General features: G+C 71.7%; 58 protein-coding genes, 1 tRNA gene and 2 pseudogenes (1 of these 61 cut by a window edge). 25 read left to right on the top strand and 36 right to left on the bottom strand.

From position 1 onward, the window contains the following. Positions 1-1,523: the 5' portion of a dynamin family protein gene (locus tag Q5762_RS18455; RefSeq protein ID WP_315893239.1), read on the bottom strand. The gene continues 76 nt to the left of window position 1, outside the view; 1,523 of the gene's 1,599 nt are visible here — the first part of the coding sequence; the start codon lies at positions 1,521-1,523; the stop codon falls past the left edge of the window. 302 nt (positions 1,524-1,825) lie between these two features. On the opposite strand from Q5762_RS18455, the gene Q5762_RS18450 reads away from it, so the two are divergent. Both Q5762_RS18450 and Q5762_RS18445 read left to right on the top strand, forming a co-directional pair. Then, positions 1,826-1,898: transfer RNA gene (locus tag Q5762_RS18450), tRNA-Arg, on the top strand. Between the two features lie 352 nt (positions 1,899-2,250). Beyond that, positions 2,251-3,015, top strand: coding sequence for a class I SAM-dependent methyltransferase (locus Q5762_RS18445; protein ID WP_315893238.1), 765 nt, complete (start codon positions 2,251-2,253; stop codon positions 3,013-3,015). A 7-nt stretch (positions 3,016-3,022) separates the two neighbouring features. Here the strand turns inward: Q5762_RS18445 and Q5762_RS18440 are convergent, their stop codons facing one another. Next, positions 3,023-3,727: a response regulator gene (locus tag Q5762_RS18440; RefSeq protein ID WP_399495197.1), complete on the bottom strand. Its 705-nt coding sequence runs from the start codon at positions 3,725-3,727 to the stop codon at positions 3,023-3,025. 145 nt (positions 3,728-3,872) lie between these two features. Here Q5762_RS18440 and Q5762_RS18435 point away from each other — a divergent pair. Further along, positions 3,873-4,733: pseudogene (locus Q5762_RS18435) on the top strand (ABC transporter ATP-binding protein); the annotation flags it as partial. Positions 4,734-5,253: 520 nt separating this feature from the next. After that, positions 5,254-6,870, top strand: coding sequence for a histidine kinase (locus tag Q5762_RS18430; protein WP_315893237.1), 1,617 nt, complete (start codon positions 5,254-5,256; stop codon positions 6,868-6,870). 15 nt (positions 6,871-6,885) lie between these two features. On the opposite strand, the gene Q5762_RS18425 is transcribed toward Q5762_RS18430, so the two are convergent. Both Q5762_RS18425 and Q5762_RS18420 read right to left on the bottom strand, forming a co-directional pair. Next, the gene (locus Q5762_RS18425; protein ID WP_315893236.1) at positions 6,886-7,854 is read right to left on the bottom strand and encodes an NAD(P)-dependent oxidoreductase; all 969 of its coding nucleotides are present in this window, start codon (positions 7,852-7,854) and stop codon (positions 6,886-6,888) included. Next, positions 7,851-8,516, bottom strand: a complete 666-nt coding sequence (locus Q5762_RS18420; RefSeq protein ID WP_315893235.1) for a ScbR family autoregulator-binding transcription factor — start codon at positions 8,514-8,516, stop codon at positions 7,851-7,853. The genes Q5762_RS18425 and Q5762_RS18420 overlap by 4 nt, the downstream gene beginning before the upstream one ends. Before the next feature lie 122 nt (positions 8,517-8,638). On the opposite strand from Q5762_RS18420, the gene Q5762_RS18415 reads away from it, so the two are divergent. Next, positions 8,639-9,580: a ScbA/BarX family gamma-butyrolactone biosynthesis protein gene (locus tag Q5762_RS18415; RefSeq protein WP_315893234.1), complete on the top strand. Its 942-nt coding sequence runs from the start codon at positions 8,639-8,641 to the stop codon at positions 9,578-9,580. Between the two features lie 91 nt (positions 9,581-9,671). Here the strand turns inward: Q5762_RS18415 and Q5762_RS18410 are convergent, their stop codons facing one another. The 7 genes from Q5762_RS18410 to Q5762_RS18380 form a co-directional block, all read right to left on the bottom strand. Next, complete coding sequence (locus tag Q5762_RS18410) at positions 9,672-10,502, bottom strand: maleate cis-trans isomerase (protein ID WP_315893233.1); 831 nt, start codon at positions 10,500-10,502, stop codon at positions 9,672-9,674. Between the two features lie 14 nt (positions 10,503-10,516). Beyond that, positions 10,517-11,194 carry a transglutaminase-like domain-containing protein gene (locus Q5762_RS18405; RefSeq protein WP_315893317.1) on the bottom strand — a complete coding sequence of 226 codons (678 nt, stop codon included), beginning with the start codon at positions 11,192-11,194 and terminating at the stop codon, positions 10,517-10,519. Positions 11,195-11,229: 35 nt separating this feature from the next. Then, positions 11,230-12,348, bottom strand: a complete 1,119-nt coding sequence (locus tag Q5762_RS18400; protein ID WP_315893232.1) for an acyl-CoA dehydrogenase family protein — start codon at positions 12,346-12,348, stop codon at positions 11,230-11,232. 258 nt (positions 12,349-12,606) lie between these two features. Next, positions 12,607-12,981, bottom strand: a complete 375-nt coding sequence (locus Q5762_RS18395) for an ectoine synthase (RefSeq protein ID WP_315893231.1) — start codon at positions 12,979-12,981, stop codon at positions 12,607-12,609. A 63-nt stretch (positions 12,982-13,044) separates the two neighbouring features. Beyond that, entirely contained in the window at positions 13,045-13,365 is a 321-nt protein-coding gene (locus Q5762_RS18390; protein WP_315893230.1) for a phosphopantetheine-binding protein, read from the bottom strand. After that, a complete protein-coding gene (locus tag Q5762_RS18385; RefSeq protein ID WP_315893229.1) occupies positions 13,362-14,831 on the bottom strand; it encodes an AMP-binding protein in 1,470 nt (489 codons plus the stop codon). The genes Q5762_RS18390 and Q5762_RS18385 overlap by 4 nt, the downstream gene beginning before the upstream one ends. Before the next feature lie 237 nt (positions 14,832-15,068). Continuing rightward, the gene (locus Q5762_RS18380; protein ID WP_315893228.1) at positions 15,069-15,509 is read right to left on the bottom strand and encodes a MarR family transcriptional regulator; all 441 of its coding nucleotides are present in this window, start codon (positions 15,507-15,509) and stop codon (positions 15,069-15,071) included. A gap of 141 nt (positions 15,510-15,650) precedes the next feature. Between Q5762_RS18380 and Q5762_RS18375 the strand changes: the two genes are divergently transcribed. From Q5762_RS18375 to Q5762_RS18360, 4 genes are all read left to right on the top strand, one after another. Beyond that, positions 15,651-16,091: a multidrug efflux SMR transporter gene (locus tag Q5762_RS18375; RefSeq protein WP_315893227.1), complete on the top strand. Its 441-nt coding sequence runs from the start codon at positions 15,651-15,653 to the stop codon at positions 16,089-16,091. A 75-nt stretch (positions 16,092-16,166) separates the two neighbouring features. Further along, entirely contained in the window at positions 16,167-16,484 is a 318-nt protein-coding gene (locus Q5762_RS18370; RefSeq protein WP_315893226.1) for a multidrug efflux SMR transporter, read from the top strand. A gap of 14 nt (positions 16,485-16,498) precedes the next feature. Then, positions 16,499-16,978: a nucleoside deaminase gene (locus Q5762_RS18365; protein ID WP_315893225.1), complete on the top strand. Its 480-nt coding sequence runs from the start codon at positions 16,499-16,501 to the stop codon at positions 16,976-16,978. Next, positions 16,975-17,631 carry a DsbA family oxidoreductase gene (locus Q5762_RS18360; protein WP_315893224.1) on the top strand — a complete coding sequence of 219 codons (657 nt, stop codon included), beginning with the start codon at positions 16,975-16,977 and terminating at the stop codon, positions 17,629-17,631. The genes Q5762_RS18365 and Q5762_RS18360 overlap by 4 nt, the downstream gene beginning before the upstream one ends. Positions 17,632-17,699: 68 nt before the next feature. Here Q5762_RS18360 and Q5762_RS18355 read toward each other — a convergent pair whose 3' ends face one another. From Q5762_RS18355 to Q5762_RS18345, 3 genes are read right to left on the bottom strand one after another with little or no spacing between them, the layout of a single operon-like run. Then, on the bottom strand, positions 17,700-18,656 hold the full coding sequence (locus Q5762_RS18355) for an amidohydrolase family protein (RefSeq protein ID WP_315893223.1): 957 nt from the start codon (positions 18,654-18,656) through the stop codon (positions 17,700-17,702). Continuing rightward, positions 18,656-19,459, bottom strand: a complete 804-nt coding sequence (locus Q5762_RS18350; RefSeq protein WP_315893222.1) for an arylamine N-acetyltransferase — start codon at positions 19,457-19,459, stop codon at positions 18,656-18,658. The genes Q5762_RS18355 and Q5762_RS18350 overlap by 1 nt, the downstream gene beginning before the upstream one ends. Continuing rightward, positions 19,459-19,941: a cupin domain-containing protein gene (locus tag Q5762_RS18345; protein ID WP_315893221.1), complete on the bottom strand. Its 483-nt coding sequence runs from the start codon at positions 19,939-19,941 to the stop codon at positions 19,459-19,461. The genes Q5762_RS18350 and Q5762_RS18345 overlap by 1 nt, the downstream gene beginning before the upstream one ends. A 205-nt stretch (positions 19,942-20,146) precedes the next feature. Between Q5762_RS18345 and Q5762_RS18340 the strand changes: the two genes are divergently transcribed. Further along, on the top strand, positions 20,147-20,908 hold the full coding sequence (locus Q5762_RS18340) for a glucose 1-dehydrogenase (RefSeq protein ID WP_315893220.1): 762 nt from the start codon (positions 20,147-20,149) through the stop codon (positions 20,906-20,908). Positions 20,909-21,012: 104 nt separating this feature from the next. Here the strand turns inward: Q5762_RS18340 and Q5762_RS18335 are convergent, their stop codons facing one another. Next, on the bottom strand, positions 21,013-22,251 hold the full coding sequence (locus Q5762_RS18335) for a Cmx/CmrA family chloramphenicol efflux MFS transporter (protein ID WP_315893219.1): 1,239 nt from the start codon (positions 22,249-22,251) through the stop codon (positions 21,013-21,015). Between the two features lie 142 nt (positions 22,252-22,393). Further along, a complete protein-coding gene (locus Q5762_RS18330) occupies positions 22,394-23,623 on the bottom strand; it encodes a helix-turn-helix domain-containing protein (RefSeq protein WP_315893218.1) in 1,230 nt (409 codons plus the stop codon). A 145-nt stretch (positions 23,624-23,768) separates the two neighbouring features. On the opposite strand from Q5762_RS18330, the gene Q5762_RS18325 reads away from it, so the two are divergent. The 11 genes from Q5762_RS18325 (at position 23,769) to Q5762_RS18275 (ending at position 34,050) form a co-directional block, all read left to right on the top strand. Further along, positions 23,769-24,755 (top strand): alpha/beta hydrolase, encoded by a 987-nt coding sequence (locus Q5762_RS18325; protein ID WP_315893217.1) that lies wholly within the window; start codon positions 23,769-23,771, stop codon positions 24,753-24,755. Further along, on the top strand, positions 24,752-25,177 hold the full coding sequence (locus Q5762_RS18320; protein ID WP_315893216.1) for a RidA family protein: 426 nt from the start codon (positions 24,752-24,754) through the stop codon (positions 25,175-25,177). The genes Q5762_RS18325 and Q5762_RS18320 overlap by 4 nt, the downstream gene beginning before the upstream one ends. A 71-nt stretch (positions 25,178-25,248) precedes the next feature. After that, positions 25,249-25,827: a TetR/AcrR family transcriptional regulator gene (locus Q5762_RS18315; protein WP_315893215.1), complete on the top strand. Its 579-nt coding sequence runs from the start codon at positions 25,249-25,251 to the stop codon at positions 25,825-25,827. A gap of 99 nt (positions 25,828-25,926) precedes the next feature. Continuing rightward, positions 25,927-26,229, top strand: a complete 303-nt coding sequence (locus Q5762_RS18310; protein WP_315893214.1) for a helix-turn-helix transcriptional regulator — start codon at positions 25,927-25,929, stop codon at positions 26,227-26,229. 263 nt (positions 26,230-26,492) lie between these two features. Next, the gene (locus Q5762_RS18305; RefSeq protein WP_315893213.1) at positions 26,493-27,665 is read left to right on the top strand and encodes a 3-deoxy-7-phosphoheptulonate synthase; all 1,173 of its coding nucleotides are present in this window, start codon (positions 26,493-26,495) and stop codon (positions 27,663-27,665) included. A gap of 17 nt (positions 27,666-27,682) precedes the next feature. Next, positions 27,683-28,453 (top strand): 2,3-dihydro-2,3-dihydroxybenzoate dehydrogenase, encoded by a 771-nt coding sequence (locus Q5762_RS18300; RefSeq protein ID WP_315893212.1) that lies wholly within the window; start codon positions 27,683-27,685, stop codon positions 28,451-28,453. Between the two features lie 22 nt (positions 28,454-28,475). Then, entirely contained in the window at positions 28,476-29,132 is a 657-nt protein-coding gene (locus tag Q5762_RS18295; RefSeq protein ID WP_315893316.1) for an isochorismatase family protein, read from the top strand. A gap of 28 nt (positions 29,133-29,160) precedes the next feature. Then, entirely contained in the window at positions 29,161-31,056 is a 1,896-nt protein-coding gene (locus Q5762_RS18290) for an anthranilate synthase family protein (protein WP_315893211.1), read from the top strand. Next, positions 31,044-31,394, top strand: coding sequence for a hypothetical protein (locus Q5762_RS18285; RefSeq protein WP_315893210.1), 351 nt, complete (start codon positions 31,044-31,046; stop codon positions 31,392-31,394). Before Q5762_RS18290 ends, Q5762_RS18285 begins: the two co-directional genes overlap by 13 nt. Positions 31,395-31,402: 8 nt before the next feature. Then, entirely contained in the window at positions 31,403-32,623 is a 1,221-nt protein-coding gene (locus Q5762_RS18280) for a 3-hydroxybenzoate 6-monooxygenase (RefSeq protein WP_315893209.1), read from the top strand. A 281-nt stretch (positions 32,624-32,904) separates the two neighbouring features. Then, positions 32,905-34,050 carry a transposase gene (locus Q5762_RS18275; protein ID WP_315893208.1) on the top strand — a complete coding sequence of 382 codons (1,146 nt, stop codon included), beginning with the start codon at positions 32,905-32,907 and terminating at the stop codon, positions 34,048-34,050. Here Q5762_RS18275 and Q5762_RS18270 read toward each other — a convergent pair. The 9 genes and pseudogenes from Q5762_RS18270 to Q5762_RS39995 all read right to left on the bottom strand — a co-directional run bounded on the left by Q5762_RS18270 (position 34,011) and on the right by Q5762_RS39995 (position 41,787). Then, positions 34,011-36,029: a GAF domain-containing protein gene (locus tag Q5762_RS18270; protein WP_315893207.1), complete on the bottom strand. Its 2,019-nt coding sequence runs from the start codon at positions 36,027-36,029 to the stop codon at positions 34,011-34,013. The two genes, Q5762_RS18275 and Q5762_RS18270, sit on opposite strands and share 40 nt — an antisense overlap. Positions 36,030-36,105: 76 nt before the next feature. Further along, entirely contained in the window at positions 36,106-36,912 is an 807-nt protein-coding gene (locus Q5762_RS18265; protein WP_315893206.1) for a BTAD domain-containing putative transcriptional regulator, read from the bottom strand. A 149-nt stretch (positions 36,913-37,061) separates the two neighbouring features. Beyond that, positions 37,062-38,231, bottom strand: a complete 1,170-nt coding sequence (locus Q5762_RS18260; RefSeq protein WP_315893205.1) for a lactate 2-monooxygenase — start codon at positions 38,229-38,231, stop codon at positions 37,062-37,064. A gap of 71 nt (positions 38,232-38,302) precedes the next feature. Further along, on the bottom strand, positions 38,303-38,656 hold the full coding sequence (crcB, locus tag Q5762_RS18255) for a fluoride efflux transporter CrcB (protein ID WP_315893204.1): 354 nt from the start codon (positions 38,654-38,656) through the stop codon (positions 38,303-38,305). Next, entirely contained in the window at positions 38,653-39,009 is a 357-nt protein-coding gene (locus Q5762_RS18250; protein WP_315893203.1) for a DUF190 domain-containing protein, read from the bottom strand. Before Q5762_RS18250 ends, crcB begins: the two co-directional genes overlap by 4 nt. Continuing rightward, positions 39,006-39,416, bottom strand: coding sequence for a CrcB family protein (locus tag Q5762_RS18245; RefSeq protein ID WP_315893202.1), 411 nt, complete (start codon positions 39,414-39,416; stop codon positions 39,006-39,008). Before Q5762_RS18245 ends, Q5762_RS18250 begins: the two co-directional genes overlap by 4 nt. Before the next feature lie 194 nt (positions 39,417-39,610). After that, complete coding sequence (locus Q5762_RS18240; protein WP_315893201.1) at positions 39,611-40,078, bottom strand: DUF1772 domain-containing protein; 468 nt, start codon at positions 40,076-40,078, stop codon at positions 39,611-39,613. Positions 40,079-40,599: 521 nt separating this feature from the next. Continuing rightward, positions 40,600-41,508: pseudogene (locus Q5762_RS40000) on the bottom strand (VWA domain-containing protein); the annotation flags it as partial. An 18-nt stretch (positions 41,509-41,526) separates the two neighbouring features. Continuing rightward, positions 41,527-41,787, bottom strand: a complete 261-nt coding sequence (locus Q5762_RS39995; protein WP_399495194.1) for a hypothetical protein — start codon at positions 41,785-41,787, stop codon at positions 41,527-41,529. 216 nt (positions 41,788-42,003) lie between these two features. Between Q5762_RS39995 and Q5762_RS18230 the strand changes: the two genes are divergently transcribed. Beyond that, entirely contained in the window at positions 42,004-42,714 is a 711-nt protein-coding gene (locus Q5762_RS18230) for a DNA-binding response regulator (protein ID WP_315893200.1), read from the top strand. Positions 42,715-42,732: 18 nt separating this feature from the next. On the opposite strand, the gene Q5762_RS18225 is transcribed toward Q5762_RS18230, so the two are convergent. Both Q5762_RS18225 and Q5762_RS18220 read right to left on the bottom strand, forming a co-directional pair. Next, positions 42,733-43,614 (bottom strand): ABC transporter permease, encoded by an 882-nt coding sequence (locus Q5762_RS18225; RefSeq protein WP_315893199.1) that lies wholly within the window; start codon positions 43,612-43,614, stop codon positions 42,733-42,735. Next, on the bottom strand, positions 43,611-46,265 hold the full coding sequence (locus Q5762_RS18220; RefSeq protein ID WP_315893198.1) for an alpha/beta fold hydrolase: 2,655 nt from the start codon (positions 46,263-46,265) through the stop codon (positions 43,611-43,613). The genes Q5762_RS18225 and Q5762_RS18220 overlap by 4 nt, the downstream gene beginning before the upstream one ends. A gap of 133 nt (positions 46,266-46,398) precedes the next feature. On the opposite strand from Q5762_RS18220, the gene Q5762_RS18215 reads away from it, so the two are divergent. After that, positions 46,399-46,824, top strand: a complete 426-nt coding sequence (locus Q5762_RS18215) for a GNAT family N-acetyltransferase (RefSeq protein WP_315893197.1) — start codon at positions 46,399-46,401, stop codon at positions 46,822-46,824. Between the two features lie 110 nt (positions 46,825-46,934). Next, positions 46,935-48,116, top strand: a complete 1,182-nt coding sequence (locus Q5762_RS18210) for a S8 family peptidase (RefSeq protein ID WP_315893196.1) — start codon at positions 46,935-46,937, stop codon at positions 48,114-48,116. Here the strand turns inward: Q5762_RS18210 and Q5762_RS18205 are convergent. The 3 genes from Q5762_RS18205 to Q5762_RS18195 form a co-directional block, all read right to left on the bottom strand. Further along, complete coding sequence (locus Q5762_RS18205) at positions 48,113-48,700, bottom strand: DUF4291 domain-containing protein (protein ID WP_315893195.1); 588 nt, start codon at positions 48,698-48,700, stop codon at positions 48,113-48,115. The genes Q5762_RS18210 and Q5762_RS18205 overlap by 4 nt on opposite strands. A gap of 64 nt (positions 48,701-48,764) precedes the next feature. Beyond that, on the bottom strand, positions 48,765-48,941 hold the full coding sequence (locus tag Q5762_RS18200; protein ID WP_315893194.1) for a DUF397 domain-containing protein: 177 nt from the start codon (positions 48,939-48,941) through the stop codon (positions 48,765-48,767). A gap of 32 nt (positions 48,942-48,973) precedes the next feature. Beyond that, a complete protein-coding gene (locus Q5762_RS18195; RefSeq protein WP_315893193.1) occupies positions 48,974-49,816 on the bottom strand; it encodes a helix-turn-helix transcriptional regulator in 843 nt (280 codons plus the stop codon). A 591-nt stretch (positions 49,817-50,407) separates the two neighbouring features. On the opposite strand from Q5762_RS18195, the gene Q5762_RS18190 reads away from it, so the two are divergent. After that, a complete protein-coding gene (locus Q5762_RS18190) occupies positions 50,408-50,872 on the top strand; it encodes an ATP-binding protein (RefSeq protein WP_315893192.1) in 465 nt (154 codons plus the stop codon). A 76-nt stretch (positions 50,873-50,948) separates the two neighbouring features. Here Q5762_RS18190 and Q5762_RS18185 read toward each other — a convergent pair whose 3' ends face one another. The 6 genes from Q5762_RS18185 to Q5762_RS18160 all read right to left on the bottom strand — a co-directional run. Continuing rightward, positions 50,949-51,329: a hypothetical protein gene (locus Q5762_RS18185; RefSeq protein ID WP_315893191.1), complete on the bottom strand. Its 381-nt coding sequence runs from the start codon at positions 51,327-51,329 to the stop codon at positions 50,949-50,951. 111 nt (positions 51,330-51,440) lie between these two features. Further along, the gene (locus tag Q5762_RS18180) at positions 51,441-51,884 is read right to left on the bottom strand and encodes a hypothetical protein (RefSeq protein ID WP_315893190.1); all 444 of its coding nucleotides are present in this window, start codon (positions 51,882-51,884) and stop codon (positions 51,441-51,443) included. Positions 51,885-52,323: 439 nt separating this feature from the next. Continuing rightward, positions 52,324-53,154: a helix-turn-helix transcriptional regulator gene (locus Q5762_RS18175; protein WP_315893189.1), complete on the bottom strand. Its 831-nt coding sequence runs from the start codon at positions 53,152-53,154 to the stop codon at positions 52,324-52,326. Continuing rightward, positions 53,151-53,672, bottom strand: coding sequence for a DUF6879 family protein (locus Q5762_RS18170; protein WP_315893188.1), 522 nt, complete (start codon positions 53,670-53,672; stop codon positions 53,151-53,153). Before Q5762_RS18170 ends, Q5762_RS18175 begins: the two co-directional genes overlap by 4 nt. Continuing rightward, the gene (locus Q5762_RS18165; protein WP_315893187.1) at positions 53,659-53,850 is read right to left on the bottom strand and encodes a hypothetical protein; all 192 of its coding nucleotides are present in this window, start codon (positions 53,848-53,850) and stop codon (positions 53,659-53,661) included. Before Q5762_RS18165 ends, Q5762_RS18170 begins: the two co-directional genes overlap by 14 nt. 147 nt (positions 53,851-53,997) lie before the next feature. Beyond that, positions 53,998-54,526 (bottom strand): DUF6879 family protein (locus tag Q5762_RS18160; protein WP_315893186.1); only part of this gene is annotated, 529 nt, incomplete at its 5' end.

The following is a 54,526-nucleotide window of genomic DNA, read 5'->3' as shown; positions in this document are numbered from 1 at the left end:
AGGGGGGCGAGCCGCCGGTCGCGTTCGGCGTGCAGGGCGCGGTCGAGGTACGTCATGAGCAACGCGCCGCCCTTGTCGCGCAGGCGCAGGGCGGCCTGGGCGCCGAGGAGTTCGGCGAGCCGCTCGCCGGCGCTGCGGGTGCGGCGGCCGCCGAGCAGGGCGGCGGCGAGCAGCGCGGCGACGGTGTCGGCGTCGGGGACGGCGGTACGGGCGGTTCCGAGCCGGTCGGTGGCGCTGAGCTCCTCCTCGGCCAGCTCTTCGAGCTCGCGCCGCCAGCGCCGTACCGTCAGCGCGATCCGCTCCCCCGCCTCCCGGTCGGGGGCGTGGGCGCCGAGGGCGGCCGAGGCGGGTTCGCGGCGCCAGGCGTCCCGTACCCGTTCGTCGGCGGCGGCGACCGCGCACTGGAGCAGCGCGGCGAGCGATTCGACGAGGGCGTCGAGGAGTTCGGCGGCGGTGCTGTCGCGGGGGTAGCCGCGCCAGCGGGTACGGGCGTCGCCGGCGAGCACGGCGCCGCGGCGCAGCTGCTGCCGGACGCGCTCGCCCTGTTCCTCGTACGCGGCCTCGACGGCGCCGCCGAGCCGGACGGCGGCGGCGTACTGGGCGGCGACCGCCGAGGCGAGTTCGGGCATCCGGGTGTCGAGGGAGTCGATGACGCCGGACGCGGTCCGGCCGACGGCCTGCTGGCGGGCGGCGGGGTCCTGGGCGCGGTGGGCGAGCCAGGCGCGCAGCGGGGCGACGGCGTTGTCGGGGAGCAGCCCGCTGCCGCCGCCGGCGGACTCGGGGAGCTCGGGGATGGTGAACCGGGGTACGTCCCCGAGCCCCGCCTTGTCGAGCAGGGCCTCGTACTGCCGGGAGACCTCGCCGATGATCTGGTGCGGGACGCGGTCGAGGACGGTGACGAGGGTGACGTCGTACTCCTTGGCGGTACGGAGCAGGTGCCAGGGGACGGCGTCGGCGTACCGGGAGGCGGTCGTGACCATGACCCAGATGTCGGCGGCACAGATCAACTCGGCGGCGAGCAGCCGGTTCTCGACGACGAGGGAGTCGATGTCGGGGGCGTCGAGCAGGGCGAGGCCGGGGACGAGGGCGGAGGAGGTCTCGACGCGCAGCGCGTTCTCCTCGGGGGGCTCGTCGGAGGTGTCCTCGTCCTGCTGGGACAGCCAGACGCGGGTGAGCTGGGGCAGGACGCGCATGCCGGCGAACCAGTGGTGGTCGTCGGGGTGGCAGACGAGCACGGGCGTACGGGTGGTGGGGCGGAGCACCCCTGCCTCGCTGACGCGGCGCCCCACAAGGGAGTTGACGAGGGTGGACTTGCCGGCCCCGGTGGATCCACCGACGACGGCGAGCAGGGGGGCGTGCGGGTCCTTCAGCCGGGGCACCAGATAGTCGTCGAGCTGGGCGAGCAGCTCGGCCCGGGTCTGGCGGGCGCGCGGGGCGCCTGGGAGGGGGAGTGGGAGACGCACGGCGGCGACACAGTCGCGCAGGGCGGAGAGTGCGTCGATCAGCTGAGGCCGTTCGTCCAAGGTCACCACATGCGAAGAATGCCCAATTTTGGAGCCTTTTTGAAGCGTATAAGGGCCCTGCGCGCCGACGGAACGACGGATGATGGGAGTCGACGGCATAACGAGTGCACAACACCCGGGCCGAGTGGCGTGAAAAAGACTGCGGGAATCGCACCTGCCTGCGATTATCGTTCCGCTTCACCGAACCTCCACATCGTGGCACGCAGGTGAAGCACCCGGGCCAAGGGGATCGGAGCCCTATCCTTGACCCGACAGGCCACGCCCCACCCACCAGGGGCACCCGGCCGCCGGTCCACCACCCGGCCCCCGTAGCTCAGTGGATAGAGCAGGTGCCTTCTAAGCACTTGGCCGCAGGTTCGAGTCCTGCCGGGGGCGCACAGCGCAGGACCCTCCTCAGGGAGGGTCTTTTTGCTGGTCCTGGCGGATTCTGGTTGTCGGGTTCAGGGGCCGGACGCGCCCCTGGACGGGGTGGGGCGCGTCCGGCGTGTCCGGCTGGAACCGGGTTTCTGCGGGTGGCTGCGGAGAATTCGCGGAGAAATTCTCAGGACCCCGGGCAGCCGGGTCCGGCAGCTCCCCCGCCCCCTCGATCCGCCGCGAGACCGGCAAGCGTGCGCGCGTTCATTGCATGGGGGGCAGTTGTCGACCGCAGCGCTGGTGGCAAGATCCTTGTTGTACGAGTGGGTCAACACTGCGGCTTCCGGCTGTAGTTGGACGAGAAGGAGCGCTCATGACTGCCGCCGCCGAACACTACGAACACCTCCTCGCCGCGAACTACACCTGGATGCTCGGCGGGGACATCGAGAGCGTGAGCTCGGCTCAGACCGGGCTCCTTCGGGAGCTGGGGGTGGCCCCGCGGCCGGGCGGGGCGGCGGCCGCCGTCGATCTCGGGTGCGGGCCCGGGCCGCAGACGTTGGCGCTGGTCGGGCTGGGTTTCGACAGGGTGACCGCGGTCGACACCAGTGCCGCGCTGCTTGGCGAGCTGGCGGAGCACGCCGCGCGTGGCGGCCTCACGGAGGCCGTCCGCACCGTCGAGTCGGACATCCGTGGCTGTCTGCCCCGCCTCACCGAGCCGGGCTCCGTGTCGGCCGTCGTCTGCATGGGGGACACGCTCCCGCACCTGTCCTCCCGCGAGGACGTGCGGACGCTGATCGCGGACGCCGCCGGGGCGCTTGGTGAGGGCGGGAGCCTCGTGGTCACCTTCCGCGACCTGACGCGCGAGCTCAGCGGCGCGGGGCGGTTCATCCCGGTGCGCGGCACCGACGACCGGATCCTCACCTGCTTCCTGGAGTACGTCGACGAAGACACGGTCCTCGTCCACGACCTGCTCCACACCCGCCGCGACGGGGAGTGGCACCTGACGGCCGGCAGCTATCCCAAGCTGCGGCTCGCCTCCAGCTGGGTCGCCGACCAGTGCCGCGCGGCCGGCCTCGTCATCCGTCACGACCAGACCGGGCCCCGGGGCATGCACGTCCTGCACGCCGTCAAGCCCTGACCACCGGTCAGCGGGAGCGGGGCGGTACCAGGCCTGCCTCGTACGCGGAGATGGCCGCCTCCACCCGGTTACGGGCGCCCAGCTTTCCCAGTACGGCGCTGACGTGGGCCTTCACCGTGCCCTCGACCAGGTGGAGGCGGTTCGCGATCTCCGCGTTCGACAGGCCGGCCCCCAGGCCGGCCAGTACGTCCCGTTCGCGTTCCGTGAGCCTCTCGAGCGGCCGGTGGGGGTGGGCCGCGCGGTGCGCGCGCAGGCCCGCGATGACCCGGCCGGCGACGCGGGGCGACAGGTACGCGCCGCCGGCTCCCACCGCCCGTACCCCGTTGAGCAGTTCGCGCGGGTCGTCCGCCTTCAGCAGGAAGCCGTCGGCGCCCTCCTCCAGGGCGCGGGTGACGTACTCGTCCTGACCGAAGGTCGTGAGCATGATCACGCCGACCGCCGTCGGCTCCCGGTGGAGCCGCTTCACCGCCGTCAGCCCGTCCATGCCCGGCATCTGGATGTCCAGCAGCACCACGTCCGGCCGGTGCCGGCGGGTCAGTGCGATGGCCTCGTGCCCGTCGCCCGCCTCGGCGACCACGTCGATGTGCGGGTCGCGGGCCAGGATGGCCCGCACCCCGGCCCGGACCATCGCCTCGTCGTCGGCCACCAGGACCCGGACCGGCCGGCTGTCGGGTGTCGGCTCTTCCACACGCTCGTCCACACGCTCTTCCACGCCCTCGACCCTACGGCCGTCACACCCCTGACCAAGGGCAGGAGGTTGCTGCCTTTCGACCGGTGGGCAGGGGCGTGCTCCGTTTCTAGCGTCGGATCCGTACACGTCACTTCCGTACGGGAAACGCCGACAGCTGAGGAACTCCGTGATCACCCTCCGAGGACTGACCAAACGTTACGGCGACACCCCCGCCGTCGACGACCTCACACTCGACATCCGGGCCGGCCTCGTGACCGGATTCCTCGGTCCCAACGGGGCCGGGAAGTCCACCACGATGCGCATGATCCTGGGCCTGGACCACCCCACCCGGGGGCGGGCCCTGATCGCCGGCCGTCCCTACGCCGCCCTGCGCCGGCCCCTGTGCGCGGTCGGGGCCATGCTGGACGCCCGGGCCGTCCACCCCGCCCGGTCCGGCCGCGCGCACCTCGTCGCCCAGGCCCGCGCCAACGGCATCCCGGTACGCCGCGTGGACGAGGTCCTTGAGCTGGTGGGCCTGGCCAAGGCGGCCCGGCGCCCGGCCGGCACGTACTCGCTCGGCATGAGCGGGCGGCTGGGGGTGGCGGGCGCCCTGCTCGGCGATCCGCCCGTACTGGTCCTCGACGAGCCGGTCAACGGCCTCGATCCGGACGGCGTGCGCTGGATCCGCCGGCTCGTCCGCGACCGGGCGGCGGAGGGACGTACCGTCTTCCTCTCCAGCCACCTGATGAGCGAGATGCAGCTGACGGCCGATCATCTCGTCGTCATCGGACGCGGACGCCTGCTGAGCGACACCTCCATGACGGACTTCCTCGCCGCCGCCTCGCCCCCGTCGGCACACGCCGCGGTGCCCGACCCCGAGGAGCGGGCGACCCTGGCCCGCCGTCTGATGGCGGCCGACGGGGTGAGCGTCGAGACGTCCGCGTCCGGCGAACTCACCGTCGAGGGCCGGACCGCCGCCGAGATCGGCGACCTCGCCCATCACTGCGGCGTCCGGCTGCACGGGACCGGGAGTGTGCGGGCCTCGCTGCTGTGGGTGCCCCGGCGCCATCACGTCCAGGCGGCGAAGGCGCTGGTGGTGGGCGCGGTCGCGTTCGTCGCCGGATCCCTGTTCGCGGTCGTGGGTACGGCGGTGGCCTGGGGGCCGTTCGACGGACGGGCCTCCTTCGAGGCCGGCACGACCCTCGGGCAGGTCCTGGCCATCGGTCTCTACCAGGCACTCGTCGCCGTCCTGACCGTCGGGGTGGCCTTCGCCACGCGCCACCCCGCAGGCGCGCTGACGATCCTCGCCACCCTGCTGTGGGCGATGCCGAGCATGCTCCTGGGGCTCGGGGGCGAGAATCTCGCGGCCGTCAACGACCGTCTGCCGCACGGCGCGGGAGCCATCTTCATGCGGGCCGGAGGGGAAGCCGCCGGGGCGCCGTACTCGGCCTGGGTGGCGGTCCTGATCGTGGCGGCGTGGGCCGGGGCCGCGCACCTGGCCGGCTGGTACGTGCTGCGCCGCCGGGACGCCTGACCGGGAAACGGGCCGATCGCAGAGAATCGACCCCATGCCGCAGTCACCACGCACCCTCCTGCCGACCAGGTCCGTCCTCGGCGACGTGGCCCTGTGGGGCGGGCTCGCCGCCGCCACCGGTTACGGGTTCCGGGACGCGGGCGCGGCGTCGCCGGTCCTGGACCTGCTGCTCCCGTTGGCCGTTCTGGCGGTGGCCGTGCCGCTGTCCCGCCGCCGGCCCGGGTCCGCGGTGTTCCTGGTCAACGGGCTGTGCGCGCTGGGCCTCGCCGACGCCGCGACGCCGGCCAACGCGCAGGTCCTCTCGCTCGCCGCCCTGAGCTGCCTGCTGGGCGCCCGGGTCGCCGCGGCGCGGGGCCCGCTCCTGGTGCTCGCCGGGTGTCTCCTGGTCGACGTCGCGATGTGCGCCGTGCTGCGGGCCCAGCCCGTGTGGTGGTTCTACGCACTGACCGTGCTGCCAGCCGCCCTCCTGCCGCCCTGGCTGGCCGGACGGCACTGGCGCGGCCGCCGGGAACTCGTACGGGAGGGATGGCGGTTGGCCCGGAGCCTGGAGGAGCGGCAGCACCTGGTCGCGGAGCGGGCGCGGCTGACCGAACGCGCGGACATCGCCGCCGACATGCACGACTCACTCGGCCATGTCCTGAGCCTGGTCGCGCTGCGGGCCGGGGCCTTGGAACTCTCCCCCGACCTCACCGACCGCGACAGCGCCGACCTCGCCGAACTGCGCGGGACGATCGCGGACGCCGTCGAGCAGCTACGGGAGACGGTCGCCGTGCTACGTGACCCGCCGGGGCCCGGAGCGAGGGCAGGAGCGGGGCCCGGAGCGGGGGCAGGCGCGCACGGCGACACCGTCGACGACCTCATCGGGCGCGCGGTCGCCTCGGGGGTGCCGGTGCGGTGGAAACGGCGCGGGCCGGTGCCCGCGCTGTCGCCGCTGGTCGAACGCGGGATGTACCGGGTGGTGCAGGAGGCCCTCACCAACGCCGTGAAGCACGCGCCGGGAAGTCCGGTGCGGGTGGAGATCGCGCACGAGGCGGACCGTACGAGCGTGTGCGTCCTGAACGGCGCCGCCGCCCCGTCGGACGGACCGAAAGCCGGCGGCGGTGCCGGCGGCGGCGGGCAGGGGCTCGCGGGGCTGCGGGAGCGGGTCACGGTGCTCGGCGGTTCGCTGCGGACCGGGCCGTACGAGGGCGGGTTCCGCGTCGCCGCCGTCCTGCCCCACCAGGCCCCGGCGGTCTCCGTCCCGTCGGAGCGCACGCGTACGGGCGCGGAGTCCGCCGAGCGGCTCGCCGTCGCCCGGCGCGCCGCCCGCCACCGCTCGGTCGCCGCCTTCGCGGCCCCCGTGGCCGCGGCCGCCTTCTTCGTACCGGCCGCCGTCTACCTGGCCTGGCAGCTGACGACGAGCGTCCTGCCGCCGTCCCGGTTCGACGAGCTGCCGCCGGGCCGGCCCCGTACCGAACTCGCCCCTCTGCTGCCGGCCCACGCCTACCCCTACCCGCCCGACCACGCCCGTTCCGCGCCCCGGCCACCTGGCAGCGACTGCGAGTTCTACCGCTCCGGACGCGACCTGCTGGACCAGGTCGACCTCTACCGGCTCTGCTGGGCCGACGGCGTGCTGGTGGCCAAGGACACCGTGCCCGCGAGCCGGCCCTGACGTGCACCGCGTCGGTTACGTGTTCCTGTTCGCCAGGTACGCGCGGTACCACGGGGCCGCCGGCGTCAGGCGGGACAGCGGGCCCGGGCCCGGGGGGCGGGAGGTGGTGTGCCAGATGTCCTCGCTCGCGTACCAGTGGTCCTGGGCCAGGAGCGAGAACTGACGCTCACTCACGCGACCGGGATTCGACTGGAGTTGGGATACGCAGGCGTCCCACGGCCAGTCCTCCTGTGGTGCCGGGAGGATGTCCAGTGCCGCCAGTTCCTTCAGCAGGGCGCCGTTGCTCACCGGGTCGGGGTGGCTGGCGTGGTGGATGCCGGGGGGCGGGGCGTCCGGGGACGTCGCCAGGGTGGCGATCAGGCCCGCCAGGTCGTCCACGTCCACCATGGAGAGCAGGCCTCGGCCGCCGTCCCAGCGGGCCGGGACGCGGTCGAGGAGTTCGGCCAGGGCGGGGACCACCCAGCGGTCGCCCGCGCCGAGGATGAGGCCGGGGCGCAGGACCGTTCCGCCCGCCGCCAGGACCGGGGTCTCGCCGGTCAGCCGGGTGCGGCTGGCGGGTGAGACCGGGGCGGGGGCGATCTCGTTCACCGCGAGGCCGCGGTGCGGGCCCGGTCCGTAGACCGCGGCCGTGGAGAGGTGGACGATACGGTCCACGCCCCAGTGGACGGCCTCGTCGACCAGGGCCGTCGTGCCCTCGACGTTGACCGCGGCGCACTGGGCCTCGTCGCCGGAGATCCGCGAGGCGAGGTGGATCAGGACGTCCGCCCCGCTCGCCGCCTTGCGCAGCGACGCCCGGTCCGTCAGGTCCACCGGCGTCCAGGTCACGCCCGCAGAGGCCGAGGCCGGCGCGGCGGCGGAACGGCCGAGCGCCCGGATCGCGATCTCGCGGCCGGTGTCCTGGGCGGTCGAGGTCAGTGCGTGCAGCACGCGCGAGCCGACGAAGCCGGTCGCCCCGGTCAGGACGACTCTCAGGGCGGCGGTCACGTGGCGCACACCGCGTCGGGCGCCGCGTCGGGTGCGGCGTCCTCGGCGGCGTCGTCGGCAACCGGAAGGCGCAGGCCGGCGATGACGGAGGCCGGGGCGAGCGCGGGCAGCAGGCAGCGCCACATGTTGGTGATCCGCAGGGGCAGGTCGGCTCGGCCGGTGGCGAGCTGCGACATCACCTGCGTACCCGTGTAGGAGGCGACGAGGAGCTGGGCGAAGGCGGCCTCGTCCACGCCGTCGACCAGCTGGCCCAGCTGCCGGGCCACGGCGAGCTCCTGCTGGAAGCGGTCGGCCCACCACTCGTAAATGGCGTATTCCTGCCGTCCGACGACCCCCTGCTCGACGGCCAGCCGGACACCGGCCCGCAGCAGGGTGTTGTGCTGCATCTCCACCGCGAGGTACCCGGTCATGTCGAGCAGCTGCTGGAGGCCGCCGTCCCCCTCGGGGAACTTCAGGTCGGCGGCCTGCTCCAGGATGACCGCGCGGGCCAGCCCCTCCTTCGACCTGAAGTGGAAGTAGACGGCACCGGCCGTGACGCCCGCCCGATCGAGGATCTTCGTGATGCTCGCGCCGAGGTATCCCGCTTCGTCGAAGACTTCCGCCGCGGCCCTGAGCACCAACTCCCGTGTGCGGATCGCCCGTTCCTGCCTGTGTTCCGCCACTGGCCTGTTACCTCGTATACATCGACAAAGAAAAAGAGTGACCACTATCTTATGTGAGCGGTCAGCCGGCACACCAGTGTTCGGACCCGCGGATATCGTGAAACAGGCAGGGGAGAAGTGTTGTGCCTCCGATAGAACTCGCACAGGACCGGGCGACCACCGGTCTTGTGCCGGTGCCCATGTCGTACACCCACAAGACGAATCCGGCCGAAGTACTCCTCGCGAGCTGGTGCCGGACCGGGGACGACACCTTCACCGTCACCGCCCGATGGCCGCACGAGCACGCCTTCTATCTGGCCCGGCACGGCCGGCACGACCCCCTGTTCCTCGCGGAGACGGTACGCCAGACCCTGCCCCTGTTGTCCCACGCCGCCTACGACGTCCCGTTCGGGCACCAGTTGCTCTGGAAGGACTTCGGCTGGGACATCGACCCGGACGCGCTGCGCGCCGACGGCACCGACGCCGAGGTCGAACTGCACATCGCCGCCTCCGACGTGAAGTACCGCAAGGAACGGGCGACCGCCGTCACGCTCTCCTTCGAGGCCGTGCGGGCGGGCCGCCGCCTCGCCACCGCCCGGACGCGGTTCACCATCCAGGACCGGGCGGTCTACGAGCGGCTGCGCGGCCGGTACGCCGACATCGAGAGCGCCAACGCGCGCGCCCTGCCGCTGCCGCCGCCGTCGCCCACGCAGCAGACGGGCCGGACCCGCTTCGAGGACGTCGTGCTCTCCTGCACCGACGTCCCGCACCGCTGGCAGCTGCGGACGGACACCTCGCACCCCGTCCTCTTCGACCACCCCGTCGACCACGCCCCGGGCATGCTGCTCCTCGAAGCCGCGCGGCAGGCCGCGCAGGCCGCCGCCCACCCCCGGCAGACGCTGGTCGTCGGGATGGAGTGCGACTTCAGCCGGTACGCCGAGCTGGACGCCCCGTGCTGGATCACCGCGGGCGCCCTGCCGGACGACGCCGACGGGCGGCCGCGGATGCTGGTCACCGCGGAGCAGAACAACGCGGAGATCTTCACCTCGGTCGTCGCGCTGTGCGACGCGCCGGCCGAAGGCTGACCGCCGGTACTTCTCACGAGCATACGAACACCTGAGCCCGGACGGCCGGTTGCCGTCCGGGCTCACGCGCGCGTGGCTCGGGCCGGGTAGGTCAGGCCGCGTCCGGCGCCGCCGGGCGGGTGGCGAAGAGCCGGCCGTACTCCGTGACGCCGTCGCTGATGGCCGTCGCGCCCGCCAGGTGCAGGGCGTGCCAGAAGATCGCCTGGTTCGCGGTCACCACGTGGAAGCCCAGCTCCTCCTCCAGCGCCTTGATGGTGCCGACGGCGCGGATGCCGTTGCCCGCCACAAGCACGGCGTCCGGCCTGTGCGCCGCGACGGTGGTACGGAGCCACTCCGAGAGGTTCTGGGGCGTGATCGCCCTCTGGTTCGAGGGCAGCCCGCACGGTCCGTGGTGGACCACGTCGAAGCCGAACTCCCGGAAGTAGTCCGCCCCCTGGCCCGAGAGCCGGTCGTCGAACCACGGCGGGTTCACCAGCGCGATCCGCCGCGCGCCGAGCGCGGTGAAGGCGGCACGGGCGGCCTTCGTCGTGCCGGTGATCGGCAGCTCCCGGGTGACCGGACGCAGCCGCTCGTACAGCTCCCGCTCCCCCGCCGCCTTCAGTACGTAACTGGAGGACGTGAAGCCGAGGGTGAGCGCGTGCAGCGGCGAGGCGGCGAGCTGCTCGACGGCCTGGTCCAGGAGGGGCGGTTCGACGAACGCGCGGACCGGGTCGTGCGGGATCTTCTCGTCCATCTCGCCGCCGGCCCGCATCGCGCCGAAGTGGACGCGGGAGCCGTGGATGGAGACGGACGCGGGGGCCATGGCCTGGAGTTCGGCCTCCGGGCCGACGTCGGCGTGCGGGACGACGACGCCGATACGGATGGCGGCGTCCCAGCCGTCGGTGGGCGTGGCGGCCTCGGGGGCCTGGGCGACCTGGGTCATCTTCGTACGGCTCCTTACTTCGCTTCGTCGGCCAGCCGGCCGCCGGCCACGGTGCTCGTGCCGGCGTCGGACTCGGAGAGGAACTTGGGGTGCCGGGCACGCATCGAGCTGAGGACGAAGTCGTACGGGACGTCCTCGAAGGCACCGTGGTCGGTGAGGAACTCCATGGAGCCGCCGCCGCCCTCGTACGGGTGGTAGAGGCTGTCGGTGCGGCCGTCGAACTCCAGGGCCTCCATGCCGTAGAGCTTGCACAGCATCTTGTTGAAGACCGGCGTGGCCTTGACCCACGTGCCGTCCAGATAGACCTGGGTGAGGCCGTGGAAGAAGACCTCGCCGCCGATGTGCTCGATCAGGCGGGGCGAGGCGAGGTGGTTGCGGACGTCGCCGTAGACGAGCTTGGAGGGGATGCCCAGGGCCCGGACGGCGGCGGCGTAGAGGGCCGACTTGTGCAGGCAGAAGCCGGACTTGGTGGTGGCGGTGTGGGAGGCCTTGAGCCCCTGGGGCGACAGGTCCGCGCCGTAGACCTCGTAGAAGACGTCGTCGCGGACGGCGTAGTAGAGCTCGATGGCCATGGTGCGCTTGTCGGTCGCACGGTCCTTGACCACGTCGTCGATGAAGGTCTGGACGGCGTCGGTCTCGTAGTCGAGGAACTCGGTGGGCTGCGTCAGCCGGTCGAAGAGGTCGAGAGTCATCACGGTCGGTTCCCTTGGGGTCGGAGGTCGGCGCGTCACAGGCCGAGGAGGGCGGCGATGCGGTTGCGCTGGATCTCGCTCGTACCGGAGTAGATGGTTCCGGCGACGGAGTCGCGCAGTTCGCGCTCGACTCCGTGCTCGGTGAGCACGCCGCGTCCGCCGTGGATCTGGACGGCGTCGAGCGCGTTCGCGAGGTTCGCCTCGGAGACGACGGTCTTCGTGGCGGCGAGGTCGACGGCGGCGTCCTGGCCGGCCTCCACCGTGAAGCCGGTGTCGCGCAGCCACTTGCGCGCCGTCTCAAGCCGGATCTTCATGTCGGCGATCTTGTGGGAGACCGCCTGGTACGAGCCGATCGTCTGCCCGAACTGCGTACGGGACCTGGCGAACCGGATCGTGTCCTCCAGCCGGCGCGTCATCTCGCCGAGGGTGATCGAGAACGCGAAGAGCACCTCGCGCTTCATGACGTAGTCGAGGACCCGGAAGCCGGCGCCCTCGCGGCCGACCCGCTGGGAGACCGGGACGCGCAGGCCGTCGAAGGCGAGCGTGCCGATCGGGCTGGTGCGCAGGCCGATCTTGTCCATGGCCGGGCCGACGGTCAGTCCGGGGGCATCGGCCTCGACGAGCAGCGTGGTCAGGCCGAACGGTCCCGGCGCGCCGGTCCGCACGTACAGCAGGAACAGGCCGGCGACGGGGGCGTTGGTGATGAACATCTTGCTGCCGTCGACCACGTAGTGGTCGCCGTCGCGGACGGCGGTGGTGGCGGTGTTCATGGCGTCCGAGCCGCCGGACTCCTCGGTGATGGCGTGGGCGGTGATCACGTCACCGGCCATGATCCGGGGGAGGTGGCGCTGCTTGAGCTCGTCGCTGCCGAACTGCTGGAGCGGGACGCCGACGGAGACGATCTGGGTGGACGTGGAGAAGGACAGGCCGGCGTCGCGGGAGGTGTGACCGAGGCCTTCCAGTACGCGCATGGTCTCGGTCAGGGACCGGCCGTGGCCTCCGTGCTCGGGGTGGAAGGGGGTCCGCAGGATCCCGGAGTCCTGGATCGCGGGCCACTTGTCGGACGGGAACGCGCCGGTCCGGTCGAGTTCGCCGAGGTCGGCGTTGAGTTTGTCGGCCCACGGGGTGGCGAGGTGGAAGAGGTCGTCGGTCACAGCCTGGTCCTTGTCACATCGGGTGGGAGAGGGCGCGGGTGCGGGGCGGCGCAGGTGCAGGTGCGGGTGCGGGTGCGCGGGTGCGGGTTCGCGGGTGCGGGTTCGCGGGTGCGGGTTCGCGGGTGCGGGTTCGCGGGTGCGGGTTCGCGGGTGCGGGTGCGCGGGTGCGGGTGCGCGGGTGCGGGTACCGGCGCCCCGCGGACGGGTGCGCTGCCGTCCGCGGGGCGGAACGGGGCTCGTACGAACTCGGTACGCGGCTCAGTACTGGGAGAAGCCGTCCGCCGACAGCGTGTGCTTCTCGTCGCCGACGATCGGCGGGTTGAACACCGAGATCAGGTGCAGGTCCTCGTAGTCCGACGCGATCAGGTAGTGCGGGTCGTGCTCGTCCAGCGCGTATATGACGCCCGGCGCGATCTTGTGGCGGGTGCCGTCCTTCTCGACGACCTCACCCGAGCCCGCGACGCAGTAGCAGGCCTCCAGGTGGTCGCGGTACTGGAGGGCGCTGGTGGTGCCCTGGCGCACGAGGGTCACGGCCACCGCGAAGCCCATGCCGTCGGCCTTGGTGAGAAGTCTGTGGCTGGTTCCGTTGCCCCACTGGACGGGAACGACGTCGTCGACGCTGCGAGTGAACATGCGGGTTCTCCCTTGAGTGTGGTGAGCGGGTGTGATGTGGCGCGGTGGTGCGGCGCGGTGGTGTCAGGCCGCCGTGGCCGGCGCGTTCTCCCGGATGAGGCGGGTGATCGCGGCGAGGGTGCGGAAGTCGTCCGGGCCGAAGTCGATGTCGTCCATGGGCAGGCCGTAACGGCTCGCGATGTGGGAGATCAGCCGGACGAGGCCGAGGCTGTCGATGACCCCGGAGTCGATCAGGTCGTAGTCGTCGGTGAGGTCCGAGGAGTCCTCGCCCGCCAGGAACTGGGTGACGATGTGGTCGCGTATCTCGGCCGTCACGTCGCTCACGTCGCTCACGTCACTCGCGTCGCTCGCGTCGGTCACCTGGGTCACGCCGGTCTCGCTCATGCGGTCTCGTTCTCCTTCATTCGGTTGTTCCTGATGAGGTTCCGGTCGGGCTTTCCCGTCGACGTACGGGGAATCGGGGCCTCGGTGACGTGCACCGAGGACGGGATGGCGTGGCGCGGGAGGTGCCTGCCGACGTGGGTGCGCAGCCGCAGTCCGGTCAGCGCGGTGGCCGGGTGCCGGGTCACGTGCGCGTGCAGCCGGACGCCGGTCCGCTCGTCGGGGAGGGCCACGACGACGGCCTCGGCGACGTCCGGGTGGGAGGCGACGACGGTCTCGACCTCCTGGAGGTTGGTGCGTACGCCGCGCACCTTGACCTGCCAGTCGGCGCGGCCTTGGAGGGTGAAGAGGCCTTCGTCGGTACGGGAGACGATGTCGCCGGTGCGGTAGTACAGCCGGCCGTCCCGGACCGTGAACGCCTGCTCGTTCAGGGCGGACCTGAGGTAGCCGGCGGCCTGAAACGGGGTGGAGACGAGGAGTTCGCCGGTTCCGGCGCCGGTGACGAGCTGTCCGTCGGCGTCGAGGACGAGGGCGGTGACGCCGGCGAGGGGGCGGCCGATCGGCGGGGCGGCGGCGGCCTCGGGGTCGATGGGGTGGAGGAACGAGTCGTTGGTCTCGGTGCAGCCGAAGACGTTGTGGAAGCGGGCGTTCGGGAAGGCGGTGGCCATCGGCCGCAGCAGCTCCGGGGCGAGGGCGTCGCCCGTGGTGACGAGGTGCCGGACGGTGGGGAACACCGGTCCGTCCTCGACCAGGAGGCGGTGGAGCATGGGCACGCCCTGGACGAAGGTCGCTCCGTGGCCGGCCACCAGGTCGTGCAGGTACGCGGCCTCCGTGGCCCGGTCCTTGTCGACGAGGACGACATGGGCGCCCAGGCCCAGGAAGGTCCAGACGTCGAGCAGCGCGAGGTCGAAGTTGAGCGGGGCGTACGAGAGCGCCACGTCGTCCCGGGTCAGCGCGAACTCGGCGGTGGCCCAGTCGGCGAAGGCGTCGAAGCCGGCGGCGGGGATCGGCACGATCTTCGGGGTGCCGGTGGAGCCGGAGGTGGTGAGCAGCAGGCGGGTGCGGGTGGCGTCGGCGCGGTCGAACCCTTCGGCCTCCGCCTCGCTGCCCTCGACCGCCTCGGCCGTCAGGGCGCCGTCGGCGGAGACGGTGAGCGTGTGCGACGCGCGGGCCTGCTGGGCCAGCCGGGTACGGGCGGCGATGCCGAGGTCGGGCGACGGGGCGAGGGCGATCAGGCCCTCCTGGAAGACGGCAAGCAGGAGGGCGATCGTCTCCGGCGTCTTGTGCGCCGGGACGCAGACGGTGCCGCCGGCCGGCAGCTCCAGTCGGCCCAGCCGGGCGCGGAGCCCTCGGCTCCGGGCGCCCAACTCCTCGTAGGTGACAGTGCGTCGGTGGGACGAGAGGGCGACCCGGCCGGGGTGCTCCCGGCTCAGGACGGCGATGGAATCAGCAAGGTGTGTCGATGGCACGGCGGACTCTCCCCCGAGACGTTCGAGACGTTGATGAATCAAGCAATTGCATCGTCATGCAACAAAAACGCGGCCAGGTTGACGATGCGAGAAGCGGGGACCGCGTTCTCGTTACGCTTGATCATGCAACGAAAGCACCCCTGGCGCGCTATGCCGAAAGTTCGCGATTGACAGCGCGTCAGGGGTTGGGAGAGAGTGCCGAACCGACTCCGCCCCGCGGCGGGCGGGCCGTGCGTCTCAGGCGCCGGCGGCGCGCAGCGACTGGACCGTGGAGGCGCACTCGGGGTCGGCGGTCAGGGCGTTGAGCGCCGAGGAGAGGATGTCGCCGTACGTCGTACGGGCCGCCGCGTACCGCTCGCGACCCTCCTCCGTGATCACCGCGTAGACGCCGCGCTTGTCGGACGGGCAGAGGTCCTTGAAGGCGAATCCGGCCACTTCCAGCCGTGCGACCAGGCGCGTCACCGACGACTGGCCGAGACCGACCCGCTCGGCCAGGTCCTGCATGCGCAGCTCGGAATCCTCGGCGTGGGACAGCGATTCGAGCGCCCGGTACTCCGACAGGCCGATCCCATGACGTCGCTGGAGCGCCTGCGCCAGCTCCCGCTCCACGCGGGAGTGCAGCACGAGGAGGCGGCTCCAGACCACCTGGTCGGACGACGCGGTGTGGGTAGCGGCCATAAGTTGACGCACCTTTCATCGAGACGTTGACAACAGGGTACATGCTCATGCAACCTCATGGCCGTCGCCTCGGTCAGTCACCGGACGACTACGCCTTCAAAGAACTTGCACGGACAAACAACTTCCTGGAGAGTGAGTTCCATGACGTCCCCCTCCCCGCAGGCACAGCCGCAGGCACCGGCACAGCCGCAGAACGCCAACGTCGGCTGGGCATGGCTCCTGTTCTCGTCCCTCTTCGAGATCACCTTCGCGCTCTCGACCGAGGCCACCGACGGGTTCACCAAGCTCGGCCCGTCCCTGCTCACCGTCGCCGCCGCCTCGTGCGGCATCTTCACGCTCTCCATGGCCCTGAAGACCGTTGACGTCGGCGTCGGCTACACCGTCTGGGCCGGTATCGGCGCTGTCGGCACCGTCGTCTTCGGCACCCTGATCTACGACGAGCGGATGACCGTCTGGAAGGTGCTCGCCTTCATCCTGATCATCGGCGGCGCGCTCGGCCTGCGTATCTCCGACACCGTGGCCGCGAAGAAGCAGGCCGCCGCCGAGGCCGCGAGCGCCCCCGCCGCGCAGCCGGTCGGCTGACCGCGCCCTCCGCGACGCCCGCACCCTCTCCCCGACGCCCGCTCCGTCCCCACCATCCCGAAACGAGTCACCACCATGACCTGGGTCTACCTCGGCATCGCCATCGTCTTCGAAGTCCTCTTCGCGCTCGGCACCAACGCCACCAAGGGATTCACCCGCCTGTGGCCCTCCGTACTCACACTGCTCGCCGCCGCCGGCGGCATCTACACGCTCTCCCTGGCCCTGCGTGAGCTCGACGTCTCGGTCGGCTACACGATCTGGACCGGCATCGGCGGCGTCGGCACCGTCATCTGCGGCGCGATCATCTTCAAGGAGAAGATCACGCCCGCCCGGCTGCTCTCCTTCGCGTCCATCATCGGCGGCGCCGTCCTGCTCCGCCTGACGTCCGTCTGACCGGCGCGTACGCCATGAGTGACATCGACACCCTGCTCCCCCACGTCGAGGAAGCCGTACGGATCAGCCGGGAGCACGTGGCCAAGGGCGGCATCCCCTTCTCGGGGATCGTCGTCCAGGACGGCCGGGTCCTCGGCACCGGCTTCAACCGGGTCCGCGAGGACCACGACGCCAGCGCGCACGCGGAGGTCGTCGCGCTGCGCGAGGCGGCGAAGCGCGCGGGCGTGTTCGCCGTCGCCGGCTCCACCCTGATCGCCTCCGGCGAGCCCTGCGCCATGTGCTACATGGTGGCGCGCTACTTCGGCGTAGGACACATCGTCTTCGCCGCCGACCGGAAGACCGCCGGCGCGTACGGCTTCGACTACGGCAGCTCGTACGCCATCTTCGCGACCGACCCCACCCGGTGGCCGATCCGCGTCACGCACGCACCCGTCGAAGGCCACGAGGTGCCGTTCCAGGAGTTCCTGACCACGCAGAGGGGCGGAGTCCGATGACCGAGCCGGTGAAGATCCAGATCTGGTCCGACTACGTATGTCCCTTCTGCATGCTCGCGGAGGGACCGCTGGAGGCGGCCACCGAGGACCTGGACGTCGAGATCGAGTGGAAGCCGTTCGAGCTGCGGGCCCACCCGCAGCCGACGCTCCGCCCGGAGGACCCGTACCTGCCCGACATCTGGAAGCGGGCCGTCTATCCGATGGCCCGGCGGATGGGCGTGGACATCACGCTGCCGACCGTCTCCCCGCAGCCGTACACCCGGCTCGCGTTCGAGGGGTTCCAGTACGCGCAGGACCAGGGCAAGGGCGACGCGTACACCCGGCGGATGTTCCGCGCCTTCTTCCAGGAGGACCTGGACCTCGGCCGGATCGAGGTCCTCACCGACCTCGCCGCCGAACTGGGCCTGGACCGGGAGGAGTTCCGTACGGCCCTGGAGAAGGGGACGTACACCGCCCGGCACGAGGACGCGCTCAGGGACGCCGCCGCGCACCGGGTGCAGGTCGCCCCGACCTTCCTCATCGGCGACATCCGCGTGGAGGGCGTGCCCTCGACGCCCCAGCTGCGCAAGGCGATCCTGGACGCCCAGGCACGGCAGCAGGAGCGGTCGGACGGGTCGTTCGGCGCCGCGTGCGGTGTCGACGGGGCCTGCTGACGCGCCTGTACGGACGCAGGAGCCGGACGCCTCCCCCGAGGCCTCCGGCTCCTGCGTGTATCCGATCGCTACTGTCCGGCCAGGCGCGGGAACAACTGCAGCGCGTTCGTGCGGCCGATGGCCGTGCGCTGCTCGGCGCTCCAGCCGGCGTACGACCGGAATCCCTCGGCGTTCTCCGTCGTGTGCGTGGCCGGCATGAACGGGTAGTCGCTGCCGAACAGGATCCGGTCCGGCGCGGCGAGTTCGGTGAGCGCGGGCAGCGCGAAGCGGTTGGCGGACATGGCGATGTCGTAGTACAGCCCGCGCAGCGCGCCGACGACGTCCTTGGGCGCCCGCTCGGTCAGGTACGTCCCGATCGTCGGGCCGTACGTGAGCCGCTGGGCCAGGAACGGCAGCGTGCCGCCGGCGTGCGAGACGATCAGCTTCAGGTGCGGCAGCCGCCCGAGCGTGCCGCTGAAGAGCAGGTCGACCACCGTGCGCGTGGTCTCGAAGGTGAAGTCGTAGAGCGACGGCGGCAGGTCGAAGGTGGCCACGTCCTTGGCCGGCGGGGTGCCGGGGTGGACGTGGACCGGCAGGCCTCGGTCGGCGATCTCGGCGAGCAGCGGCTCGAACTCGGGGTCGCCGAGGTAGCGGTTGCCGTAGCTGGTGAGCAGGCCGATGCCGTCGAGGCCGAGTTGGTCGATCGCGTACGTCAGCTCGTCCTTGGCGGCGGCCACGTCGGGCAGCGGCAGGATCGCGAACGCGCCGAAGCGGGCCGGGTGTCGGGCGATCAGGTCGGCGTAGAACTCGTTGACTCCGCGGGCCAGACGGCGGGCCTCCGCGTCCTGGACGAAGGTGACGCCCGGCGCGGTGACGGAGAGGACCGAGGCGGCGATGGAGTGCCGGTCCATCACCTCCAGGCTCGCCTCCGGGCTCCAGGTGGGGTAGTCGACACCGGGGATGGCGACCCTGTCGCCGAGCGCCGCGCGGTAGGCCGGCGGGATCGCGTGGTGGTGGACGTCGATGAGGCCGGTCACGTCGTGCATCAGTCTTCTCCGTCGGTCTGGCGGTCGGGCGGCGGCAGTACGTCGAGTTCGATGCCGAACCAGGTGCGGTAGGCGGCGCGGACCGCCGCGTCGTCGGCCAGCTCCTCCTGGGTCCTGACGCCGTTCTCGGTACGGGTCAGGGTGCGGCCGGCGAGGGTGACGCGGCCGTCGGGCGTGGGCATGGAGCAGACCTGGCGGGCCAGGAACGGCGAGTCGTCGGCGCTGCGGAACCACCACAGGGTGGGGGCGAAGTCGGCCAGTTCGCGGGCGCGCGGCTCGACGCGGTACTGGAGTTCGCCGTCGCGGTACAGGTCGAGGTCGCCCTTCGGAGCCTCGACGAGTTCGAAGCTGCCCTGCGGGTCCTGCTGCGGGGTGCCCGCGCGCAGCCGCAGCGGGAAGCGGAAGGCGCGCCCGTAGCCGACGTCGGCCAGCCAGGGGTCCGCGCTGTCCTCGGTCCGTACGCGCAGGCACAGGTGGCCGAGGAGCGGGCCGAACGCGCCGTCCTCCAGGACCCGGCCGCCCATCGGCTCGACGTCGAAGCCGAGCGCGCTCAGCAGGGTGAAGAAGGCACCGTTGAGTTCGTAGCAGCAGCCGCCGCGGCCCCGCCCGATGATCTTCTCCAGGGCGGGTTCACCGAGGCCGATCGGGAGGCTGGGGCGGCCGAAGGCGAAGTCGACGTTCTCGAACGGGACGCTGAGCACATGCCGTTCGTGCAGGTGCGACAGGGCCTGGCCGTCGGGGCGTTCGGGCCGCTTGGCGCCGATCCGCCGGAGGTAGGCGTCCACGGTCGTCGCGTCGAGCATCAGACGTACTCCGCCGCGTAACGGGCCACGATGCGCTGGGCCTTCTCGACATCGGCGGCGTACTGCTCCGCCTCGGGCGCGGGCACGCCCTGCTCCGCGGGCACGCCGAGCTCGGTGAAGAAGCGCTCGAAGCCGGCCGGGGTGAAGATGATGAGCATCTTGCAGGGCTGGTCGCCGATGTTCTTGAAGGCGTGGACCTTGCCCTTGGGCACGAAGATGAACGAGCCCGCGCCGACGACCCGGCTGATCTTCTCGTTGGATATCTCCAGCTCGCCCTCGATGAGGTAGAAGGCCTCGTCGCTGTCGTGGTGGATGTGCGGCGGCGGTCCGCCGCCCGGTGGGACGAGGGCTTCGATCAGGCCGAGCGAGCCGTGGGTGTTCTCTCTGTCCGCCTTGATCGTGTAGTGGTCGCCGAACACCCAGCGGGCCGGTCCGGCCTTCGGCGGGATGTGGACGATGCCCTCGAATTCCTCGAAGCTCAAGGTGTTCCCTTCTCCGCGGACGTGCGCGTGCTCCCTCCACTCCATCCGCCGAACGGCCGCTCCCGCATCCCGTGTTCACGGGGTTTTCGCCGGTCACTCCCGTGAATACGTGATGGCGCGGGCGGCGCTCGCGGCCATCGTGGTGCGTGCGCGGGCGCGCACGTACGCGCGGCTGCGCTCAGGCACCGACGATGGGATGAGAGACATGACTGGTCGCTTCACCGGCAAGGTGGTGCTCGTCACCGGGGGCGGGTCCGGCATCGGCCGCGCCACCGCCGTGGCCTTCGGCCGTGAGGGCGCCACCGTGGTGGTCGCCGGGCGCACCCCCGACCGCCTGGTCGAGACGGTCCGGCTGATCGAGAAGGACGGCGGCACGGCCGGTCACGTCCTGGCCGACATCGCCGTCGAGGCGGAGGTGGAGGCGCTCGTACGGACGGTCGTGGAGCGGCACGGCCGGCTGGACGTGGCCGTCAACAACGCGGGGTACCTGCCCGAGCCGGCCGGCCTCGCCGAGCTCGCCGAGGCGGAGTTCACGCGCACTCTGGAGATCAATCTGCTGGGCACCTGGCGGTCGATGAAGTACGAGATCCGGCGGATGCGGGAGCAGGGCGGCGGCGTCATCGTCAACGTCGGCTCGGTGGTCGGCGCGCACCTGACGATCCCGGGGGCCGGGGCCTACGGCGCGAGCAAGGCGGCGATAGCGGCGCTGGGGCGCAGCGCGGCGCGGGAGTACGCCGCCGACGGGATCCGGGTGAACACGCTCAGCCCGTCCTCCATGGACACCCCGATGTCGCTGCTCGCGAACGAGACGCCGGCGGAACGGGTGGAGCGCGCCAAGGGCATGTTCCCGCTCGGCCGGATCGGGACGGTGGAGGAGGGCGCGGCGGCGGTGCTGTATCTGGCGTCGGACGAGTCGGGCTTCGCGCTCGGCCACGACCTGGTGATCGACGGCGGCATCACGGCCTGAACGACACGCCGGACAGGCCGTAGCGGGCATCACCGTGCCCCGGTCCGCAGGGGGGAGGCAGCGGACCGGGGCACGGCGTTCTCGGGGGTGTGCCTGGTGTCAGGTCACACGCGGGTGGTACGGCCCAGGTCCTGGTCCTGGGCCTTGCGGAGGTCGGTACCGCCGCCCGCGACCACGCCGCCGCCGGCGGGCCGGGTCCGGTACTGGAGGTGGCCCGCCCACAGCGTGCCGAGCAGACCGCAGGCGGCCAGCGCCGCGCCGACCCAGGCCACCGACTCGAAGCCGAACCCGGCGCTGATGGTCAGACCGCCGAAGGCCGGGGCGAGGGTGTTGCCGACGTTGAAGGCGGAGGTGTTGGTGGCCCCCACCAGGGTCGGCGCGCCGGGCGCCACCACGAACACCCGGGACTGCAGGATCGGGTTGGTGACGTACCCCGCGAGGCCGAGGACGAAGATCAGGGCGACCGTGACGACGGTGTTCTCCGCCAGGACGGCCAGCAGGACGGAGGCCACGGCGAGGACGCCGGTGCCGAGCGCGAGCGTACGGATCGGGTAGGCCTCGGCGGTCCGGCCGCCGATCACCATGCCGAGCAGCCCGCCGACGCCGAAGAGCGCCAGGAGGACGGGCACCCAGCCCTCGGTGAGGCCGGTGACGTCGGTGAGCAGCGAGGCGAGGTAGCTGAAGGTGACGATGACCGCGCCGAAGGAGAAGGCGGTCACGGCGTACGAGAGCCACAGCTGCGGTCGTGCCATGGCGCGCAGTTCGGCGCGGACGGTACGGGTCTCCTCGCCGGAGCCCTTGCCGCCGGGGATGGCGAGGAGCGAGCAGGCGAGGCTGACGAGGGTGAGCACGGCCACGCCCCAGAAGGCGGCCCGCCAGCCGGCGAACTGGCTGAGCACCGTGCCCGCGGGCACGCCGACGATGGTGGCGAGGGTGAGCCCGCTCGCGACGACCGCGACGGCCTTGCCCTTGGCGTTGGCGGGGACGAGCGCGACGGCGGTGGCCACCGCGACGCCCCAGAACCCGGCGTAGGCGAGGGCGCTGATGACGCGGGTGGCGAAGAGGAGGCCGTAACCGGGCGCGAGGGCGCCGACGATGTGCGCGGCGATGAAGACGGCCTGGAGCGCGACGAGGGCCGTACGGCGGGGCCACTTCAGGGTCGCGACCGCGAGCAGCGGCGCGCCGACGACCATGCCGATGGCGAACGCCGAGATCAGCAGTCCGGCGTCGGGGATGGAGACACCCAGGTCGTCGGCCAGGTTGGGGAGCAGCCCGGAGAGCATGAACTCCGATGTGCCTTGGGTGAAGATTCCCAAGCCGAGGATGTAGACGGCGAGGGGCATGGAGTGCCTCCAAAGGCGTGGGGGTGGACCGGTGTTGGTCCGGTCGCGAGCGGTGTGCAGTCGGCCTCGGGGCGACGCTAGCATCATTTTGAAGCATTCGCTTCAAAACCACGCTCGGTGTGACCCGTGCCGAATTCCACGCTCAGTTGCGCCAGTTGCCGGGAGCGTTCAGCCGCCACAGGAGTACGGCCGTGTGGGCCCGCTGCCGCTCGGCCGGATCGCTCAGCGACATGGCGAGGACGCGCTCGGCGCGGGCGACCCGGTGGGCGACGGAACTGTGGTGCAGGGAGAGGAGTTTGGCCGCCTCACGGAGGGACCGGGTACGGCAGACGGCCTCCAGGGTCGCCAGCATCTGCGGGCCGTCCGGCTCGGCCTCCAGCCGGGCGACGGCGGCCACGTCCGGGTGCGCGAGCGCCGCGTCCTCGGGGATGGCGGCGAGGAGGACCTGCGCGCCCAGCTCTGCGGCGTCCACGAGCCGGGGCCAGGTGGGCCCCAGGCCCGCGAACCGCGCCGCGCGCCGGGCCTGCGCCCAGGACTCCGGCAGCCGCTCCGGTGCGACCGCCGGGCCGACCCCGACGGCCACGCCCCGGGGCACGGCGACGGGCCTGCGGGCGGCAACGGGTGCCCCCGGGAGCAGGAGCGCGCCGACCCGGGGCCACAGCGCGCCGTGCGGCGCCACCGACGGTGGCACGTGCAGCTCGACGGCGGAGGCACGCAACGCCCCCTGGAGGGCGGCCGGTTCGGCGACCACGACGGCGACCGCCCGCATCGGGCCCGCGGGAGCCAGGCCGAGCAGATGCAGCGCGCGGGACCGCTGCGTCTCGGGCATCGCCGGGGACAGGACCGCCTGTACGAGCGCCGGATCACCGAGCCCCCGGGGCACCCAGAGCCGCTGATCGGTGGACGGGGCGCTGGGATCGACCGGGACGCCTGGGCTGGTTGCGCCGCTGAGGCTGCTTGGGCTGCTCGGGTGCCGCGCCCCGTGCGAACCGCCCCCGGGCCCGACCCCACCCCCGGCCACGAGTGACGCGGCGGCCAGTGCCATGCGTTCGGTCAGCAGGGTGTCGAAGGGCAGCGGCTCCCCCGCGCGTTCCACCCACACCTCCCCCGCCGCGCGCCCGGCGACGGTGATCAGGCGCCGTGTCGACGGCACCGTCTCCCCGGCGTCCGGCGAGCCGCCCGCCGGTCCGCGCCGCAGCACCCGGCCGCGGTCCGACAGGCCGGCGGGACAGCCCGCGACCCGCGCCGCGACGCGGACCAGCTCGTCGGCGTCCGCGACGCTCCCGAAGAGCGCGTCGAAACGGTCGAGGAGAGCCGGCGCCGTCTCCGCCTCGGGGGACGGGTGCGCGGGGCTCGGCGTCAGTCCGTACATCCGCGCAGGCTAGATCGGGGGCACGGGCGGCATCGTCGTACCGACGGCAATCCGTCAGGTCGGCGCACCAATCGGTGGTCCCGGGGCGCCAACATGCGACGGGCGGCGGCGGCGAACTCCCCCGCCCGCACGGGACGATGAGCCCATGAGTGACGCCACCCACCGATCCCCCACGCCCGCACCCACCCGCATGCGGCTCCGCCCCGATCTGGCTCCGCTCGTCGACGACATCCCGTACCTCGACGTCGCGGAGCCGAGCGTCGCCCGCCGCACCCTCAAGGAGCTCGAAGCCCAGTGGGAGCCGGCCGACACCGGCGCCATCACGGTCACCGAGCGGATCGTCCCCGGCCCGGCGGGCGCCCCCGACGTCACCGTCCGCGTCTACACCCCCCGTACCGAAGGCCCGCACGGCGGTCTGCTGTGGATCCACGGCGGCGGCTTCGTGATGGGCGGCCTGGAGACCGAGCACAACCAGTGCGTCTGGTTCTCCTCCCGGGCGAACGTCGTCGTGGTGAGCGTCGAGTACCGGCTCGCGCCCGAGAACCCGTTCCCCGCCGGCGCCGAGGACTGTTACGCGGCCCTGGAGTGGCTCGCCGCGCACACCGGCGAGCTCGGGGTCGACCCGGCGCGCCTGGGTGTCGCGGGCTGCAGCGCGGGCGGCGCCCTCTCCGCCTCCGTCGCCCTGATGGCACGCGACCGCCGGGGGCCCGGACTCGCCCTCCAGGTGCTGACCTTCCCCGTGACCGACGACCGGATGGACACCCCGTCCGCCCGGAGCTTCCACGACACCCCCGTCTGGTCGACGCCGCAGTCCGTGTCGATGTGGAACCACTACCTCGGCGAGGGCCACGAACGGCGGGAGACCTCGCCGTACGCGGCACCCAACCGCGCCGACGACCTGAGCGGGCTCCCGGCGGCCCACATCGTCACCGCCGAGTACGACCCGCTGCGCGACGAGGGCCTGCGCTACGGGCAGCGGCTCCTGGAGGCCGGCGTGCCGGTCACGCTCCACCAGTGGGCCGGGGCGTTCCACATCTTCGACTCGTTCGGTACGGAGAGCGGGCAGCGTTCGATCGACGAGCTGGTGCTCGCCGTCCACGAGGCGCTGGGAGACGGGAGCACCCTCACATGACCGACGCACCCCAGGGCGCACCCCACGGCGCGCCCCAGCGCGTCCGCGTCACCGCGGATCCCGACTGGTACGACCCGGCCGGCATCGCGCTCGGCATCCGGGTCGGGAACCTGGTCTTCACCTCGGGTCAGGCTCCGATCGACGAGCAGGGCGCCACCGTCGGCGCGGACGACTTCGAGGCCCAGGCCCGACAGGCGCTGGCCAATCTCGCGCTCGTCCTCAAGAACGCCGGCTCCGGCCTCGACCGGGTCGTGAAGGCGACCGTGTTCGTCACCGACATCGCCCGGCAACAGGACCCGTTCGCGCGGGTCAGGGCCGAGCACTTCGCCCCGCACTCGCTCGCCGAGTCCTTCGTCGAGGTCTCGTCCCTCGCCCACCCGGACTGGCTGATCGAGATCGAGGCGATCGCGGTGACGTCGTGATCCGTACCGCGTCCCGATCCGGCCGTCCCCGAATTTCAGTGCGATCGCTCCAAAAACTTTAGAATACGGGTATGGCCAGGCCCAGGAAGTTCGACGAGACGCACGCCCTCACCGCCGCCATGAACACGTTCTGGCGGCAGGGGTACGAAGCCACCTCGACGCGGGACCTGGCCGACTCGACCGGTATGGGCCAGTCGAGCCTCTACAACGCCTTCGGCGACAAGCGCGAGCTGTACCTGAAGGCGCTGCGCCGCTACTACGAGACCCACACCGCCGAACAGACCGCCCTGCTCGAACGGCCGGGGCCGGCCAAGGACCGGCTCCGGGACCTGATGGTCCACGCCCTCGACGACGACCTGTCGGACCCGGACGCCTCCGGATGCTTCGCCATCAACGCCTCGGTCGAGAAGGCCGACTCGGACGACGACGTCCGGCAGGAGGTCCTCCGGCACTTCTCCACCGTGGAGGAGGCCCTGGTCGCGACCGTCGCGCGGGGGCAGCGCTCCGGGGAGATCGCGGCCGACCGGGACACCGGGACACTCGCCCGCCAGGTCCTCAGCACCTACTACGGATTGCGCGTTCTCGCCCGCGTCCAGAAGGATCGGAAAGCCCTGCTCAGCGTCGTCGAAAGCGCCCTCTCCGCACTGTGATCCGCCCCGCCCGCCGGGCCCGGGGAACCTGACGGATGACATGACAGAGTGGACCGGCCAGCGTTGCGACCGCCTTGGCGTGCCGCCATGGTCTGCCGCGTGAATACAGCCAACGCTTCGTCCCGGAAACATCCGTCCGGACAGGTCCTCGGCTGGGCGAGCCTGACCCCGGCCGAACTGCGGGTGGCCCGCCTGGTGTCCGAGGGGCTGACCAATCGCGCCGTGGCCACCCACCTGGTCGTCTCACCGCACACGGTGGACAGTCACCTGCGCCACATCTTCATCAAACTGGGCATCTCCAGCAGAGTGGCGCTCGCCCGCCTGACCGTCTTCCACGACCATGCGAGCCTGCCCGAGCAGCGCGTGGAGAGCGCCGGCCCATCCCGTATCCGCGCCACCTGACGGACTCGTCGGACCATCGTTGCGGCCCGGTGGGGGGCCTGGTGATAGTGGCTTTCGTACGAATCGGCGCGCCCTTCAGGGGCCCGCGCCGCTCACTCTCGTCGACGCTCCGGCATGCCGATGCTGTCGGCCGGGGCGCCGCCGCAGGACGGAAGACGCCGGCCGGAAAAGCACGTGGACGCGCACGCGTCCGTGCCATCCGCCCGCCTCCACGCCCGCCATCAGCCGGAGTCGATCCGGCACACCCCCGCCGAGGGAAAACGATGACCGACATCCTGTCCCACCTCCGTTCCCTGCCCGCACTCCAGCAGCCCGACTGGGCAGACCACCCGCGTCTGGCCGAGGTCCGCACGGACCTCGGCCGGATGCCCGCCCTCGTGGACGCCGACGCCGTACGCCGGCTGCGCTCCCTGCTCGCGGAGGCCGCCGCGGGCCATCTGCAGGTGATCCAGACCGGTGACTGCGCCGAGGACCCGGCCGAGGCCAACCCCGGTGACGTACGGCGCAAGGCCGCGCTCCTCGACGTCCTGGCCGGGACGATGAAGCTCGCCTCCGGCAAGCCCGTGCTCCGGGTGGGCCGGATCGCCGGGCAGTACGCCAAGCCGCGCTCGAAGCCGACCGAGACGGTCGGCGGCACCGAACTCCCCGTCTACCGGGGCCACATGGTCAACCGCCCCGAGCCCGACCCCGAGCAGCGCCGGGCCGACCCGGCCCATCTGCTCACCGGCTACCGGGCTGCCAGCGACACCATGCACTTCCTGGGCTGGCGCGGGACGCCGGTCCGCCCGGAGCTCGACGTGCCGGTGTGGACCAGCCACGAGGCGCTGCTGCTCGACTACGAACTGCCGATGCTGCGCCGCGAGCCCGACGGCTCGCTGCTGCTCACCTCGACGCACTGGCCGTGGGTGGGCGAGCGCACCCGGCAGCTGGCGGGGGCCCACGTCGCTCTGCTCGCCGCGGTCTCGAACCCGGTCGCGGTCAAGGTCGGCCCGTCCATGACGGCCGACGAACTCCTCGGCCTGTGCGACCGGTTGGACGCCCAGCGGCGTCCGGGCCGACTGACCCTGATCGCCCGGATGGGCGCCGAGAACGCCCGCGTGAAGCTGCCGGGTCTGGTGGAGGCCGTGGACCGCGCAGGCCACCCGGTGCTGTGGCTCTCCGACCCGATGCACGGCAACACCGTGACCGGTCCGGGCGGGCTCAAGACCCGGCTGGTGACGACGGTCGTCCAGGAGATCGAGGCGTTCCAGGACGCGGTGGGCACGGGCGGCGGAGTGGCCACGGGCCTGCACCTGGAGACCACCCCGGAGAGCGTCACCGAGTGCGTCCTCGACGCCGACGGGCTCGGCAGCCTCGGTGACAAGTACCTGAGCTTCTGCGACCCCCGCCTCAACCCGCGGCAGGCGATTTCCGCCGTCTCGGCCTGGCGCGGATGATGACGGAGGAAACGAAGATGGCAGAGACGGTCGCCCTGGTGACGGGCGCGGCAGGGGGCATCGGCGAGGCCGTCGTACGGCTGCTCGCCGAGCGCGGCGCGACGGTCGCCGCCGTCGACCTGGTGCCGGACCGGCTCGCGGACACGGTGGCCGGGCTGCGCGCCGAAGGCCTGGACGTGACCGGCTTCCCGGCCGACGTCACGGACAGCCGTGACGTCGAGGCCGTGGTCGCCCGGGTCGAGGCCGAACTCGGGCCGGTGGAGCAGTTGGTGAACGCCGCCGGGGTGCTCCGGATGGCCGGGGCGCACGCACTGAGCGACGAGGACTGGCTGACCACGTTCGCGGTCAACGCCCATGGCGTGTTCCACACGTCGCGGGCCGTGGTCAACCGGATGATCCCGCGCCGGCGCGGCGCGATCGTCACGGTCGCCTCGAACGCGGCGGGCACGGCCCGGGCACGGATGGCGGCGTACGCGGCGTCCAAGGCGGCCGCGACCGCGTTCACCAAGTGCCTGGGCCTGGAGGTGGCGGAGTACGACATCCGCTGCAACGTGGTGGCGCCCGGCTCCACCGACACCCCGATGCTGCGCGGGATGCACGACGCCGGCTCGGCCGCCGCGGCGTCGATCGCGGGCTCCCCGGAGGCGTACCGGGTCGGCATCCCGCTGGGGAAGGTCGCCCGGCCCGAGGACGTGGCCCGGGCCGTCGCCTTCCTGCTGTCCGACGACGCCGGCCACGTCACCCTGCACGAGCTGACCGTGGACGGCGGGGCGACGCTCGGTGTCTGACGAAGAGTGGAACGACCGGACCATGCCCGGTATCCCCCCGATCGAGCCGTACCCCATGCCCACGGAGGGCGAGCTGCCGGCGAACACCGTCGGCTGGCCGGTGGATCCGCGCCGGGCCGTACTGCTCCTCCACGACATGCAGGAGTTCTTCCTCAGACCGTTCCCGCGCGGCGAGGCGCCCGGCGACGCCCTGGTGGGCAACGCGGCGCTGCTGCGCGAGCGCTGTGCCGAACTGGGCGTGCCCGTCGCGTACACGGCGCAGCCGGGCGGGATGACGCCCGAGCAGCGCGGGCTCCTGAAGGACTTCTGGGGGCCGGGGATGAAGCCCACGCCCGAGCACCGCAAGGTGGTCGCCCCGCTCGAACCGGCGCCCGGCGACTGGACGTTCACGAAGTGGCGCTACAGCGCGTTCTTCAGGTCCGACCTGCTCGAACGGATGCGGTTCCACGGGCGCGACCAGCTGATCGTCTGCGGGGTGTACGCGCACGTCGGCGTCCTGATGACGGCGGTGGAGGCCTTCACCAACGACATCGAGGCGTTCGTGGTGGCCGACGCGGTCGCCGACTTCTCCGCCGCCTACCACCGGCTCGCCCTCGACTACGCGGCACAGCGCGCGGCCCGCGTCGTGTCCGCCAAGACCGTGCTGAGCGAACTCGACGCGGGCGGTGCGGCGCGCTGAGCGCGCCGCACCGCCGAAAGGAATCCCCATGGCAAGGCAGGACAGCGCGCACGGCCTTCTGGCCCGCATCCTCGACGGCTCGGCCGGCGCGTTCGCACTGATGCACCGCCCCGAGTCGGTGCAGCCGGACACCCTGGAACTGCTGGTCGGCGACATGGCGGAGATCCCGACCCTCGCGGACCTCGATCTGCCCGCGCAGGACGGACCGGGCAGCGCCCGCACCGAACTCCTCACCCTGATCCCCTACCGTCAGCTCGCCGAGCGGGGCTTCGCGGCCCCCGACGACGGCGCCCCGCTGCTCGCGATGACGGTCCGCGAACAGGCGGCGGTCCCGCTGCGCGCGAGCCTTCCGCTGCTGCCGGACGAGCCGGTGAAGCTGACCGACGGCCGGTTCGACGTGGACGACGAGGCGTACGCCGAGATCGTGCGGCGGGTCGTCGCCGACGAGATCGGCACCGGCGCGGGCGCCAACTTCGTCATGCGGCGCTCGTTCACCGCCCGGCTGCCCGGCTTCGGTCTGCCGACGGCGCTGTCGTTCTTCCGGCGCCTGGTGCAGCGGGAGGCGGGGGCGTACTGGACGTTCCTCGTGCACACCGGCGAGCGGACGTTCGTCGGCGCCACGCCCGAACGGCACATCAGCGTCCACGACGGTACGGCGATGATGAACCCGATCAGCGGCACCTACCGCTATCCGGCGGGCGGCCCGGAGCTCGACGGCGTGATGGACTTCCTCGCCGACCCCAAGGAGGCCGACGAGCTGTACATGGTGGTGGACGAGGAGCTGAAGATGATGGCCCGGATCTGCCCGTCGGGCGGCCGGGTCGTGGGCCCGTACCTCAAGGAGATGGCCCGGCTCGCGCACACCGAGTACTTCATCGAGGGCCGTACCGACCGTGACGTACGGGAGATCCTGCGCGAGACGCTGTTCGCGCCGACGGTGACCGGCTCCCCGCTGGAGAGCGCGGCCCGGGTGATCAGCCGGTACGAGCCCCAGGGCCGTGGTTACTACAGCGGGGTGGCCGCGCTGATCGGCCGCGACGTGGCGGGCGGCCGCACCCTGGACTCCTCCATCCTGATCCGTACCGCCGACATCGACCGCGAGGGCCTGATGCGGATCGGGGTGGGCGCGACGCTGGTACGGCACTCCGATCCGCTGTCGGAGGTGCAGGAGACCCGGGCCAAGGCGGCCGGACTGCTCGCGGCGCTCGGCGACCCGGAGCCGATCAGGTTCGGGGCGCACCCGGCGGTCCGTGAGGCCCTGGACGAACGCAACGAGCGCATCGCCGACTTCTGGCTCCGGGACCAGGACACGCGCGTGGGAACGGCCGGGGCGCTCTCCGGCCACCGGGTCCTGGTGATCGACGCGGAGGACACGTTCACGGAGATGATCGCCCAGCAGATCCGGTCGCTGGGCGGCGAGGTGAGCGTACGGCGGTTCGACGAGCGGTACAGCTTCGACGAGCACGACCTGGTCGTGATGGGCCCGGGGCCCGGCGATCCGCGTGCGACGAACGAGCCGAAGATCGCGCATCTACGGGCGGCGGTCGCCCAACTCCTGGAGGAGCGGCGGCCGTTCATGGCGGTCTGCCTGAGCCACCAGGTGCTCTCCACCCTGGTCGGGCTCGACCTGGTGCACCGGCCGGTGCCCAACCAGGGCGCACAGCACGAGATCGACCTGTTCGGCAGGCGCGAGCGGGTCGGCTTCTACAACACCTTCGCGGCGCGCGCCGAGGGGGACTTCTTCGAGCATCCGCGGCACGGCCGGGTCGAGGTCAGCCGCGATCCGGCGACGGGCGAGGTGCACGGACTGCGGGCCGCGGGCTTCGTGTCGATGCAGTTCCACGCGGAGTCCGTGCTGACGGTGGACGGGCCCCGGATCATCGGTTCGCTGCTCGCGGAGGTGGCCGGCTCGTGCGTGCGGTGATCGTCTGGTGGGACCTGGCCGGGTCGTCGCAGACCGTCGAGTCGCTGCGCGGCTTCCTCCGGGACGAGGCGGTGGAACGTTTCTCCCAGGTCCCCGGACTACGGCTGAAGTTCTGGATCTCCGACCGGGCGACGAACCGGTGGGGCGCCGTCCTGCTCTGGGAGTCGACCGAGGCCGCGATCCCTCAGAGAGCTGCCGAGCTGATCGGCTACCCGCCCACCGAACGGCACGCCTTCGACGTGGAGGCAACGGTCGAGGGTGCGTTCGGCGTCGCCACGCTCACGGGCCACGGCGTGGCCCTGGAGTCGGCCGGCGTGCGCGACGTAGAAGGGAACTGACGAACGACATGGCGCACCTACTCATCGCCGGCGGTGGCATCGGAGGACTCGCCACGGCGCTGTCGCTGGCCCGGAGCGGTCACCGGACCACCGTGCTCGAACGCCGCGACACCTTCGCCGAGATCGGCGCGGGCATCCAGCTCGGCCCCAACGCCTTCCACGCCCTCGACCGGCTCGGTGTGGGCGAGGGCGTCCGCGCGCGGGCCGTGTTCATCGACGAGTTGCGGTTCATGGACGGGACCACGGGCGAGCGGGTCGCCGCGATGACGCTGACCGGCGCGTACCGGAAGCGGTTCGGCAATCCGTACGCCGTGGTGCACCGGGGTGACCTGTACCAACCGCTGCTGGCCGCCTGCCGGGAACGGGAGGGCGTCACGCTCGTCCCCGACGCCTCGGTGGAGCGGTACGAGCAGGACGCCGACGGCGTCACCGTGCACACCGCCGACGGCCGGAGCTTCACCGGCGCCGCGCTGATCGGCGCGGACGGCATCCGCTCCACCGTGCGCGCCCAGATGCTCGGCGACGGCGAACCGCGCGTGTCGGGCCACACCATCTACCGCTCGGTGATCCCGATCGACAAGGTGCCCGAGGAGCTGCGCTGGAACACCGTCACCCTGTGGGCGGGGCCGAAGTGGCACTTCGTCCACTACATGATCGGCGGCGGCGAGTTCCTCAACCTCGCCGTCACCCGCGACAACGGCGCGACCGTCCCGGTCACCGGCCGGGCGACCGCACGGGAGTACGTCCTGGGGCAGTTCCCCGGGATCGGCTCCACCGCGCGGCGGCTGCTCGAACTCGGGGACGACTGGCGCGAGTGGGTGCTGTGCGACCGCGACCCGGTCGACGGCTGGACCGACGGACGGGTGTGTCTGATCGGCGACGCGGCTCACCCGATGCTCCAGTACGCCGCCCAGGGCGCCTGCCAGGCGCTGGAGGACGCGGTCGTCCTGGCGGACCTGCTGGGGCACGCGGACGGTGAGGGCGTTGTGCAGATCCTGGAGAAGTTCAACGCCGAACGCCGTGAGCGGACGGGCCGGACGCAGGAGGTCGCCCGGCTGATGGGCTCCGAGCTCTACCACCCGGCGGGCGGGCGGGCCGTGGAGCGCAACCGGATGCTCTCCGCCTTCTCCCAGGAGGAGTTGTACGACCGGGTGTCCTGGCTGCACGGCGACCGCGCCTTCACCGACAGCGCGGCCGCCCACGGCAGGGCCGGCGGCAGCGAGGTGTGACCGCGCACTCACCCGTACGGCTCCCGTGGTGGTCCGGCCACACCCCGTACGAAGCGTGTCGAGCGCCCCGACCCCAGGCAAACCGGACACCCGTCACACCGGTGGCCGAGGGCGCAGAAGCGACGGCCGGTGGGTGTCGTGGACACCTCGTCCGCGACCCCCCTCCGGCGCGAGGGTGGAGGTGCATCGAAGCAGGCCACCCCCATGGTTGGAGTGTCGTGAACACAGCTGTCACCAGGCAACGAGACTCGGTCCGACCGCTCACGGTGCCTGGCCCGGCCGTGTCCGACGACACCGTCACCGAGCTCTGCGCCACCCTGTTCTCCTCCTTCCCCCGGAAGGACCAGCGGCACCGGGGCGAGCAGTACCTGCGCGGGCTGCTCACCACCGCGGGACGTAAGACCGCCCGGAACATCGCGGCCCATCTGGGCGCGTCGGCGACGGAACAGACGCTGCATCACTTCATCGCCGACTCCACCTGGAACTGGCGCCCCCTGCGCGGCGCGCTCGCCGCCCATCTGGAGCGGAAGGCGGCCCCGCAGGCCTGGGTCGTACGGCAGATGTCGATACCGAAGACCGGGGAGCACTCGGTCGGGGTCGACCGGGGGTTCGCCCCGGACGTGCGCCAGTCGTTCCGGGGCCAGCAGTCCCTCGGTGTGTGGCTCGCCTCGCAGGAGCTGAGCGCTCCCGTCGACTGGCGGCTGGTCCTGCCCGACCAGTGGGTCCACGACCACGCGCTGCGCGACCGGGCGGGCGTGCCCCGGGAGGCGGGGGCCGAGAGCCCGGAGGAGTGCGCCGTGGCGGTCGCTCTGGAGGCCACCCGTCACTGGGGTCCGCGCCGGCCGGTCCTGATCGATCTGCGGGCCGGTCACGTGCTGTCGGCGGTGGCGCCGCTCGCCGCCGCGCGCGTCCCCTTCCTGATCCGGATCGGCGGCTCCCAGCGGCTGTCGGTCGCGGACCGCGCGATGCCGGGCTTCCGGGGCGGCCCGCTGCCCGCGCAGCAGATCCTCCAGCTGGTGAAGGGGGTGCGCCGGCCGGTTCCCTGGCAGGACCCGGCGGCCGGACTCGCCCCCCGGATGTCGCTGGCCGCGATGGTGCCGGTGGCCCTGCCGGATCGTTCCGGCGCGATGCGGGGGCTGTTCCTGCTCGGCGAGTGGACGGACTCGACGCGTCCGCCGTCCGCGCTGTGGCTCACGGGCCTGACCCAGCCGGGCCCCGGCCCGCTGCTGCGGCTGACGAAGCTCACCCGCCGGGTGGACGTGGACTTCGCGCGGGTCGGCGAGGAGACCGGGCTGCGGGACTACGTGGGCCGGTCCTTCCCCGGCTGGCACCGGCACATGACCCTGGCCTCCGCCGCCCACGCGGCCGTGGTGCTTTCGCGCGTCGGTTACGACACCGGCCGGCCGGCGGAGCTCGTCTCGGCGTGAGGCGCCGTACCACCCTTACCCGTACCGGTACCGGCGTCCGTGCCCGTACCCGTGGCCGGACGGCGCCGACTGCGCAGGGCCTCGCGGGAGCGGTGGAGTCTCAGCGCGAGCTGCACCTCCAGGGTCCCGCCCGGGTGCTGCCAGGCGTCGCCGAGCAGGTCGGTCACGCGGTCGAGGCGCCGCGACACCGTGTTCGGGTGCACCTTCAGCACGTCGGCGGCGCTCGCCTGGCTGCCGCCCGAGGCGAAGTACGACTCCAGGGTGCCGATGAGGCCGGTGAGCCGGTCGCGGTCGTAGTCGAGGACCGGGCCGATCGCGGACCGGATGTAGCCGTCGACGTCGTGGTCGTCGGAGAGCAGCAGGCCGAGGAAGCCGAGGTCCTTCGCCGAGGCCGTGCTGCCCGCGCCGTCGAGCGCGGTCAGCGCGTCCAGGCAGCGCATCGCCTCCCGGTGCATCCGGCCGACGTCGGCCGCGCCCCGGCCCGGGCCCGCCGCGCCCACCGACACCGGGTGACCGAGCAGCGGTGACAGCTGGTCGGCGACGGCGCGGGCGGCGGCCGAGGCGTCGGTGCCCGGCAGGAGCAGCACGATGTGGCCGCTGTGGACGGTCTTGAGCCCGGTCATCCGGTGCGCGTACGAGGAGGCCCACACCACGGCGCGGCCCTGCTCGCCGCCCTCGGGATGGGCGACCAGCAGGACGTGCGGCGCCTCCAGGTCGATCCCGAGCCCGCGCGCCCGCTGCACCAGGTAGTGCGTCTGGTGGCCGCCGCGGGCGTCGACGGCGAGCAGTTCGTCGAAGAGGTCGTCGCGTACGGGCCCTTCGGCGACGGCCGTGCTGCGCCGCAGCAGCAGCTGGATCGCGAAGGTCTGCGCGGTGAGTCCGAGCAGGCTCTCGTCCTCGCCGACGAGCGCCGTGGTCGGGCGGAGCACCAGCACACCGAGGTCCTCGGCGCCCGCGGTGACCGGGGCCACCCAGGTGCCCTGGGCGGTGACCACGGGGCGTAGATGGGCGTGGGCGTCGAGCGCCGCCTCGGCCACGGCGGCCTCGTCCAGGTCGCCGAGGTCTCCGCCGGCGGCGAGCACCCGGCCGGCCGGGTCGCGCAGTTGCAGCGCCGAGTCCAGCGCGTCGCCGGCCGCCTTCGCGACGGTGGTCAGATCGGCGCCGGCCAGGACCAGGCCGAGGGTGTGGCTGTGCGCCTCGCCGAGCTGCTGCAGCCGGACGAGGCTGGTCCGGGTGCGGAAGCCGTCCAGTTCCAGCCGGCCGACCTCGCCCCGGGCCTGCTCGAACCGCCCTGCCCGCTCGATGGCGACGGCGGCGAGAGCGGCCAGCGAGCAGACGAGCCCTATCTCGTCCGGGCTGAAGTGGCGTACGGAGCGGGCGGCGCCGTAGAGCACACCGATGGTCTGCTCGCCGCTGCACATCGGCACGGCCATCAGCGCGTGCAGGCCTTCCGCCCGTATGACGTCGTCGGCGGCCGGGTCGTGCGCGATCGTGTCGTCGTCCAGGTAGTCGGCCGTCCACAGCGGCGCTCTGGCGTCAAGGCTCGGGTGGCCCAGGCCGTGCCCGGCGGGGACCGCGTGACCGGTGACGAACGCGCTGGTCGAGCCGTCGGAGACGGCCACCCGCAGGCTGCCCTCCTGGTCCAGGACGGCGATGGCGGTCATGTCGAAGTTGAGCAGCCGCTTGACCCGGCGGGTGACCACCCGCAGCAGGGACTCGACGTCATGAGGGGACGTCAGGTCCCTGGCCGTGTCGACGAGATCGGCCAGGGCGTCCTCGCGCTGACGGCGCTGCCCCTGCCAGGCCTGCACCCCCCGGGCCAGGTGTACGGCCCGCTCCAGGCGGACCAGGTCCTGGTCCGGGACGCGGTCGCGCCGGGCCCGCTGCAACAGCTCGTCGAAGCGGCCCGCCGGCGCCTGTTCGGAGAGGAGCTCCAGGACGGCCATCAGGCCGGGTTCCTTGGTCTGTGGATCCGTCATGGTGTGCGAGCCCCCAGCCCGTCGTACACGTTTCGCCCCTTATCGGTCCGAAACTAGTTCGACGGCGATCTTGCGGTCAACCGGCGACGGGAGCGCGGTGACGGGTGGGGAGGGAGTGACGCAAGGAGTGCAGAAGGGACCCGACACGGACGGCCGGAACGGGCTCGTACGACCGCCCGACCGTTTCGTACGGCCGGCCCACGGGCTCGCGCTCCGGGCCGCGTTCCAACTCCGCCACCAGCGCCTCGTACTCGGGCGGCGAGCTGCGGAAGCGGGAGAGGAAGACGGACAGGCCGGCGTAGAGCTCGTGCCGGCGGCCGAGTCTGCGCTGCGCCTCGACCCACAGGTCGAGGGCGCGCAGCCGGGACTGTTCGAGGCGCGCGCCGTGGGCCCGCAGATGCGGTCCTGCCAGCACACCGGTGTACGCGTCGGCGGTCCACAACTCCAGCGCCTGGCCGAGCCGTTCGGCTGCAGTACGGTAGTCCTCCAGCTCCATGGCGCGGTAGCCGGCGCCGACCGCGCGCTGGAACATCCGGACGTCGGAGGTGCCGCCTCCGGTGCCGAGACGGTAGCCGCCGGACAGCGAGACCAGGACCTCGCGCGCGGTCCGGGGTCCGGCGGCAGCGGCTGTCGTCTCCTCGCGGCGTACGTCCAGCGCGTCGTCGATGAGCTCCCGAAGCTGCCGTACGTACGTCTCGACCATCTCCTGCGCGTGCCGCGGCGCGCCCTCGGGCCAGAGTTCCTGGGTCAGGACGGCCGTCGGCACGATGTGGTCGGCGTGCGCCGCGAGCAGTGCGAGCAGCTGACGGGTTGGTGCCGCCGTCGGGACGATCGGCGTCCCACTCTCCTGGACAGCTAGCAAGCCCAGCACCTTCAGATCCATAGCGCCCCCTCCATGGTCACGTACTGCCACCATAAGATAATAATGACCACTTCGTTTTTGGAGGAGTCTCTGTCTTGACGGCAAGGAAACATTCGCGGACAGGAGCGGACAAGGCGGCCGGGCTTTCGCCCGGCCGGACCGTCAGACCGTCATAGGGGGGCGGACTCCGAAAGATCGGCCCTCGAGAGGGTGTTGGGGCTCGCGTGGCCCGACAGGGCGAGGGTGAGGTCGAGTTCGGCGAGCAGACAGCGGATGACGTGGTCCACGCCCGGCCCGCCGTCGAGTGCGAGGCCGTAGGCGTAGGGGCGGCCGACGAGCACGCCGGACGCGCCGAGCGCGAGGGCCTTGGCGACGTCGGCGCCGGTACGGATCCCGCTGTCGAAGAGGACCGTCAGCCGGTCGCCGACCGCGTCCGCCACGGCCGGCAGGGCGTCGGCGGCGGCGATCGCACCGGCGACCTGGCGGCCGCCGTGGTTGGAGACGACGACCCCGTCCATGCCCGCGTCGGCCGCGGCGCGGGCGTCGTCGGGGTGCAGGACGCCCTTCAGGACGATCGGCCCGTCCCAGTTCTCGCGGAGGAACGCCAGGTCGGGCCAGGTCTTGCCGGGGTCGGCGAACATCGAGACGAAGTGCATGACGGCCGCGTTCGGGTCCTCCTCCACGGGCTTGGCGAGGCCCGCCCGGAACGCCGGGTCGGAGAAGTAGTTCGCGGTCCCGACGCCGTGCAGGAACGGCAGGTACGCCTGGTCGAGGTCGCGCGGGCGCCAGGACAGCAGCGGGGTGTCGAGGGTGACGAACAGGGCTGTGTAGCCCGCCGCCTCGGCCCTGCGCAGGAAGGAGCGGGCGACCTCGACGTCCTTCGGCCAGTACAGCTGGAACCACCGCTCCCCCTCCTCCCCCATCGCCTCCGCGACCTGCTCCATCGGCGTGCTGGAGGCGGAGGAGAGGATGTACGGGATGCCGCGCGCGGCGGCGGACCGCGCGGCCGCCGGTTCGGCGTCGGGGTGCAGGATCGACAGGACGCCGACGGGCGCGAGCGCGACCGGGGCGGGCAGCGGGCGGCCGAGCAGCTCCACGGACAGGTCCCGTTCGCGCACGTCACGGAGCATGCGCGGAACGATCCGCCGCCGGTCCAGGGCGGCCCGGTTGGCGCGCGCGGTCGAACCGTCGCCCGCGCTGCCGGCGACGTAACCGACCGGCCCCGGGCCGAGCCGGGCGGCGGCCAGCTCCTCCAGGCGGGTCAGATCGGTGGGGAGCCGGGGGACGGCGCCCGTCAGACCGTTCAGGTATATCTCGTACTGGAAGTCCGCCCAGCTCATGCGCGGCTACCGCCCTTCGGAGGTTGGTGCGACCCGTCGTGGGCAGCACCTTGCCACCGCGGTACGGCGCCTCACCAGGCCCGCGCGACCTGCACCCCCACCCATACGGCCCCGATCCCGACGGCCACGCTCCCCACCACGTTCAGCACCGCGTACGTCTTCGCCCCGCTCCCGTACAGCTTCAGCGTCTCGTACGAAAAGGTGGAGTACGTCGTCAGCGCCCCGCACAGCCCTGTGCCGAGGAGCAGTTGGGCGCGGGCGGACGAGACCCCGGTGAGCAGGCCGAGGACGAGGGAACCGACGACGTTGACGGCGAACGTGCCCCAGGGGAAGACGGAGTCGTGCCGCGCCTGCACGGCCCGGTCGGTGAGGTAGCGCAGGGGCGCGCCGACGGCCGCGCCCGCGACGACGAGCAGCCAGTTCACGCGTCCGGTCCCCCGCGGTCCCTGCCCACGTATCTGATGACCTCGCAGTCGTCGAGGATCACCAGACCCTCCGTCACCAACGTGTCGAGCTGCGGCAGGAAGCGCCTTACACGGTCCTCGGTGTCCACGATCAGGATGGCGACAGGAAGGTCCTCACTGAGCGAGAGCAGCCGCGAGGTGTGGACGAGGGAGGAGGCGCCGAAGCCCTCGATGCCCCGGAAGACGGAGGCGCCCGCGAGGCCCGCCTCGTGGGCCCGGTGCACGATCTCGGCGTACAGCGGCCGGTGGTGCCAGGTGTCGCTCTCTCCGACGAGGATCGTCACCCGTAGGGCCCGGCCCGCCAGTCTCGTCATCGTGTCCTCCTCGCCAGTACGCCACGGGTCGCGGTGGTCGCGGCCCAGACGGCGGCCAGCGCGGCCGCCACCGTCGCCCCCATGTATGCCACGCCACGGGCCGTGTCCCCGGCGTCGAGCAGTCGCTGCGTGTCGAGGGAGGCCGTGGAGAAGGTGGTGTATCCGCCGAGGATGCCGGTGCCGAGGAAGGGTCGCAGCAGCGGATGGGGCGCGCTGACGGCCTCGGTGACCAGGACCATCAGGACGCCGATGGCGGCGCAGCCGGTCGCGTTCACGGTGAGCGTGGTCCAGGGGAACGCGCCGTGCGGGGTGGCCCAGGCGAGCGAGGCGCCGTAGCGGGCCACCGCCCCGAGGGCGCCGCCGGCGGCCACGGCTCCGACGACCGGCAGCTGTCCGCGGAATTCCATGGGGCCAGGCTAGGGGGCGGCCTCGGACCGGGCGCGGCACGGCTGGGTTGGAAGGGACTGAGCGAGGCGGACAGGCACGGCACCTGGCCTGGGGCATTAACCAGGGCCGGCCCGGCCACCTCGTCCTGAGATCGTCGGTCCCGGATCCGCACCGGTCAAACACCGGCCGTGGAGTCTGTCAGGTCGGGTTCAGGTCAGTTCAGCCCAGCAGCGATCAGCAACCCGAACGCGGCTGTGATCAGCACCGTACGGATCACATGGAAGCCGTTCCAGCGCTTCTCGAAGGCCGCCCGGACGGCGGACGCGGGCTCGCCCGTCCGCTCCGAGGCGGCCAGCGCGTTGTTGAGCGGGATGTTCCCGGCGACGGTCACCAGGTGGTTCAGGACCGCGCAGACCAGACCGGCCAGAATCAGCCACTTCTGGGTGTCGCTCCGGTCGTCCACCGGGACGAAGAACGCGGCGACCGGAAAGGCCACGACCCCCAGGAACACGACCAGGAACACCGCCTTCGGCACGTACTCGTTGATCCGCCTCATGGCGTCGACGAACGCGCCGTCGTCGAGCCGCGCGAGCGCGGGCATGATCCCGGTCAGAAAGATGAGCATGAAACCGGCGTAGAGCCCGGTGGAAGCGATGGCGAGAGCGAGCAACGTGGTGGCCATGGCCCCATCATTACGCGCCCCACGCCCCACCGCAGCGCCTGTGGAAAAGCGCCTGTGGACAAGTCTCGTACGACCCCCGGACGGGCGCCCGGACGGCGCCCCCGGACGGCCCCTGCACGGCCCGCTCCCGAAACGGGTCAGCCGCTGTACGGATCACCCGATTCCGCCCCGCCGCCCCGCTCGCCCTCCGGCGGCAGCAGCTCGTCCGCCTGCCGGATCGCCTCGGTCAGCTCCCGGACCACCTTCGAGCCCGAGCGGTCGGCGATCGCCCCCGACCGCTCCGCGAGCTCCGCGAGACGCGGCGCGCCCGGCAGGTCGCCGCCCCGCAACCGGTCGGCGAAGTAGGCGGCGACGGCGGTCAGTTGCAGACTGTCGTGGCCCGGCGTCCAGAGTGCGGACGCGAGCGCCCCGGTCCCGACGGCACCGGAGGCCTCGCGGGGCGCCCGGCTCTTCGGGTCGAGCCAGCGGACGGTGGCCGTGGCCAGCGGACCGCTGCCGCCGGCCCGGGTCTTCACGGCGTACACGGCCGTGACGGTGTGGCCCGCGCCGACCTCGCCGCCGTCGACCCGGTCGTTACGGAAGTCCTCGTCGGCGACGTCCCGGTTCTCGTAGCCGATCAGCCGGAACCGTTCGACGGTCTTCGGGTCGAAGGCGACCTGCGCCTTGGCGTCACGGGCGCGCAGCTCGATGTAGGTGGGCAGCTGCTCCACGAACACCTTGCGGGCCTGCTCGGAACCGGAGACGTACGTGGTGTGCCCGTCGCCCTTGTCCGCGAGCTGCTCCATGAACGCGTCGCCGTACTCGCTGCCGACCCCGACGCCGAAGAGGGTGATGCCGTACTCCCGGCGCTCCTCCTCGATCCGGTTGAGGATCGACTGCGCGTCTGTGTCGCCGGTGTTGGCGAGGGCGTCGGAGAGCAGCACGACCCGGTTCGTGGCCTCCGCGCGGTGACCCTCGACGGCCACGTCGTAGCCGGTCCGCACCCCGGCCTCCACATTCGTGGAGGAGGTCGTCGCCAGCTCGTCCACGATGCCGTGGATCCGCTCGCGCTGCCCCTTGATCCGGGTCATGGGGAGCCGGGTCTCGGCCTTGTCGCTGAAGGTGACCAGGGCGACGGAGTCGTCGTCGCGCAGCTCGTCGGTGAGGATGCCGAGCGATTCCTTGACCAGGTCGAGCCGGCCGGTCTCGGCCATCGAACCGGAGATGTCGACGACGAAGGTGAGCGCCGCGGGCGGGCGTTCGCCCTTGCGGTCCGCCGCCGCCGTGGCGAGCCCGACACGGACCAGCGACCAGCCGTCCTCGCCGGTCCGGGCGCCGTCGACGGTCACGCTGAACCCGTCGCCCTCCGGCCGCGGGTAGTCCGGCCGGAAGCTGTTGACGAACTCCTCGGGCCGTACGGACGCCGGGTCCGGCAGCCGGCCGGCGGCGAGGGTGGAGCGGGCGTAGCCTTACGAGGCGGTGTCCACGTCCAGGGCGAAGGTGGAGAGGTAGTCGGCGGGCGGGCGCGTGGACTTCTGCTCCCCCTCGGCGGCGTCCTCCCGGCCCGCCTCCGGGCGGGGCACGTCGGGGCGGGACACGTCAGGCGCGCGGTTGCCGCCGCCCCGGTCCGCCGTCGCGCGTTCGGTGTTCCCTGAGCCCGCGCACCCGGTCAGGACCAGCCCGGCGGCCAGCAACCCGGCGGTGAGCCACCCCTTGCGCCGTCGCTTCACGTCATCTCCCCCTCAAGGTTCGTCACTTGTGAATGTGACGTCCGGGAAGCCCGGTCGGACCCGACGAGGGAGTTGCGGAAGGATCTCAATGCGGCAACGGCGCCCGCTGCACTCTCCCGTGGCATGGACTCGCCACCTTCATCAACAGGGGTTGTCACCGTACGCAGTCGCGTGCGTACATGGAGTGGCACACCGATCGGGCGGGGGTGGTCAGCGGTGGGTGAGACTGCGGGCTCCGTGATGCTCGCGCGATCGGCGATGAACCGGGCCGAGCCGGAGGCCCAGCGGCCGCCGGGGCGTCCGGTGCGCGGTATGCGGCGGATCAGCGCGGCGCTGGCCGGGCTCGCCTCCTCGACCCGGCACGAGTTGCTGACCTTCGACGACCCGGCGGCCTCCGTGGGCCGTGCGATCCCCGAGCCGTTCCTGGAGTTGGCGGGAGCGTGCATGCGGGCCGCGGCGGAGCGGGCCCCGGAGGTCAGACGGATCGTGCCCCGCCACGCCCTCCCCCAGGTGGCGGGCGCGGTCCGGATGCCGGGGCGGGCCCGGTTCGCGGACACGATCCCGTTCAAGATGATCCTCGTCGACCGCACGGTCGCGGCGGTCCCGCTCGATCTGGAGCTGCTCTACAACGGAGTGCTGCTGATCCGCGATCCGGTCGTCGTGCAGGCCCTGGTCCGCGCCCACCACGCCAGTTGGGACGCGAGCGAGGAGCTGACCGGCGCGACGACCCCGAGGGCCGGGCTCCCCCCACAGCTCCGCCCGGTCCTCGAAGCCCTCCTCGCCGGGCTCACCGACGAGACGGCCGCCGCCCGCCTCGGCATGTCGAGCCGTACGTACAGCCGCCGGGTCGGCGAGCTGATGCACGCGCTAGGCACGACGAGCCGCTTCCGCGCGGGCGCGGAAGCGGCTCGAAGGGGGTGGCTGTGAAGAGAGGGACACCCGTGGCTACGACACGACGTCCTTGCGCGCGAAGCCCCGGAAGGCGAGCGCGAAGAGGATCACCGCGAAGGTCACCGAGATCGCCGTGCCCTTCACCATCCCGCCCCACTCCAGCTGCGGCTGGAGCGCGTCCACCCAGGCGTACTGCCAGTGCGCCGGTACGAAGTCACGCCAGTCGCCGAGCGCCGTGACGGCGTCCAGGACGTTGCCGATGATCGTCAGACCGACCGCTCCGCCGACGGCGCCCAGCGGGGCGTCGGTCCGGGTGGAGAGCCAGAACGCGAGTCCGGCCGTGACCAGTTGGGAGACGAAGATGAACGCGACGGCCAGAGCCAGCCGCGGCAGGGTCTCGTCGGCGGGCAGAGCGCCGCCGGTGGGGAGCTTCAGCGGCCCCCAGCCGTAGGCGAACGTGCCCGCGATCAGCGCGACCAGCGGCAGCAGCACCATCGCCGCCGCGCTGAAACCGAGCGCCACCGCCAGCTTCGACCAGAGCAGCCGGCCCCGGGGGACGGGTGCCGCGAGCAGATAGCGCAGCGAGGACCAGCTCGCCTCCGAGGCGACGGTGTCCCCGCAGAACAGAGCCACCGCCACCACGAGGAGGAAGCCGGCCGAGACGAAGAGACAGGTCGCGGCGAAGTTCGCCGCCGACGCCGTCGCCGTGTCCATCAGCGTGATCCGGCCGTTGCCGCCGTCGGCGTCCTGCTCCCCGCCGATCGCGAAGGCGACGATCAGGATGAACGGCAGGGCCGCGAGCACCGCGCCCATCACCAGGGTGCGGCGCCGCTTCAGCTGCCGTACGGCCTCGACACGCAGGGGCAGGGTGCGCCGCGCCCGGTAGCCGGGGGCGGTCTCCACGAGCTCCCCCGGTTCAGCGGTCGTCGTGCTCATGCGGATCCTCCTCCGATCAGGGTCAGGAACGCGTCCTCAAGGCGCCGGTGCGGTCCCACACCGGTCACGGGCACGTCCAGGCGGACGAGTTCGCCGATCAGGCCCGTCGCGTCGGCCCCGTCGAGCCGGACGAGCAGCCCGCCCTCGGTCCGTACGGCCGAGCCGATCCCGGGCAGTGCGCCGATCTTGTCCACCAGCGGGTCGGGGACGGTCTCCCCCAGGGTCACCAGCAGGGTGTCGCCCGCGCCGGTGATCTCGCCGACCGGTCCGGCCTGCACGAGCTGACCGCGGTGCATCACCACGAGATGGGTGCAGGACTGCTCGACCTCCGACAGAAGGTGGCTGGAGACGATGACGGTCCGGCCGCCGGCCGCGTACCGGATCATCACGTCCCGCATCTCGCGGATCTGTGGCGGGTCGAGGCCGTTGGTCGGCTCGTCCAGGATCAGCAGATCCGGCATGCCGAGCATGGCCTGGGCGATGGCGAGCCGCTGCCGCATGCCCTGCGAGTACGTCCGTACGGCCCGGGCGAGGGCGTCGCCGAGGCCGGCGATCTCCAGCGCCTCCTCGATGTGGGCGTCCTCGGCCGGGCGGCCGGTGGCCTGCCAGTACAGGTCCAGGTTGTCCCGCCCGGAGAGGTGCGGCAGGAAGCCCGCGCCCTCCACGAAGGCGCCGACCCGGGAGAGCACCGGGGCGCCCGGGCGGATGGCCTGCCCGAAGACCCGGATCTCCCCGTCGTCGGGGGTGATCAGGCCCATGAGCATGCGCAGGGTGGTGGTCTTTCCGGCGCCGTTCGGCCCCAGCAGGCCGAGGACCTGCCCCTGCTCGACCCGGAAGGAGAGGTCCCGTACGGCATACCGGTCCGAGGACTTCGCGTACTTCTTCGCCAGACCGGTGATCTGCAGGGGTACGGAGGCGAGTTCGGGGTCCGGGGCGGGAGCCGTGGTCCGGCGCCGCCCGGTCATCAGCAGCGCGCCGGCGATCAGCGCGCCCGCCAGTGGAAGCCCCCACACCCACCAGGGCAGCGCCGCCGCCTGGGTGGCCACGGCGGGCGCCGTGGGTACGGTCAGCGGGGACTCGACGGCGACGGTGTAGCCGGCCGGGGCGGCCGGGGAGGCGTAGCCGAGGTCCGTGGCCGAGAGCACGAGCCGCAGCCGGTGACCGGCCTCGATCTCGTGGTCGATCGCGGGCAGCGTCAGCTCCAGGCTGCGGCCCTTGCCCGCGTCCTCGACGCGGATCGGGGCGACGAGCTGGGCGGGCAGCACCTGCTGGCGCCCGTCGGGCCCGACGTCGTACAGCTTGCCGAAGAGGACGGCCGAGCCGTCCGGGCTGTCCGAGGTGACCTTGACGCGGACGGTCGGCGTGCCCGTGATCCGTACCGGCTGGGCCTGCGGCTTCGCGTCGAACCGGGCGTACTGGCCGGGGAAGTCGAGGGAGAGACCGACGCCGAGCGAGGAGAGCTGGGCGAGTCCGCCGCCGACGCCGGGGACGGCGGAGATGGCGGGCGGGTTGGCCCCGGCGGGGTTGGCGAAGGACTGCGGCCGGCCGCCGTCGCCGAGCGCGACGGAGAGCGGCTTCGAGCCCTGGCCTCCGGTCAGCCCCGGGTAGCGGTCGGCGGTCGCGCCGCGCAGCTGCGCCTGGCCGTCGGTGGAGTCGACTCCGCCGGTACGGCTGACGCGGAACGCGGACCCGGTGTCGGCGCCCTTGTCCTGCTTCAGATGGCGGTCGAACCAGTCGCCGATCCGGGCCTCGACGCGGTCGGTCTCGCGGTCGCCGCCGTCATGGCCGCCGGCGATCCAGTCGACGGCGACGGGTGCGCCGTTGGCTCCGATCGTCTTCGCCATGGCGTCGGCGTGCGTGAGCGGGAAGAGGGAGTCGCTCTGCCCCTGGACGATCAGGGTGGGGACCTTGATGCGGGCGCCGACGGCGGAGGGGCTACGGGCTTCGAGGAGCGTACGGGCGGGCGCGTCGGGCTGTCCGGAGACGGCGACGCGCTCGTACATCGCGCACAGCTCGTCGGTGAAGCGCCCGCACGCGCCGTTCCCGTTCCCCGCGCCGGCGGAGAAGAAGATCCCGGCCCAGAGCTTCTTGAAGACGCCGTTCGGGAAGAGGGCGTCGGCGAGGTTCCAGTACGTGATCTGGGGGGCGATCGCGTCGACGCGGGTGTCGTACCCGGCGGCGAGCAGCGAGATCGCCCCGCCGTAGGAGGCGCCGGCCATCCCGACGCGCGGGTCACCGGCCTTGTCGAGCTGGACCTCGGACCGCTTGGCGAGCCAGTCGATGAGCCGCTGGACGTCCTTGACCTCGTGGGCGGGGTCGTTGAGGCCGATCCGCCCGGTGGAGGCGCCGAACCCGCGCGCCGACCAGGTCAGGACGGCGTAGCCGTCGCGGGAGAGCTGCTCGGCCTGGGCACGGACGTCGTCCTTGGAGCCGCCGAAGCCGTGCCCGAGGAGCACGGCCGGCCTGCGGTCCGAGGCGGGTCCCGAGGTGAAGTACGAGGTGTCGATCCGCGCCCCGGGCATGTCGAGCATCTGGTCCGCGCGGTGCACGGGCGGTGGTTCGTCGGAGGCGACGGCGGTCCAGGTACCGGCGCCCGCGAGCACGGTGAGGGCGGCGGTGACCGCGGCCCACCGGGGAAGTCGGAATGGCATGTGTCGAGCGTAGGCGGGCCGCCTGTGCGACTCGGCTGCCCCCGGGCGGAAATCGGCGGCCTCCTGGAGTCGTACGCCGTAGCGTCCCGTACACCAGGCGCGGTATGCGCGGCGCGAGACGAAGGGGGCCGGGATGGAGATCCGACGGGCGACGACGGTGGCCGAACTGCTGGCGGCGGGGCACCTCTACGACGGCCCGCCGAGGGTGCGGTGGGCGGAGGCGTTCCTGGCGGCACCGGGCCACCTGATGCTGATCTCGTACGCGGAGGACGGCTTCCCGGCGGGTTTCGTATCCGGAATCGAGATGCTGCACCCGGACAAGGGGGTGGAGCTGTGCCTGTACGAGCTGTCGGTGGACGAGGCGTACCGGCGGCGCGGGGTGGGGCGGGCGCTGACGGAGGCGCTGGTGGCGGAGGGGCGGACGCGGGGCTGCTACGACGTGTGGGTGGGCGTGGACACGGACAACGAGGCGGCGCTGCGGACGTATCGGTCGGCGGGGGCCCGGGACGAGGGCGAGTTCGCGATGCTGACCTGGGAGTTCGAGGTGAAGGACCGGTGAGGGGAGCGAACGCACTCTTGTACGCCACATGACAACGCGGGACTCTGAGGCGCACCACCCACCCGTACTCCCGGTAACCCGGACAACGAGAGGTTCAGGTGCCCCAACACATGACCCGGATACCCCGCCGCGCTATAGCGCTCGTGCCCGTTCTGGCGCTGGCAGCCGGCCTCCAGTTCGTGGCGACCCCCACGGCCCAGAGCGCCCCCGTCCTGGGGGATCTCCGCCTGGCCCCGGCGTCGCTGGCCATCGACAACAGCTGGATCGTCGTCCTCAAGGACGGCACGACGCGCGCCGCGGACCTGGGCGTGACGCCGAAGCACGAGTACAGCAAGGTCCTCAAGGGCTTCTCGACGAGCATGTCGAAGGCGAAGGCGGCGACGCTGGCGGCGGACCCGCGAGTGGCGTACGTGGAACAGAACGCGACGGTGCGGATGACGGAGACGCAGCCGGGCGCGACCTGGGGCCTGGACCGGGTGGACCAGCGCAACCTGCCGCTCTCCACCACGTACACGTACAACACGACGGCGTCGAACGTCACCGCGTACATCATCGACACCGGGATCCGCACCTCGCACAGCGAGTTCGGCGGCCGGGCGACGGTGGGCACGGACACGGTCGGCGGCGGCCAGAACGGCCAGGACTGCCAGGGCCACGGCACGCACGTCGCGGGCACGGTCGGCGGCGCGAAGTACGGCGTCGCCAAGGGCGCGAAGCTGGTGGCGGTACGGGTCCTGGACTGCAACGGGTCCGGTACGACGGCCGGGGTCATCGCGGGCGTCGACTGGGTGACGGCCAACGCGGTCAAGCCGGCGGTCGCCAACATGAGCCTGGGCGGCGGCGCGAACACCTCGCTTGACGACGCGGTGAAGCGCTCGATCGCGTCGGGCGTCACGTACGCGGTCGCGGCGGGCAACGGCAACTTCCTCGGCCTGCCGGCCCGCGCCTGCAACTACTCCCCGGCGCGTGTCCCCGAGGCGATCACGGTCGGGGCGACGGACTCGGCGGACAAGCGGGCGTCGTTCTCCAACTACGGCACCTGCGTGGACCTCTTCGCCCCGGGCGTCTCGATCACGTCGGCGTGGAAGGACAACGACACGGCGACGAACACGATCTCGGGCACGTCGATGGCGGCCCCGCACACGGCGGGCGTAGCGGCCCTCTACCTGTCGGCGAACCCGACGGCCACCCCGGCCCAGGTGAGCACGGCGCTGGTGAACAACGCCACCCCGGACAAGGTCCAGGACCCCCTGTCGGGCTCCCCGAACAGGCTCCTGCACTCGCTCTTCTAGCCGAGGAGCTCCCCGCTCGCAGGGTAGGGAGCCTCCTCGGGCAACAGCTCGGCCGCCCGGTCGAACCGCCCCTCGCGCACGAGCCCATGAACCTCGTGCGCGAGGGGCGTGACGTCCCGGACCCGGACGATCCACTCATCGGCGTACCGCCGCGTGGCCTCCCCGGAGAGCCCGAGCTGCAGGGACCGGTACGGCAGGGCCTGGAGCCGCAGATCCCGCTCGGGATCCCACTGCACGCGTGCGGGCGCGCCCGCCAACTCCCGCTTCCAGCCGGCCTGATCGACGTGCACACCCCGCACATAGTGCGACAGACAGGCATGCCGCAGGGCCCACTCGAACCCGTCACGCCGAATCTCCACGGCGAGCACGGTCCGCTGCCCCTCCTTCAGCCCCCACCCGCACCGGTACATCATCCACAGGAACGACGGCTTCACCCACGTCATCCGCTCCCGCTTCCAGGCGGCGGGAAACCGCCCGTCCCGAGCGGCGGGCAGCCCGATGGCGGGGTCGTAGGCCTGGTACATGGTGACGGTGGACGCGGTGTACAGGGCACGGATCTGATGCTTCGGCGGTACGACGGACATGCCCCCAGCGTGCGCGAGCGCGCGCCGACGGGGCCACCGAATTACCGTGCCCAGGAAGGGCCTCTCACGTCATTGACGCCGACCGGAATGCCTTCATGAAGCTACCCCACGCACCGACCGCGAAGTGCAGCGCGGGGCCCGTGGGGTTCTTGCTGTCGCGCACTACCGTCGCGCCTCGAAATCGGCCCGTCTCGACGCAATTGCTGTTGGCCCCGCTGTGGCTGGACTTGCGCCATGCCACCGGGAGAGCGGACGCGTCCGGGGATATCGCACTCACTGGCGTGCATCCTTCTTCATGTCGGCGATGAGGTTCAGTGACTGATCGAACGGCAGGGCAGACGCGGTAAGCCGCTCGAACGCTTCGGTGTAACCGTCCACGTCGGCAGGATCTTCGATGTACAGGCTGCTATTGAGGTGCTCCAACAGCACGACATCCATGCCTGGCTGCCCGAAGCCCAGGACGGCGAACCCTCCTGTCGCGCCAGGGTGCAACTCGGCGTTGGCGGGGAGGACCTGAATCGTCACGTTCGGGTAATCGGCCACGTCGAGAAGGCGCTGCAACTGGTCCCGCATGACGCCGGATCCTGGCGCACGTGCGGTGAGAGCGGCCTCGTGGACGATCGCCCTCAGCTTGAGCGGGTCGGGCCGCGTGAGCACCGACTGACGCGCCATGCGCACTTCCACAAGCGGGGCGATCTCCTCGGGCGTCGCGGTCATGCTGACGGCTCCGATCGCCGCGCGGGCGTACGCCGCCGTCTGCAACAACCCGGGGATCAGCAGTGGTTCAAAGTTGCTGACCGAGGACGCGTCGGCCTCCAGACCGATGAGGTCGGCGTACACGGGGGCAATGTCGTAGGTCTGCCACCATCCTCGACGGCTACCGTCCTTGGCGAGCATGAGCAGGAACTCCGAGAGGGCCTGGTCGGCACCGAACAGCCGCAGCAACTGCTCGACATCAGCCGATCTCGCACCTCGGGCCGCACTTTCGAGGCGTGACAGCTTCGACGCGCTGAGACCGGTGCGGGCCTCCACGTCCTCAAGCGTGAGCTTGGCCTGCTCCCGAAGCCGACGCAGCTCCAGGCCAAGCCTGCGCCGCCGCACGGTGGGTGGTGCCATGACCGGATACCCCTTACTCGCTTGCTGGTTGAGCTTCCCCCGCTCCAGGTGTAGGCCGCTACATGCTCGCACAGACGGTCGTCCAACCAACTCGATCGAGTTGGCAAATGTGCCAACTACCTGACTTCACTTGCCGAATTAGCGGCATACGGCCATGCTGAATCTAGCAAGGCGCACACGCTCCATCGCTGTGCGTGATGTCGCACTGGAACAAATGGACCCCCGCGACCGTGCGACCGGTCCGGGGGCATGGCCAACGCTTCGAAGGAGCGTCAACATGAGTGACCCTATCGTCCACCTCACCACGTGGTTCTTACGGCTGCTCCTGCCACCGACGGGACGTAGGCGACGATGCGCAGGACCGTACCGGTCAGCACAGTCGGCTACCGCCCGCGCAGCCTCGGCACGGCCCGCTCGCCATCGCTTCCCCACGCTCCGTGGCGAGGACAGCAGGCTCGTCCGCCCCTACCTCGTCGCACACGAGACGAGGGAACAGACACGGCTGCAAAGGCAGCGCCGCCGGGCGTTGTGGCTGTCCGTGCACGGTGTGGATGTGGGTCCGCGGTTGATCCACGGCGTGGAGGTGGCCTGATGGAGCGACAGGACTGCCTCATCGTGATGCGGTGGAGGCGGGGACCGAAGAGCGTCCCGCTGGCTCGGCGCGCACTACGCAAGGCGCTGGGCACCTGGGGGCTGCCCGCCATCGAGGATGCGGCGTCGCTCATCCTCTCGGAGTTGCTGACCAACGCGGTGCGGCACGCGAGGGTCCCGGGCAGGAGCATCGAGACGCGGTTCCTCCTGATGCCCGATGGGCTCCGCATCGAGGTCCACGACGCCTCGGAACAGCGGCCGTTGATGGCGCTACCTGATGACGACGCCGGAGGCGGCTGGGGACTGCCGCTCGTGGACACGCTGTCCGCGAAGTGGGGCGTCTCCGATCGGTCGGGTCCGGGCAAGCTCGTGTGGGCCGAGCTGGCGACCGACGAGCCGGAGGGTCGGTCCGCTGCCGACGGAACGCCGCCCGCTCCGGGCGCGCGCACGGCCGCACGATCGTGAACTGATCGTGGAGTGACAGCCCCCGAACCGCCCCGGCCGTCCGCCTCCTTCCTCCGGGCGGACGGCCGGGGCTCACTCACACCTCGTACCGCGTCGGACGGGCGGCCAGCTGGTCAGGCGTGGCCTCGGCCACGGCCAGGTTCCCGGTCCACAGGTGATCGCGGTTGCAGTAGCCCCCGAGGCTTGCTCGCTTGCCACCGGTGAGCAGCCAAGTTCCCTGTGGAAACCTCGCGATGACGTCGCTCCCGCAGATGAACGAGCGGTTGGCCTGCGTCATCACCCATTGGGCGTGCTCGCGGTCGCCGTCGGACGGACGGCACATGTTTCGGGCGATCTCCCACAGACGATCCCACGCGACGCCAGGCGTCATGGGGCCGACTACGGCAACCTCCCCGAGCTTCCGTTCGTCGAGCGAGTGGGTGGCGTACCCACAGACGACGCCGAACAGGGCGAACACGATGACCCTGCCCCGGCCGGTAAGTCCCCCGCCAACTTCCATGTGCGTACCTTTGCTCCGGACGGAGTCCGGGCGCATTGGCCGCGCCCGGACTCCGTCGCTCGTACCGGATCAGCAGCAGGGACCGTCGCCGCAGCACGCGGGCGAGTTGCAGTCCGCGGTCGTACCCCACAGCGTGATGTCCACGTCGAAGCCGGCGGCCCGAATCTCCTCCACCATGGAGACCATGAGGCCCCTGGTCCGGATCTTGGAGTTCGGCGCATGGTGCAGGAAGTAGCCGAACTGCGCGGCACACCAGTCCGCGTACTCCTGGGTGTGCAGCATGAACGCATGCCAGCCCGGGTCCACGACCGCACTGGGCGCCATCACCTCGCCCTTGCCGGTGGTGCCCACCACCCACAGGAAGGCCAGAGCCTCGTTCATGACCCTGCGGGCCATCGACAGCTCATGCCCGTACTCGTCCGCGCAGAACACGGACAGCTTCTCGAACAGCTCGGGACTCACCAGGTCCCGCCCGCGCCGTAGGGCGACGGAGTTGTCAGCCGTGATCGTCATTGCCTCGCTCCTCTCGGGTCAGACGGTGGGCGGAGGCGGGAACTGATCCCCGCCGGAATCCCCGGACTTGTCCTCGGGATCGGCCATACGCTCACCTCCTCTCGCCAGGAGGCGGGACGGGCTGGTGGCACCTGGCGCACTCGCACGGGGGCCACACGGCGGTCGCCATCGGTTGCGCCATCTGCTTCTCCCCGCCCGTCGGGTACACGACCTCGGCGCCGAAAGTACGGCCGCCATCACGGGATACGCGGAACGTCAAGGTCATTGGTGCCCCCGCGTGACGTGGCGCTCGATTGCGCAGGTTTCAGGGGCCTGCGGCATAGGAGGCATGAAGAACTTCACGGCCGACCGCCGTGCCAGGTTGGTCACCATCACTGCACCCCTTTACGTCACGATCACTGCGTCGGCAGCCAATCGTGACCGGGGCCTTAGGGCGTTTCTAGCCTGTTTCCTGTTCCGTCAAGAACTCGTCTCGGATGCCCTCGACCATGCTCCGCATTCCGTCGCCCGACAGCGCAGTACGCTCGAAGCCCTCGAACTTGCGGACGTATATGTCCACGTCCCTCGGGTCAGTTACCACCATCTCGGCGTGAACTGTCTCTACGGTGACCATGCGATCATCACGGATTACGAACGCATGGTTCGCGATGTCGTTATGTTGAGCCCCCAATGGAACTACCCTGACATCGACATGAGATAGACGCGACATCGAGACGATTCGGTCAAGCTGTGCCGCCATCATGGGCGGCGAGACGATCCGCCACCTAAGAACAGGCTCAGTAACGACGAAACGGAGAGTCTTTGAGCTGTCGAACAGCACGGCTTGTCGCGCCATCCTCCCGCTGATAGTCCGGTTGAGCACGTCCTCGCTGAGCTCATGGCGCCGCAGAATCGCGCGGGCGTACTCAGGGGTCTGGAGCAGTCCGGGGACCAATGCCGGTTGGAACAGGCGCAGGGTGTCCATCTGGGCCTCAAGGGCCATGGCTGCCTGTTGCCCCTTGTGGATACCGGCTCGCTTGAGAAGCCGCCAAGCGGTGGCCTCCGTGGTTGCCGCTCTGGCCGCTTCGGTGTACTCGGCCTTGATTTCGTCGGAGACACTGAGGGCCGTGAGGATGCGTTCCACATCTGTGGCGCTGGGCAGAAGGTTCGCGTTCTCAATCTTGGACAGCTTCGATGGGGACATGAGTGCGCTACGGGCCACCGCTTTGGCTTCCTTGCCGGACGCCACTCGCAGGGCCCGCAGCGCGGCCCCAAGCTGTGCCTTGTTCACTCGCCGTACTTCGCCCACCAGTCCATGAAGGGCTCGGCGTGGGCGAGTGCTGTGTCCCGGTAGCCTATGAACCCCTCCGCCTCGGTCGCGGCCAGCACGTCCACGCCCTGGAAGGCACCCTGCTCGTCGTACCGCATGACAGCCGTGTCCACCGAGTCGAAGAGCCAGAAGTCCGGTACGCCTTCCAGCGGATTGGGCACCTCGGTCACGTCGAGGATGAAGAACTCCTCTCCGCCGGTCATGTTCTTCCGATAGCCCCACCCCAGCTCGAAGCGAAGGTAGTCCGTGAGGGGGCGGGCAAGAACGTGCACCCGGTACACACGCTTGCCCTCGCTGGTGTGGGAACGCAGCTCCGCCACCCAGTCGGCGTTGTAGTCTTCCGGCTGCGGCCGGCCCGCGAGGAACGCACCGTAGGCGTCCACGCTCCCGGACCGGCTGTAGTCGGACAGGGTCTCCAGCCGGAAGGCCTGGTGCTCGAAGGAGTCGAAGAGGTCCCCAAGCGTCCTAGACGAGGCCATCGGCGATGGCCTTCTTGATGAGGTCCATGGGGATCTCAACGAGTGTTTCGTGAGCGGGAATCCTGAGGCCGTGGTCGGTCGGCGTCTCGCCCTGTACGAGGAACGTCCCCCGATCGGTCGCGTAGATCGTCGGGCAGTCCTTGTTGTCACACGAGCTGATCAGTTTGGTCACCTGCATGATCCAATCCCCTCTCCCTGGTGGTCCCCCTGGCTCCCTACCGCGTTCGATGCTCCCGAGGCTGCGGCCGGGAGGTCAAGTGATCACGGTTGAGAGAACGGGAAATCAGCAGGGCCGGCCAACTCCGGTCCGGATTGGCCAAGCTGCTCAGGCTCGATGGCCACCGTTCACGTACTCCTCGAAGGGTACCGATTCAGCCACCGCGATCCTCTGGTACTCAACGAAAGGAGACACGTCCCCTTCGAACACTTCGCGGCTAATTTGCGCGCCGTCCGCCTCGTAGTTCATGAGGACGACTTCCGCAAGGTCGAACATCCAGAAGTCCTGGACGCCTTCCAGGGGGTTGGGTCGGTCGGTCACGTCGAGGATGCGGATTTCGTCGCCGGCCAGGACATGCACCCCGTAGTACCGGAACTCGAATCGCAGATAGTCAGAGAGCGGCTGCGTCACGATATGCACCCGACCGTTGCGCTTCCCTTCGGCGCGCTGGCGCGACACGCGTTCCGCGTAGGAGGAGCCTGTATACGGAACCAGCCGCCCCTCACGGAAGGCCGCGAACTCCTCCGCCTCCTGCGGCACGAGGTACTGCGGCAGCGTCTCTAGTACTCCAGCTGTAGATCGTGATCCTGCTGGTGGGGGCGGGTTCGGGAACGGGTACGGCCACCGATGATCATCG

This window comes from Streptomyces sp. P9(2023) (assembly GCF_032436795.1).
Lineage (GTDB): Bacteria > Actinomycetota > Actinomycetes > Streptomycetales > Streptomycetaceae > Streptomyces.
This window is presented reverse-complemented; position numbering and strand designations above follow the sequence as displayed.

Excerpts from the sequence above, each read along its gene's own strand:
- Q5762_RS18170 (WP_315893188.1), bottom strand. The coding sequence starts at position 53,672 with ATGGCCTCGTCTAGGACGCTTGGGGACCTCTTCGACTCCTTCGAGCAC.
- Q5762_RS18180 (WP_315893190.1), bottom strand. The coding sequence starts at position 51,884 with ATGACGATCACGGCTGACAACTCCGTCGCCCTACGGCGCGGGCGGGAC.
- Q5762_RS18355 (WP_315893223.1), bottom strand. The coding sequence starts at position 18,656 with ATGCACGACGTGACCGGCCTCATCGACGTCCACCACCACGCGATCCCG.
- Q5762_RS18340 (WP_315893220.1), top strand. The coding sequence starts at position 20,147 with ATGACTGGTCGCTTCACCGGCAAGGTGGTGCTCGTCACCGGGGGCGGG.
- Q5762_RS18190 (WP_315893192.1), top strand. The coding sequence starts at position 50,408 with ATGGAGCGACAGGACTGCCTCATCGTGATGCGGTGGAGGCGGGGACCG.
- Q5762_RS18240 (WP_315893201.1), bottom strand. The coding sequence starts at position 40,078 with ATGGCCACCACGTTGCTCGCTCTCGCCATCGCTTCCACCGGGCTCTAC.
- Q5762_RS18195 (WP_315893193.1), bottom strand. The coding sequence starts at position 49,816 with ATGGCACCACCCACCGTGCGGCGGCGCAGGCTTGGCCTGGAGCTGCGT.
- Q5762_RS18370 (WP_315893226.1), top strand. The coding sequence starts at position 16,167 with ATGACCTGGGTCTACCTCGGCATCGCCATCGTCTTCGAAGTCCTCTTC.
- Q5762_RS18360 (WP_315893224.1), top strand. The coding sequence starts at position 16,975 with ATGACCGAGCCGGTGAAGATCCAGATCTGGTCCGACTACGTATGTCCC.
- Q5762_RS18405 (WP_315893317.1), bottom strand. The coding sequence starts at position 11,194 with ATGACTCTCGACCTCTTCGACCGGCTGACGCAGCCCACCGAGTTCCTC.
- Q5762_RS18395 (WP_315893231.1), bottom strand. The coding sequence starts at position 12,981 with ATGTTCACTCGCAGCGTCGACGACGTCGTTCCCGTCCAGTGGGGCAAC.
- Q5762_RS18300 (WP_315893212.1), top strand. The coding sequence starts at position 27,683 with ATGGCAGAGACGGTCGCCCTGGTGACGGGCGCGGCAGGGGGCATCGGC.
- Q5762_RS18210 (WP_315893196.1), top strand. The coding sequence starts at position 46,935 with ATGACCCGGATACCCCGCCGCGCTATAGCGCTCGTGCCCGTTCTGGCG.
- Q5762_RS18375 (WP_315893227.1), top strand. The coding sequence starts at position 15,651 with ATGACGTCCCCCTCCCCGCAGGCACAGCCGCAGGCACCGGCACAGCCG.
- Q5762_RS18320 (WP_315893216.1), top strand. The coding sequence starts at position 24,752 with ATGACCGACGCACCCCAGGGCGCACCCCACGGCGCGCCCCAGCGCGTC.
- Q5762_RS18350 (WP_315893222.1), bottom strand. The coding sequence starts at position 19,459 with ATGCTCGACGCGACGACCGTGGACGCCTACCTCCGGCGGATCGGCGCC.
- Q5762_RS18265 (WP_315893206.1), bottom strand. The coding sequence starts at position 36,912 with ATGGATCTGAAGGTGCTGGGCTTGCTAGCTGTCCAGGAGAGTGGGACG.
- Q5762_RS18390 (WP_315893230.1), bottom strand. The coding sequence starts at position 13,365 with ATGAGCGAGACCGGCGTGACCCAGGTGACCGACGCGAGCGACGCGAGT.
- Q5762_RS18330 (WP_315893218.1), bottom strand. The coding sequence starts at position 23,623 with ATGTACGGACTGACGCCGAGCCCCGCGCACCCGTCCCCCGAGGCGGAG.
- Q5762_RS18290 (WP_315893211.1), top strand. The coding sequence starts at position 29,161 with ATGGCAAGGCAGGACAGCGCGCACGGCCTTCTGGCCCGCATCCTCGAC.
- Q5762_RS18225 (WP_315893199.1), bottom strand. The coding sequence starts at position 43,614 with ATGAGCACGACGACCGCTGAACCGGGGGAGCTCGTGGAGACCGCCCCC.
- Q5762_RS18315 (WP_315893215.1), top strand. The coding sequence starts at position 25,249 with ATGGCCAGGCCCAGGAAGTTCGACGAGACGCACGCCCTCACCGCCGCC.
- Q5762_RS18270 (WP_315893207.1), bottom strand. The coding sequence starts at position 36,029 with ATGACGGATCCACAGACCAAGGAACCCGGCCTGATGGCCGTCCTGGAG.
- Q5762_RS18445 (WP_315893238.1), top strand. The coding sequence starts at position 2,251 with ATGACTGCCGCCGCCGAACACTACGAACACCTCCTCGCCGCGAACTAC.
- Q5762_RS18220 (WP_315893198.1), bottom strand. The coding sequence starts at position 46,265 with ATGCCATTCCGACTTCCCCGGTGGGCCGCGGTCACCGCCGCCCTCACC.
- Q5762_RS18245 (WP_315893202.1), bottom strand. The coding sequence starts at position 39,416 with ATGGAATTCCGCGGACAGCTGCCGGTCGTCGGAGCCGTGGCCGCCGGC.
- Q5762_RS18165 (WP_315893187.1), bottom strand. The coding sequence starts at position 53,850 with ATGCAGGTGACCAAACTGATCAGCTCGTGTGACAACAAGGACTGCCCG.
- Q5762_RS18260 (WP_315893205.1), bottom strand. The coding sequence starts at position 38,231 with ATGAGCTGGGCGGACTTCCAGTACGAGATATACCTGAACGGTCTGACG.
- Q5762_RS18305 (WP_315893213.1), top strand. The coding sequence starts at position 26,493 with ATGACCGACATCCTGTCCCACCTCCGTTCCCTGCCCGCACTCCAGCAG.
- Q5762_RS18380 (WP_315893228.1), bottom strand. The coding sequence starts at position 15,509 with ATGGCCGCTACCCACACCGCGTCGTCCGACCAGGTGGTCTGGAGCCGC.
- Q5762_RS18250 (WP_315893203.1), bottom strand. The coding sequence starts at position 39,009 with ATGACGAGACTGGCGGGCCGGGCCCTACGGGTGACGATCCTCGTCGGA.
- Q5762_RS18215 (WP_315893197.1), top strand. The coding sequence starts at position 46,399 with ATGGAGATCCGACGGGCGACGACGGTGGCCGAACTGCTGGCGGCGGGG.
- Q5762_RS18205 (WP_315893195.1), bottom strand. The coding sequence starts at position 48,700 with ATGTCCGTCGTACCGCCGAAGCATCAGATCCGTGCCCTGTACACCGCG.
- Q5762_RS18280 (WP_315893209.1), top strand. The coding sequence starts at position 31,403 with ATGGCGCACCTACTCATCGCCGGCGGTGGCATCGGAGGACTCGCCACG.
- Q5762_RS18325 (WP_315893217.1), top strand. The coding sequence starts at position 23,769 with ATGAGTGACGCCACCCACCGATCCCCCACGCCCGCACCCACCCGCATG.
- Q5762_RS18335 (WP_315893219.1), bottom strand. The coding sequence starts at position 22,251 with ATGCCCCTCGCCGTCTACATCCTCGGCTTGGGAATCTTCACCCAAGGC.
- Q5762_RS18365 (WP_315893225.1), top strand. The coding sequence starts at position 16,499 with ATGAGTGACATCGACACCCTGCTCCCCCACGTCGAGGAAGCCGTACGG.
- Q5762_RS18410 (WP_315893233.1), bottom strand. The coding sequence starts at position 10,502 with ATGACCCAGGTCGCCCAGGCCCCCGAGGCCGCCACGCCCACCGACGGC.
- Q5762_RS18295 (WP_315893316.1), top strand. The coding sequence starts at position 28,476 with ATGCCCGGTATCCCCCCGATCGAGCCGTACCCCATGCCCACGGAGGGC.
- Q5762_RS18430 (WP_315893237.1), top strand. The coding sequence starts at position 5,254 with ATGCCGCAGTCACCACGCACCCTCCTGCCGACCAGGTCCGTCCTCGGC.